This window comes from Lactiplantibacillus xiangfangensis, assembly GCF_001438845.1.
Taxonomy (GTDB): domain Bacteria; phylum Bacillota; class Bacilli; order Lactobacillales; family Lactobacillaceae; genus Lactiplantibacillus; species Lactiplantibacillus xiangfangensis.
In genome coordinates, this window is the sequence record NZ_JQCL01000057.1 from 1 (window position 1) to 57,671 (window position 57,671).

Genomic DNA, 57,671 nt, shown 5'->3' on the forward strand with positions numbered 1-57,671 from the left:
TTCATGGCCTTTTTGGTCCAATTATTTAAGTGGTGCACTTGAATTGTAAATCAGGCGATAAAAAACAATTAATTTTACTACAAAATTATCTTGATTCGACGATGTCGTTTTTAATTTCTAATAGCGATAATTATTAATGCTTGTTATTATATTTATACGGAAGTGCAAACTGAAATATGATTCAGAATATTGCACGTTCATGTGATCTTTGGTTACTGAGTGTTTAAAGTATTTCGTTGCACCCGTAATAGACAAAATAGTATTAATTAATATTTTGCTAGGATTGTTATTAATAATAATTGAATCTTTGTTGAACTGCTGTTAATGAGGAAACCAATTCATTTGTGAATTGGTTTCCTTTTTGGAATTGTGGATTCAACCCAATCTCGTGTACAAAATGGAATAGATTCTTGATGAACCTATACTTTCTTGGATTAGTGTTGGTAACGTTTGTGGTGATTGGTAAAAAGTACTTTATTTTGGAGGTGTAGCATGGAGAATTTAGTACAGCTATTAGCAAATGAGCCGGATCAGAGTGGATTTTATGCATCGTTAACGCCGAGCAATCAAGCTAGATATCAACAATGGTTTGATAGAGCGAAAAATTCTGAAGACCGACAAGTTCGTCTTCGACATATTCAACATGAGTTAATTAATGGTCATCGACGACTAACAATCGGTAGCTATATGGGGGATGTCCGGGCGCCTAATCCGAAAATGGATGATGTTACTTTGCGTGCCAAGTTAATTGAGACCAGTGAACGATTATCGCATCGTCAAATGGCAGTCTATGCCATTGCGCTGTGTCAATATGTGGCGACAAAATTGAACTTTTTGGATGATCCGCTACTTCATGAGACAATTGCAATTAATAAACGGTGGCTAGCCGGTGAAATCACCTTCAAAGAAGCACGTGCGTATGCCGGAGTCCCCATGCAGCATAGCCGTGACGCTTCGGATAAAACTCATCGATTATTCTATCGAATGTTACATCAGGCTGCAGTTACCCCACACGTGAAACGGCACGCATTAATTGCCTCGGATTTTGCTTTAGAAACATTACTGACGAAATCGTCACAGTCACAAGTAGCGACTAAAGAGCGTACTTGGCAGTGTGCACAATTATTGAAGTATCCGTTGGCTAGGTTGAAGAATAGTTAAATGCGCAATTACTTTTAAAATTACAACGACGTGTGCAAGTCGTATTAGCTTGTTATCGTGGCTCGGATTTGTCGGTTTATAAATACAACGATTTTTAAAGCAAAATTCAATTTCCAAATAGTTTCACGTGAAACATTCTTAGCGCACAGAAACCAGTTAAAAAGGCAGCCCCTAAATTCTCGATTGCGAGAATTTAGGGGCTGCCTTTGGCTGATTAGCCGTTATTTTTTATGATTTCGTTGTGGTTGGACTACTGTTAGAAAATCCTCTAACGGTTGAAGATCCGTCAATTGCCGGTTGCATTGTGCGCTATCCCGGCAAACATAATTTCCCTTTTTCGTATAAGTTCCTAGTCCGGACGATTTAGTCGTTGATAGGAATAGGGCGACGTTGCCAATGGTTTGGCAAATCGCGCACACGCCCTTGACCGTTTGTGGTGATAATTCACCTTGAATTCCAATCACGCGGCCCTCGTAAGGTGCGACTAGGTACTTCTTTTGGTTACCACCATCATTCCACCCCAGATAAGTCATCTCGTGTAACCGCATCTCTGACCAATTGGGCTGTTTCAGTTTCTTCACCTTCCGGAAAAGCTTTTCCAGCTGCTTCGGCGTTAACTGTGGAAATGGGACCACCAATGGAATCAGTGGGTCCAGTAGTTTAGCCGCTTTGGCTCGGGTCAAACGTTCCGTCTGAAGTCCCTGAAGAAAAGTTGTGACTACCGGTTCGTCGGTTGGCAATAGTGGTGTAATGCGATCGAGGATCTTAGCTAAGACCGCTGCACGAATTTGCGCGTCGTTAACGGATAGTTCCGCGCTAACGAGGTCGTCGATTTGTTGGGTAATATAACTGTATTGATAGGTGGTAATAGTCGGTTTCATAAATAAAGTTCCTTTCAGATTCAAACCAGACACTTCTCTGAAAGGTGTTCTAGAAAAGTGTCGCTAACAAGCAGCACTTTTCCGTACTAATAACGATGCCATCATCGTCGATCATCTCCTTATTTCGGCACTAGGCCGAATGGTTAGTAGTATACAAGAAATTAAATTAAATGGCAACGGACGGAAAAAAGAGTGGTAAATTTTTCATATGGGACCTGATTTTAGGCTTCTTAGTTTCGACTAAAATAACCCTATTGAGTATTTTGGAATGGCTGTCATACTTATAAGTAAAAGTAAGTTTACCAAAATAAAGCGTAATAAGTTTTTGGGGGGATTTGGGATGGCAAATAAACCAGTATTTGGACCCACGGCGTTGAGACCGGGAGAGCTGAGTGAGTTGCCTACACAAAAACAGGAATCTGATAGTTTGTCGGAAAGAAGTGGGTTACGAACACAGACCCCAGCCGATAATCTGGCACAAGTATTACCAACTCATCCAGTGTCTAAAACAGAACCTAACAAAAAGGAATCTAATGAAACTCCGTCGCCAGGTCAAACCAAGGTAGCCGCAAAGCCGAAGCGTCATTTTCTACAAAAAATTTATCAACTACAGTCACCGTGGGCGTGGGGACTGTATTACATTATTGCAATCATTGGTTTTTTTATGAGTAAAGACGCCGGAGTCGGGGTCTCAGTGATGGCATCAGTGTTATTCCCGTTTGCCATTCTAATTGTTGAAAAGTTGATGGGACGCTTCCATCACACACCGTACCAATTACTCAAATTTTTATGGCAATCTGTACGAAAGGGGCATAGGTTAATGGCCCTACTACTGCTTCCGTACGGCCTAATCATGTTATTTTATTTTATGGCGATATACACCGTCAGCTGGGGCCTGGGGATTATTGGGATAATTTATGCGATAATTCGCGGGCTTAGAAATTAGGAGGGGGAAATTTCAATGCAACCATTTATTACTGTAGGACCTGAAGCTGGAAGCTTAGAACAAGCCCTCCGTGAAAGTAAAAGCGGAACGATGTTGATTTTAAATCCGGGGAAATATCGAGTTTCAAACAGGATAATCAGCAAGCAGTTACTATTACGTGGGACTGGCCAAAATGCAACGGACGTCGTCATTGAAGGAACCTTTCAAGCTAAAGGAAAGCTACAACTTGAAAATTTAATGATTCAGCAGATAACTACGCATAACAACTTAGTGAGTCTTTCAGAGGGGGCTAAGTTAACAGCCAAAGGTGTCGTCTTTCATAATTTGGGTGGCCCCGCAGCTAGTATTTATTTAAATCACGCCTCCCTGACACTAATTGCTTGTACGGTACGACAAACGGATGGTGAGCGGCGTGGAATTGTTGCCGATAAACATAGTGAAATTTTGCTAGATCGTAGCGAAGTTCAATTTGTTCAGGTATCTGAAACAACAATTACGGCGAAATCTTCCTTATTGCGACTGGCGTTACTTATCCGTGATAACAGTGTGCTTAATGCCGATACGCTGTACTTAGCCGACTATAATTCGAAGTACTATGCGATGAACGGAGAAAACCATGCTGAAATAAAAATCGCTGATTTAGAGCTACCTGCTGGAGAAACTCGAACTGTTTTTGGTGAGAGTACGGTCCAGATTGATAAAACTAATATTGATCCGACCCATCGTTTAATCGCTCATACGGATGAGGGTGCCACGGTAGGCATTCCGGGTGCGCAAATCAGACCAATTAACGGCTCGGTGAATGAAACGCCAACTACTAAACCAGCAACTGTTGTTAGTGCGACGGTAAACGTAGAACCACAACGTAAGTCGGCGGAGTTGCAAGCTGATGCGCCCAAACGAGCTATTGATCAACTAAATGAAATGATTGGCTTAGCTAGCGTTAAGCAACAGGTTAACCAGTTTATTGAATTGGCTAAGTTCAATAAACGTCGAGAAGCGCTAGGAATCAGTCAAGTTTCACAATCATTGCATGCGACTTTTTGTGGTAACCCTGGGACTGGGAAAACTACGGTGGCGCGATTAGTTGCGAAAGCGATGTATGAAGAGGGCGTCATGCCCAACGATACTTATGTCGAGGTCACCCGCCAAGATTTAGTTTCCCAGTATGTCGGTGGTACGGCAGTGAAGACGCAGAAGGTTTTGGAAAAGGCCTTGGGTGGCGTCTTATTCGTGGATGAAGCCTACTCGCTATACCAGGCCGACGGTTCCTCCAACTGGGGCCAAGAAGCCGTCGATACGATTCTGAAGTTTATGGAAGACCACCGTAATGATTTGATGATTATTTTTGCGGGCTACCCTAAAGAAATGGCAGACTTTATTAGTATGAACCCGGGTTTAGAATCTCGGATTGCGAATCACTTTGAGTTTGCAGACTATACACCGGAAGAGGTTGCGGAAATTGGGGTACGGGCATTAACCCAGCAAGAATTTAAATTTGATGAAGCGAATTACCGGCAAGCCGTAATTAAAGCTTATCAAGCCGATATTTCACATAGTAATGGACGATGGATACGCAACTTTAATGACAAATTGATCAGAATTATGGCTGAACATGCAATGAATACAAGTAATCGGGATACTGTGACAATTTTAAATAGTGATATTGCAGAATTAGTCGATGGTGGTCAAACAGACAAAGCGCAAGCCGTTAAAATGTTACTGGCACAGCTTGATGACATGGTGGGATTGGAGTCAGTCAAAAAGTTTGTTCATGACTTAGTCAGTCAAGTTGTTGTTAGCCAGCGGTTTGGGGACCAACTTGGTGAGGTTGAGCCGACTTATCACATGACGTTTACGGGTGATCCTGGGACTGGTAAGACGACGGTGGCGCGACTCATTGCACAATTGTTTTTTAATTTAGATATTCTTCCCAAGAATACGGTCAGTGAGGTTTCACGAATGGATCTCGTCGGCGCTTACGTGGGGCAAACTGAAGAAAAGACAAGTAAGGTGATTCGAAACGCACTCGGTGGCGTCTTATTTATCGATGAAGCCTATCAGCTGACGAGTGGTCAGGAGAGCAATGACTTTGGTCAACAGGCCGTTGAAACGATGATTACCGCGTTAGAAAATCAGCGGAATGAATTTGTGGCGATTTTTGCGGGTTATACCAAGGAAATGCAGCAATTTTTAAGCGCAAATCCAGGATTGCGGTCACGGATACCACTGAATATTGAGTTTGAGCCTTATTCAGCGACAGAAGTCGGCCAAATTGTTGATCAGATTGTTAGTAAAAACTTTCAAGTTAACCACGATTTATTGATACAAGTTGTGACACAACATTATCAATCCTTACCGAGTGATGAACGTTCAAATGGTCGGTGGGCCCGTAATTTTGCTGATCAACTCATCGCGCATCACAAGTTGTGGTTGAGTGACCGGTTGGATCAGGTGAAAAATGTTAAGCAAATTGATGACGATGTTGTGAGTGCTAGTCTCGATTGGAAAATTTAAATTAAAACGTACCGTCTGCATACGCGTGATATTGTATGCAGACGGTACGTTTTTATAATTATTGTAGGTTTAGTAGTAGGGATTGCTTAATGGGTGTAGGTTAGTTTTGACGGTGTTTTTGTGATTTAAAGGCGCCGAACGTGAATGTTCCTAGCAGTAAGCTCAAGAGGGCGATACCCCAGGCTGAGACTGCACTGGTCTGACGTTCACCAGTTTGTGGAAGTGAGTGCCCGTGTGCAAGTGATTCATGTTTGATGAGGCTAGGTGCTTGTGTATGATGGCTAGTAGCTGGTAGGGCGACTGCAGTATTACCAGTGGTCCGTGAAGAATTGAATGGCACGTAGGAAGCTTCGGTTAGTCCTGGAACGTAAAACCCGTTGCTTTCAGGATTGTACATTGGCGAAGAAGTTTCGGTTGTCCCGGGGGTTACTTTTGGAGCCACCAAGTCGTATTCTTTTTGTGCTTGGTCTAGGTCTTGTTGGTCGGCATTTACGGATGCTCTTAGATTGCCTAAAGTTGTGTCGGAAACGTGGATACTAGAATATTCGGACTGAGCGGTATCAAGTTCGGCAGTGCGTTGCTTGTAAATTTGATCAGCCGCGTTGAATGCGACTGTAGCCACAGTGAGTTTTTGTTTTGCATCGGCTAAGGCTGCTTTAGCAGTTTCTAACGTTTTATTGGCTTGATTCAACGCAGTCCCGGTAGCTGCTGACTGATCTTTAGCCGCATTGAGTTCTTTTAGTGCTTGTCCTACAACGTCGTCAGTTGACGGAGTACTTAATTGAGTGGTCGTTTCGGTTACGGCTTTAGTTGATTTTTTAACCGTATCTTTAATCACTTGGGTGTTAGTTTGAGTTTCATTTTTAACTGGTGCTGCTGGTTGAGCTTGGGTAGCAGCCGTTAGTTGATTATAATGATCTGTCTTAGCTTTAACATTTGCTTTGGCGGTAGCATCGTTAGCCTGTGCAGTTTTTACCGCTGCTTGAGCGTGATCAGTTTTGAGTTGTTGGGTCTTAACGGCATCAGCTGCGTTGTCAACGGCCTTCTTAGCTGCGGTTCTATCATCGGCAGCCTTAACATAGTTTTGGTTAGCGGTGTCAAGCTTAGCTTTAGCTTTCTGGAGTTGTTCAGGCGTTGTCTTGTCCTTAATCGCTTGTGCCTTGTTAAGGTGGGCTAGAGAATTAGCATATGCCTTTTTAGCATCTGCTAATTTTTGGGTAGCAGCTGCCACGTCTGGTTTTGCCGTTGGCGTGGTTGTTTGGACGCGTGCGCTTTCTGCCTGTGGCTGAGTAACAGCCGCGGCATCAGCGTTGGTGTTGGTACTTACTACGGCACCTAAAGTTGCAAGGCTAACTAGGGTCGCTGCGGTTAATGATTGGGACTTGTTCATAATTGAAGGACTCCTTTAAAGGTATTTTTAAAGCCGATTTGAGCCACAAACCTGGCTTAGAACGGAAAGTTTGTTCAGTGAAGTATCATGGCTCTGTATATAGTTTACGGCAACAAGGATTTAAATCGGTGAAAAACCGCCTGCTATTTTTCATGAAAACAGGTGAATCCTTTAAAAGAAAATTCGATTATAAGGTGGATTAATTGCTGTTAATAAGGACATTGATTTGAAAGTAAAAATTGAAAATCCAATTAGGACAATGGAAAAATAGTGCTCAAGATGGAAGGGTAGAGGATTAATTTTAGATTTGTGATTCTGAGCGGATACAAAAATGATTATGATGATTTTTTCTAATCAAATTACCATATTTGTGGTAAAAAGTAACACTGGGGAGAAGTTGGTAAATTTAGGATCACAAAAAAATGATCCGCCATAGGATGACGAATCATTTTTATCTAGATAAATATAGTTATCGTGGAACGTATTTAGTCCAACTAGCACCAGGGTAGTTACCCTTATATTTAATGATTTTGTGACCTTTGATTTTCTTAAAACTAATGGTCGTCTTGGCGTGTAAATACGTGTATTCATAGCCGCGTACTTTATATGAATGAGCGCCCGTTTTTTTGTATTTAATATTTTTTAGATGGAACGGTCCGGATGAATATAGGTAAACTCGTTTCTTAGTAACCTTTAAACGGTCAACCCGAGTGGAGACGTGTTTAATACGCCACTTTCCCCGCAGAACTTTCGGTGTTCCCTTATGCCAAGTTGCCGCTTGAGCAGTAGTACTATTCAGACTGCTAACGGTCACAAAACTTATCATGGCAATAATAACTATTAGTGCTGTTTTAAACTTTTTCATCAACAATATCCCCTTTTATAATACTTAGTATATTCAAATGGAAGGGGATACACAAGCCTGTCGAAAGAACCAGTAGAAATCGATTGGCACAAATTTTATAGTTTAATCTATCAATAAATAAAATTATTATTTAGATAGAATTTACGTTGAGCTCATGGTGAAATATTTATTTTAAAAAATCCTATTTATGCAGAAAATTTTCCAATCACCGTCTAACTAGTGTAAGCTTTACGAAGATAGCTACTACGGATAATAATCGGAACAGATGAGAGGCGTTTAAGCAATGCAGAAAATTTACTTTATTTGTACGGGAAACTCGTGTCGGAGCCAAATGGCGGAGGGCTTTGCGAAGCAACTTTTCGGTCCTGATTGGGAAGTCGCCAGTGCGGGCATCGAAACCCATGGGGTCAATCCCTTAGCCGTTAAGGTCATGCAGGAAGTCGATGTAGATATTTCCCGTCAGACTTCTAAACTGATTGACCGGGACTATTTAAACGCTTGTGCCTTGGTGGTTACTCTCTGTGGCGATGCGCGTGACCGTTGCCCGATGACCCCGCCAAGTGTGCAAAAGATGCATTGGCCACTACCTGATCCTGCCCAAGCGACGGGGACTGAAGCGGAACGGCTCGTCGTTTTTCGGCAAGTGCGTGACCAGATTCAAAAAAACGTTGCCAAATTAGCGCGGACCCTGAACGCAGCTAATCAGTAAAGAAAGACGTGAGCACCATGACCATTGAAGAAATTACGCAAGCAATTAAGGATGACCCTGAAAATACGGCCTATACGGCACAAGGGTGGGAGCCGCTCTTTCACGTGCCGGCGACGGCGACTATTCTGATTATTAGCCAGGCTCCAGGGCGGATTGCGCAGAACACGAAGACCTATTTTAATGACGCGAGCGGGGACCGGCTGCGTGACTAGATGGGCGTTACCCGTGAAACATTTTATGGGAGTGATAAGATTGCGGTGATGCCCCTTGATTTCTATTATCCTGGTAAAGGGAAGAGTGGGGATCTACCACCCCGAAAAGATTTTGCGGGTAAATGGCACCCGACACTACTTAAAATGATGCCGAATATCCAATTGACGTTGTTAGTGGGGCAATACGCCATGCGGGTCTACCTGGGTAAACAGCGGCAAAAGAACTTAACCATGACAGTCCAAAATTACGCCGATTACTTACCGACCTATTTCCCATTAGTGCACCCGTCACCCCTGAACTACGGCTGGCAAAATCGTAACCCGTGGTTTCAAACACAGGTGGTTCCGGAGTTACAAAAACGGGTTGCCCAAGCTTTGAAATAGAACCCGCATCAGCGCCACAAAAAGTAATGTTTCACGTGGAACATTGTAAGCTACAAAATCAAAAGTGCCTCTCAAAGTCTTTTTGAGAGACACTTTTGATTTTATTTAGTGAGCATTTCTTTTGCGAACTGCTTAACTAGTTCAATTTGTTCTGGCTTTAGCTTACCGCCATGACTGCCTAAGAGTTTCATCCCTTTGCCACCCATGACTTGGTGGAAATGACCGACGATTTCGATGCCTTTTTGATTCGCAATCTTCGTCAAAGCCTTATCGGAAACCATTTCAGGTCCACCAGACGTGGTGAAGAGGGCAATCTTCTTAACCTTGCTTGCGTCAAGTCCTTTCATGAAAGCCGATGCTGATGAATCCGGCTTCATGAAGTAAGTCCCACCGCCAAAGAAAAGCAGGTCAGTCTCGGTGACGGGTGTCTCAACGCTTTCAGCCGGAACGCCAGCTACCGTCGAGATTTGTTCAGCAAAAGCCTTAGTATTTCCATTACGAGTTTGATAACGAATAGCCACTGTCATAATAAATTCCTCCATTTTGAATCAATGGCCGGTGTAAGAACACGCCGGTGTCGATATTATCTATTAGAACTATTAGTTTAAGTATAGAACAGTTTGAAACCGATTACAAAAATGACCCTTTAACGTCGTGAACTGATTTTTAGCGTTCAGTCGAATAGTTGAAATTTAACCAAAACAACGCCCGCCATTTTACTAGCGGACGTTGTTTTTATTTGATTATCGTGTTAATTAGTTGCTGGTTGTTTAGCTTGCTTCAGGGCGTCATTAACAGCTTCTTTAATGGCCCGACTGGAAGCGGAAGCACCCGAAATCGCGTCAACTTCAGTTGAGTTAGCGGCCACAATTTCTTCTGGAATCTTGGAAACGGCGACTAAACCAACGTCTTCACTTTCATGGTGTTGGACGACTTCAACGTTTTGGATGGCTTGGTCTTTGTAGGTGACCCGAACAACCACTTTGCCACCTAAGCCACTGTTTGAACTCCCAAGGTATTGGTTAGGTGCGAGTGGCACGTTTGCGGCACTTTCACCGTCCGCAAGATCGTTGATCCCGTTGGCCTTGGTTGCGTTGACTAGTTCGTCATCGGCTGTTGTTGTTGCGGCGCTTTCGCCGGCTAACTTCCCAAAGATCAAACATTCAGCTAAGTTACCGCCACCTTGGTAGCAGTTGGCGATAATGCCGCCGAGTTCACCAGCGCCGAATAAGTGTGGAATTGGTTGGTCATTGGTGTTCAAAATTTGCGCGTTTTCGTTCCGCTGTGGCCCACCCTGCGTGTTCAAAACATCGTTCGTTGCGGCGATGGCGTAGTAAGGCCCGTCGTCAATCGCACGCATGGTCTTGGGGTCGCGTCCAAAAGCGTAATCCCGACCGGCTTCAGTGTAGTGGTTAAAGTCAGCGACGGTTTGTTGTAAATGATCAGCTGGCACGCCAATCTTATCCGCCAAGTCGGCAATCGTTTCAGCGTGAACGAGTTTGTCTAAGAATTGAGGATATGGTAAGCGACCGCGGTCCGCCAACTGTTGCTTAAAGTCAGCGTATTGGTGCTGATCAAACACGATGTATGGATGCTGGTTCATCATTGGAATCAGCCATGAGCCGTGTGTTTGGATGTGACCGTGACGGTGCTTAGCGTCTTCTGGGAAGTAACGGGTCCCGTCATCAGCTACGACGAAGATACTGCCGTGCCGTAGTAATGGCCACTGTTCAATTTGGCGACCACGTTCGTTAGGGCCTTCTTTAAAGGTAATCCCAGGTAAGATGCCGTGTGATTCGTAGTTTGTCATGTGCCACATTTTAGCACCGACTTCTTGAGCCATCCGAATCCCGTCACCGCGGTTATACAGGGTGCCTAATGGGGTTAAATGATGACTGTGTAAGTAAGTCTCAGTTAAAGCGGAATTGTTTTCAAAACCACCCATCGCCATGACCACACCGTGGGTTGCGTGAATGTTCAACACTTGATGGTTGCGTTCAATCTGAACACCACGGATGACCTTTGAAACGGGATCTTGAATAAGGTGTTGTGCCCGGGAATCGAGCCAAACATCAATGTTATCGGTCCGCTTGAGAACTTCCTGCCGTAATACTTTCCATAAGCCGGCGTCCTTGTCCCGTTTGTGAACGAGGGCGAAGTCGACTGTGTCGCTACCAGGAAGTTCAGGGTATTCTGCCATGGTCTTCTTAACGGCAACCGCATCGCCTGGTTTGATATCGTGTTTCCAGCTAACGGCTTTGATGCCTAAGTACTTCTGGAAGTATTCAGGGATACGGCTCATCCCAGTTAAGTAGGCGTTTAACGTCTTTTCAGGTGTATTGAACGGTGCGCTTAAAGCCCGGTAGTAAGCGGTCAGCTTTTCTAAGCTCTCGCCAGTGACGACGTGTTGTGCTGAGTAGCGGGTATTCCCACCTTCATGACCGAATGGCGCGGTATCCACGAGTAAGACTTTAGAGCCGTGATCAGCGGCGAATCGAGCAGCGGTTGCCCCAGCGCCCCCAAAGCCTAACACGATCACGTCGTAGTTGCCTTGCCATTTAACGGTGCTGGCAGGGGTGCCTTGTAACATTTTTACGAACTGAACAAAGTTTTTGAAGCAGCTTTCCAAAAACTTAACGGAACCATCCTGAGTCAGGGTGCCCGTTTGGTCAAAGGCTTTTTGCGCGTAACTTAGCATGTACTCGTTACCTGGGAGTACGATCCCGTCAACGCCGGGCGCGTTCAAAATACTGCGGAGTTCTTCTTGTGCCCGACAAGTGCCTTGAACGCCAAGTGACGTTCCGACTAACATGATGGGTTTATGGGCAAAGGGGTGTAACTGGTAAGATAACCATTCGATCACATTTTTAAGTGCGGCTGGAACGGCGTGGTCGTATTCAGGAACGCCAATGATAATACCATCCGCGTGGCTGATTTTATCATTAAGGGTCTGGACGGCAGCGGGCAGATCGTCCGTAGCCGGTTCATTAAATAGTGGAATCTCTGTAATTTCGTTTACGTCAATGTCTGCTTGGGCGCTAAAATGCTTTTGCATATAGGTTAGAAGATCACGATTATACGATTTAGCGGCGGTCGTCCCGACAAGTGCGATTAATTTCATAAGTAACAGTCCTTTATTTAAGAATATTGGCTTCTTCAAAACGTTAATAATTGTTTACGCTTTCAATATAGAAATACCGCGATTAATTGCAAGCGTTGTTTTTAATTATTGGGAGGAATTGCCGGCGTGACGGGCGAAAAAAAGCAAAATTTAGCGCATGAAAAATCGAAATTAGTGAAACTTAGCGTAAGTGGCAAAAATTATTTTTAGTTTTTTATCAATATTATTTATAAGAAAGTCCTATTACTAAAACTGAGTGCCCAGATTTATGGAAATGATTTAACTTATTAGATTAGCGGTAAATAAAGCGGTTACAGTAGTCTGAGATTTTATCCCTTAGCTGCTTACTAAAATTAAATTGACAGACTAATAAATTAAGTTATGTTAAAAGTGAAAAAACAAGTGAGCACCCAAGGCGAGACGGTCACTATATGTGAATAATTGAGCAGCGAGCTTGAATCTGGTTTAGTGAGGGGAAAATACGATGAGTAATAACGTAAAGTGGAAAGGTTTCATATTACCATTAATTTTTGGGATTGGAATTTGGTTGCTGACACCGTTAAAGCCAGTTGCCATTACCGTTGTCGCGTGGCACCTATTTGCCATTTTTGTTGCGACGATTATTGCCTGCATTACTAAGCCGCTGCCAATGATGGCCACGACGTTGATTGGCGTGATCGTGGCAACGGTAGCCGGTATTTTTAAGATGGACGAAGTTGCGGCTGGCTTTGGTAACTCGACGGCTTGGATGGTTGCCATGTGTATGTTTATGGCGGCTGGCTTTATTAAATCTGGGCTTGGCAAACGCATTGCCTACCTGTTTGTTAAGTTGTTCGGTAAGAAGACGTTGAGCCTCGCGTATGCATTGTCCGTTGTTGACGGGGTCCTCGCCATCGGGATTCCTAGTAACAACGCCCGGGTCAACGGGATTATGTATCCCATCATTGATAACCTTTCCCGTGAAATGGGGTCCGATCCTGATAAGGGGACACAACGTAAAATTGGTTCCTTCCTGGTTTTTAATGAATATGAAGTTAACAACATTACTTCGGGTCTGTTTTTAACCGGCTTGGCCGGTAACATGATTGCCATCGGATTGGCGAAGATTCAAGGAATCACGATTAGTTGGATGCAATGGTTTGCGGCTGCTAGCGTTCCCGGAATTTTAGCGCTGATCGTCGTTCCCTTTATTTTATACAAAGTTTATCCACCCGAAATTAAAGAAACTCCTAATGCCCATGCGTGGGCAGACAAGAAACTCCAGGCACTCGGTAAGATGGGGCGTAGCGAAAAGATTATGGCGGGCACGTTCATTTTAGCAATTATTTTATGGCTCGTCGGCGCTAAGATTGGGATCGATGCTACGGAAGTTAGTTTTATCGCGGTTGTCATTTTACTATTGACCGGGGTACTAACGACCAAGGATATGTTAAATGAACACTTTGCTTGGAACATCTTAGTTTGGTTATCGATCATCATGTTAATGTCACAAAAATTGATGAAGTTAGGGTTCTTCCCATGGTTCTCAAAGACGTTGGGCCTGTTACTTCACGGGATGAATCCAATCATCGTATTGGTCATCTTGTTCCTCTCTTACTTCTACCTACACTACATGTTTCCTAGTGTTGCGACGCAGATCTCTGCACTATACGCGGGCTTCTTATCCGTTGCGGTCGGTGCCGGTGCGCCACCCGTATTGTCAGCGTTAATGCTAGCCTTTTGCGGGTCGATTTACTTATCAACGACGCCGTATTCAGCCGGGCCAGCAGCCTTACTTTCCAGTACCGGCTACGTTTCTAACGCGGACTGGTGGAAACTAAGTGCCCTGATTGGGGTCGTATTAAACGTCATTTGGCTTGGCGGCGGGTTGCTTTGGACAAAAGTAATCGGGCTTTGGTAAAAAAGAGTGGGCCAGAAGGCGGGTAGTTTGCGAGCATTAACGTGGCATCAGCGATTATTCCTGGGTTTGGAATAGTCGCTGATGCCGGGTTAAGCGGAACAAATTGCCTTTTGGTGCACGTTTCAACCATGCTAATAGGAAAATTGCGGTTCAGGAATAGCTAATATTTCTGAACCGTTTTTTGATTTTGGCCCACGCTTTTCAGTCAAAATACCTTGGCGTTACCCACCTAAACAGCTTATGATGGTAAGAAAGAACCCGTTGACTGGGAAAGAAGTGATTGTGTGAATGAACGAGATCTAAGATATTTTTGTTATTTAGTTGAAACGGGCAATTATACCGAAACTGCCGAACAGTTTCACGTCACTCAGCCTGCAATTTCAGCAGCTTTAAAGCGGTTAGAAACGGAATACGGCACCACCTTACTGACGCAACGAAATCACCGGGCCAAGTTGGAAACCACTCCCGCGGGACGCGTCCTATACGTGAAGGCCACCCGACTGATCAAGGAATTAGCCCAAGTCGCGGTGGAAGTAAAGCACGCCAACGACGCCCAGGTCCGGCTAGGATTCTCCACGGTAGCTGGTGGAATCTGGTTACCACGGGTCGTTAAACGTTATTTAAAAATGCAATTATTAGATCAAGTGACTACCACGGTGGCTGATTCCGAGCAATTACTAGCTGAGCTGCGGGAAGGCAAGCTTGATGCGGCGGTTTTTTCAACGCTAGTCCCTGAGCACTCTAGTGACTTGCGGGTAACGACCTTAGAAGAACACCAACTGTGTCTACTGGTCAATCGGCACAACCCCCTGAGTCAGTTAGAGACGGTGCATGCCACCGATTTGAAGGACGTGCCCGTGATTGCCCGACCGAAGCATGCTTTACCGCGGACGGCGCTAGAACAGTGGTGTCGCCGGGGACGGGTACGCCCTGACATCGTTTATGAAGCTGAAACAAATGCACTGGTTGAGGGTTTAGTTGCCCAAGACGTCGGGGTGGGGCTGGTGATTGATCGTTCAGTTGTCCTGAGTGAGTCCGTTGTTAGCATCCCGTTAGCGCCAAAGGAACGGGTGAACTGTTTCATGCAGCTGGCAGTGCGGCGGTCATTTTTGCCAAATGCCAAACAGCAACAGTGTATTAACGTGTTGAAAGACGTCAAAGAGGATTAATTTCGGGTTAAGCGGAGCAAACTACCTTTTGGTGCACGTTTCGGCCATAACAATAGAGAAAGCCAACCAGAAATTTTCTGATTGGCTTTTTTTTAGATTGCAAAGTGTGGTAATGAGCAGATTTGTCCGCATTTTGAAGGCTTGTGACGGCTTGAAATAAGGGTTAGGCTGAGGCTAAAAGATCGATTTTGAGGTGAATAATGAATGATTCGTTTGTTTGAACAACACTATGTCCGGCGGGTTCATGAATTAGCGGGAACGTGGCAATTTCAGCGTGAAAATGATGAGCGCGTCTACCACTTAGCCGTGCCCGGTTGTTGGGAACAGCATCCTGACTTAGCCGCCTATCGCGGTCGCGGTGAGTATCAGCGCACCCTGCAGGTGGCCCAGAACCATACGAACTTGCGCTTAGAATTTCAGGGTGTGAGTCATACGGCCGATGTGTTCTTAGATGGCCAGCAGGTGGCGCACCACTATAATGCCTATACGCCGTTTGCGGCGTTGATTAGGGATGTGGCGGCGGGAGACCATCGTTTAACGGTCGCGGTCGATAACCGGTTTGGTCCCGCGTCGGCGCTGCATAAACCTAATGATTACTATACGTACGGTGGCATCATTCGCGGGGTGACCGCGGAAGTTGTGCCGGACGTGTTCATTCAACAAAGTCATTTTACGAGTACGATGACGGCGACTGGTTGGCAGGGTCGTTTACAAGTCACGGTCACAAACACTGCGGCAACGGCACAAGTGGTCAGCGTGAAAGCTCGCTTAGCTGGTCAGAAGGTTCAACTTGAACCGCAAACCATTGCGGGCCAGACGACCGCGGTGTTTGAGTGGCAAACGGATTTTGACCAAGTAACCGCGTGGACGCCTGCGCAACCGCAACTGTATTTGGCCACGGCGGAACTGATTCAGGATGGTCAGGTGATTGATGACTTAGTCGAGCGGGTTGGGTTTCGGCAGGTCAAAGTAGTTGGCAATCGCATCCAGTTAAACGGTCAGTCCGTCTTTTTACAGGGCTTTAACCGCCATGAAGACAGCGTTGCGTATGGCTGTGCGTTACCGTTTCAGCAAATTGTCCAAGACCTCGATTTAATGGTCGACATGGGGGCGAATGCTGTCCGGACTTCACACTATCCCAATGATCAGCGGTTCTTAGACCTGTGTGACGAGCGCGGGTTACTCGTTTGGGAAGAGGCGCACGCCCGGGGGCTGACCTTAGCACAAATGCAAAATCCAAACTTTGACCAGCAGTGCGCCGACTGTAACCAAGAAATGGTGGACGCCCACTTTAACCACCCTAGTATCGTGATTTGGGGCCTGCTCAATGAGTGCGCTAGCGACACGTCAGCTGGACGAAAAAAGTATCAAATGCAGTATCAGCAGATTCGTCAGTTGGATGTCACCCGTCCCGTGACGTCCGCAACGTGCCAACACTTCAAGGATCAGTGTCTCGATTTGCCGGACGTGGTCTCGTATAACCTTTATACGGGTTGGTATGAAGATGGTTCCGTTGAAAAGGGCAATGATCGTGAAATCGAATGGATCAACCAGACGCCGGGTGCGGGTAAACCGATGATCGTCAGTGAGTTTGGGGCGGGGGCCATTTATGGCTATCGCAACCGGACGAGGTGCAAGTGGAGCGAGGAACGGCAAGCGGATATTTTAGGTGAGTGTTTAGACACGTATCTCAACGATCCCCGGCTGTCCGGCGCCTTTATCTGGCAGTTTTGTGACTGTAGGGTAACTGAGGAAGAATGGTTTGCGGTCCGGCCGCGTTCTTACAATAACAAGGGGATTTTAGACGAATATCGGCGGCCTAAACTAGCTTACGACGTCGTTAAGGCTAAGTTTCAGGCACATTTAAAGCAATTAAATCAATAAAAAAACGTCGCGGAATCTAAAATTCTGCGGCGTTTTTGCAATCGTGACGGTCGAATTTAATGGCAAGGCACTATTTTAATTCTGACGTCTCTTCCGTATTTAAAATGTGGACGTGGGCCTGGTGGTTGAGTGGGTATTCAACCGGGTGCATCACGTTGTTGAGCATGTCATCCGTCAAGGCGACTTGTTGTAAGTCGCCGGGATTTTCGTATAATTCCATGCTGTAAGTTAACCCGTCAAGGTCCATGTAACTCCGATATTCCGTATAGTCACTTTCGCCGTCGGACACTTTTTTAACGCCTTTAGGAATCGTGACCGAGTTTAAGATGTATTGTAATAAGTTTAACGTGTCCGGAGTATCAGCCGGCACCTCAATGTAATGCTTCAAGTAGTTGGTCCGAACGAAGCGCGAAATTGAGGTGTAGTCGCCGGGGAGGCCAATGGCGCCAGTCCCGGGGCCTTGGGTCATAGGATGGTAGTCGCCATATTGTTGGAGCGGCTGTTCCGTGTTAGTTAGCATCCCGTAAGTGCTGATGTTTTGCAGGTGCCAGTCTAAATCGGGTGAGTTGGTCATGACCCCGACCGGATCGTTGATCAATTTGAGTTCTGGGCCGGTGGGTTCTAGGACGACCGTTTCACCAGTCGGGTCACTAATAATGAAGTGCAGCGGTGGGACCATCGCAACCACTTCCGCGGGATGACTGATCAGTTGGACGTGCTTGATGTGTTCCCGTAAATCATCGATGCTCTTCGCGTTGCCGAGTGCCCACGCCACAAAGTCTTGGGGTGCCAGAGCGAGTTTGCCGGCATCCGCCTTTTCCTGATAGACGGCGTGGTCGGGGAAGTACAGAGTCGCGACCCCGACGCCGTATTCATTAACGCCATCGGTAAATAACTCGTGTTTTAACTGCCGACCGGCGCCGATGAAGCCGTACTTGGTCAAAAACTCACCCGCATCGCCCTTAACGGCGCGGTGACGGGGCATGAACATGATGCGGGCACCAAAGTCGATACTATAGTCCATTGTTCGGGCTAAAAAGTGACCGCCATTTTGGTTCGTATACGTTAAACTTGTGCACATAAAAATCCCTCCTGGCTGTTGTGACGCCAATTTAGCACATTATTGATAGCATGACGATTAATCGCGCTAGTAAGGCCAACTATGAAAGTAACGGGGAAAATGAAAATGAGCCCGTCGTGACAGTCGTTTTCAGGCTATAATTGAGCTAGTTAAGTTTAAAAGAATGAAAACAGTATGCTGTTCAGTTTTATGAACAATTATTCAGATTGGTTAATATAAGTAACTCATGATTGGGGAGGGATTGGATGCCTAATAAAAAGCAACCGGAATTGTCACAACGCCACCATATGACGATTCCTTGGAAGGATTTCATTCGTAACGAAGATGTGCCGGCTAAGAATGCGAGTTTGCAGGAACGGACCTCGATCGTTGGCCGCATTGGCATCTCGCTACTATCTTGCGGGACCGGGGCTTGGCGTGTTCGGGATGCGATGAATAAAGTCGCACGGAGCCTTAATTTGACCTGTTCCGCGGACATCGGTTTGATTGCGCTGCACTACACTTGTTTTAATCACAATCGAAGTTATACGCAGGTGCTCGCACTGCCGAATACGGGTGTTAATACGGATAAACTGAATATTTTGGAAAAGTTCGTGAGCGAATTTGACGACCGCTACGCTAATTTGACGATTCGGGAACTACACACGGCCATCGATAACGTCCAAAAGCGCCCTAAGCAATACACACCAGTGATGCTAGGATTAGCGGCCGCGTTAGCTTGCAGCGGATTTATTTTTTTGCTAGGCGGTGGCTTGCCAGAAATGCTGTGTTCCTTTTTAGGTGCCGGCTGTGGGAACTATGTACGGGCGAAAATGGGGAAGCGTTCCATGACAACCATTGCGGGTATTGCGGTAAGCGTCGCCGTTGCCTGTCTCGTGTACATGGCCAGTTTCAGGTTACTCGAGCTAGGATTTCACGTTTTATCTGAGCACGAAGTTGGTTACATCGGGGCGATGCTGTTCGTCATTCCCGGGTTCCCATTCATTACGAGTATGCTAGATATTTCTAAATTGGACATGCGTTCAGGACTGGAGCGTTTGGCTTATGCCATTATGGTGACGTTAATTGCGACGTTGGTCGGGTGGTTAGTGGCGACGCTATTCCACTTCAAACCGGGGAACTTTTTACCCCTCGGATTGTCACCTATGTTACTGATGCTATTACGGTTACCGGCCAGTTTTTGCGGGGTCTACGGTTTCTCGATTATGTTTAACAGTTCGCAAAAAATGGCGATTATGGCGGGATTTATGGGGGCAATTGCCAATACGCTCCGACTAGAACTCGTTGATTTAACCACGATGCCACCGGCTGCCGCCGCGTTTTGCGGGGCGTTGGTCGCTGGACTGCTGGCTTCCGTGATCAACCGGTATAATGGTTATCCGCGAATTTCATTAACGGTGCCATCAATCGTAATCATGGTTCCGGGACTTTATATTTATCGGGCCATTTACAATATGGGCAGTAATCAGATCGGCGTGGGTGCGCTGTGGCTCACTAAAGCGATGTTGATTATTATGTTCTTGCCACTGGGACTGTTCGTTGCCCGGGCGTTGATGGATCGTGATTGGCGCCATTTTGATTAAGGAAAATAGAGTGGGATAAAAGGTGGTTAGTTTGTGAGCATTAACGTGAAATTAGTGATTATTCCTGGGTTTGGAATAGTCACTAATTTTGGGTTAAGCGGAGCAAACTGCCTTTTATCCCACGTTTCGACCATAGTAATAGGAAAAGCTGCTCAATTTTTGAACGGCTTTTTTTAGACGATTCTTTTAAAATGGCTAGCGTTAATCAAAAAAATAAAACTTTTTATGCTAAAAGCTTGTCTTAGAGTCAACTCTAAGTTTTATACTGATGATAATCAGTAACAATGAAGGGAAGATTAAATGATGAAATACCGTCAATTTGGAAACACCGGTTATGAGATTAGTGAAGTTTCACTTGGTACGTGGCAACTAGGAGGCAAGTGGGGCTTACCGTTTAGCGAAAAAGATGCAATGGACACCTTAGCGGAGGCCTATGACCAGGGTGTTAACTTTTTTGATACTGCGGACGGCTACCAGGGTGGCGCAAGTGAACGCGCCGTTGGCCAATTTTTGAAGACCCACCCCGACGTTCACTACACGACTAAGATCGGTCGGAAGGAAGAACCACTGACGGTCGACCACTTCAGTCCTAAAAGTATTGACCGTTACGTGGACGAATCATTGGCTAACTTGGGCGTCGATGCGTTAGACACCGTCTTATTACACTGCCCACCAACGCAAATTATGTATCAACCGGAGACGTTCTTTGAGTTAGACCGGTTAAAAAAGGCGGGTAAAATTCGCCACTACGGTGTGAGCGTTGAAAAGGTTGAGGAAGCCATCAAAGCCATGGATTACGACATTTCGGCGATTGAAATTATTTTCAATATGTTCCGGTTACGTCCCGCCAACCTCTTTTTTGATTTAGCGAAGCAAAATAACATTGGTATTTTAGCCCGGGTGCCGTTAGCAAGTGGGCTATTGAGTGGCAAGTATACCGCCGATACGACCTTTGCCCCGGCGGATCACCGGACGAACAATCGCCATGGTCAACATTTTGATCAGGGCGAAACGTTTTCTGGCGTCGACTTCTTAACGGGGGTCAAAGCGGCGGATGAATTGAAGGAACGGCTCAAAACGGATAACTTGGCGGCCTTAGCCTTACGTTATATCTTAATGTACGACGCCGTTTCCGCCGTTATTCCGGGCGCTAGCAACCCGACCCAAATTGAACGGAATACGGTCGCAGCTGACTTAGCCCCATTGACGGATCAACAGATGACCATCGTGCGCGATGTTTATGATCAATACATCAAGAACCCGGTGGAATATCGCTGGTAGATATTGGCTCATAGTGTCATTATTGCTATTAAAACGCAAACAACCATTCAGAAACGACTCACATTTCTGAATGGTTGTTTTGCTATATTGTGGTCGAAATGTGCATCAAAAGGCAGTTTGTTCCACGTTAATGCTCACAAACAGCCGCCTTTTGATACACGCTTACCGTTTGAGCAGTTTATCCAGCATGGCGTTACCGGCACTTAAATCTTCATCGTGATAGTGCATGGAGCGGATCCGCATCGGGTCGCCACCGTGGTAATATTCGTACATCAGTTGCCGTTGACCGAAACCAGCCGTGGTTAAGTCAAAGACTAAGTTGAGTAATTTAGAACGGTCTTTGGCTTCTGCCAAGTCAGTGGTTAGCGCCTGTTCTAAAATGGGGCCATTTTCACCGTCAAATTCAGCAAAACCAGGAACGCCAACCATGGAGCCCGCCGCAAAGTGTTGGGCGGCCTTTAAAGCGGCTTCGAAATATTCTGGTAACGTCGACCGTACGGCTAATAGGGCTTGTTGACTCGGCGTGTAGATGCCGAATTCATCCAAATGACCTTCTTCTTCCGAACGGGTAATGGTGCCCTTGATGAGTTCTAAGTTAGCCGTTAAGCGACCGAGCTTTTCTTGAACGCCTAAGAAGCCGTCTAAGCCTAAAACGTGGGCGGTGCGAATAGCCAAACTAGTGGCAAATTCCAACTTGGTGATTCCGCGAACTTCGTCTTGGTGGGAAGTATGGATAAACATACCAGATTCAATGAAGAACCGGTTACTCATTTCAACGTCATTTTCCACGAAAACTTTGTTCCACGGAATAAACGCGTGGTCAAAGACAATGTAGGCGTCGATTTCATCCAAGGCGTTACTGAGTGGATAATCGTCTTCTGTATAGCCCGGGTGATCGAGTAACTTTCGGCAGATTACCTTAACGCCAGGGGTGTTTAATGGCGTGGCAAAGGCGACCGCGTAACTAGTGTCGCCCTTTTCAAGGAGTAGTTCCGGTGGATTGAAAACTAGGAGATCGTCTGCAATCGGCGCCATCGTGTTAACCATTTTAGCGCCAGAAACAACAATTCCTTTGTCGGTTCGTTCGAGCACGTGGACACCGGCGTAACCAGATGGAATGCCGTTGATGGCTTTTTGGCGGTCTAACTGTGGATTTTGAAGCGCGTGACTGATAAAAAGATCATTTTCTTTGATCCATTCGGCGTAGTGCTTGGCATTTTCACCGAAGTCGGTGTATTCGTTGTGCCCTAAAAAGGCGCTCCGTTCAGCTAAAATTGCCATTCCCGTATCTAAAAAGTCGGGTGTGCGGCCCAGCATACCGTTGTTACTTTGAGCAATTTCTTGATAGGCTTGATGCTTTTGCCGCAGGTCTTCAATGGTTCGCGGCACCTTAAAGGCGATATCGTAAGTCCGGCTATTCTCTTGGTAGGTGTGAACTTCGGGATGCGTCTTTTGTAGGTCGTAATACTGGTTGTTTAACGCCAGTGTTTTTCTGAAAATTGGAATCTCTGAAACTTTGACGCGTTGGCCGTTCAAATAAACGGCGCGGCCGTCGTCAAGTTGTTCGATCGTGTGCATGGCTCATTCCTCCTTTGGTATCCCTTTCACTATAGCACTGTGTAAGCGGTGGCAATAGGGACAGTTGTGGGTGCATGTCGCACATGAGAAAGGGCTAGTAATGCTTTGAAAAAATGTTTCACGTGAAACATTTTAAAAGCTGAACCTATTTGTGAAACATTACGGTGATATCGATACGTTTCTAGCTGGGTTTCTGAGCCATGTTATAATGGGGTTACTTTGGGGACTTGCAGGCAATCCCCCATACCAAACATTGCCGTTGAGGAAAGGATTAATATGCGAATTAACGTTTTGCAACATACGCCTAACGAGGGCCCCGGCATGATTCAGGACTGGGCCAACGCGCATGGGCATACGATGTTTGTTTATCACCCGTATCAGTTCGGTCATTTGCCAACGGCGGACGAAACGGATTTGTTAGTGATTTTGGGTGGGCCGATGAGTCCCAACGATGACTTGCCGTGGATCAAACAGGAACGGGTCTTGATTCAAACGTTGCTGGACCGGGACGTTCCTATGTTTGGGGCCTGTTACGGTGCCCAACAGATTAGTAAGACCCTCGGTTACCCAGTGACCAAGGCTCCGGCTAAGGAAGTGGGCTGGGCGCCTGTTTATCGGCAAAGTACAATTATTCCTAAGTTGCCGGCAAAGTTAACGGTCTTACACTGGCATGAAGAAATGTTTGCCATTCCCGATGAGGCCGAGTGGTTATTTTCTAGTGATCGGGTCGCCAACCAGGGATTCGTCTTAAACCACCGCGTCGTCGGGTTACAGTTTCATTTTGAACCAGCGGCGGATAACGTGCGTGAAATGGTTGTGAACGACTATCCGTATATTCAAGGGTCGGTTTTAAATCAAACGGCTGATGAAATTATCAACATGCCGATCCCAGCAGAAAACCGGGTGGCATTGGAGACAATTTTAGATTATATTACGGCTGAAAAATAAAGTGTTTAGAAAACTGAACAATTATAAAAAAAGGACCAAACTATTTGCAGTTTGGTCCTTTTTTAGTTGTACATAGCCTTGATTTTATCAATAGCTGCCAAGTAACCCGTTTGCAAAGACTGAGGTTCTAAAATTTGGACATTGGTGCCGAGGGATAATAAATATTGAATCATGTAGTCGTACTCATCTTGGTTGTAACCACCATACAGGTAATCTTGTCCGTCAATACGTTTGAGTTGCATGTTTGCGTAGTGGTTACGCTGAACGATTTCACGACCGCGCGGGGTGAGTTTGCACCGATAATCAATGTTGTGGTGCTGTTGATCGTAGGTCGCCTGGCGCTGCTTAAGATCTTCGTAGTTGAGTTGGGCCGGTCGTTCAGTAGTGGTGAGGTCAGTGACCCTATCGCAGCGAATGATTTCCCAGTGTTGGGTCGTGAGGTTCACCCCGCTGACGAACCAAACGCCGTTACGGAAAAGTAAGTCGAATAACTGGAATGGTTGTGGCTTAGGGTTAGCCTTTAACTGCAGTGCCACGACAGTTTCATCCAAGATGGCGCTGAGTAGTGGCCGCAAGAGTTTGGGCCCATCAAGGTTAGGAATCGTGTAGTAGTTGACGACTTCCTGTAGCCGGGTCACTTTTTGCTGCTCAGTGAGGGGCAGGGTAGCCATGAGTTTCTGATAAATTGTCGTGTAGGATTTTTCAAACGGGGTCGCTGATAATAGGCTCAGCGCTTTGATGGCAAAAAAGAGCGCGTTGATTTCTTGAATATTTAACAACACGGGAACCCATAGTTGGCGTTTAGTAAGCTTATAACCGCCGTAACGGCCTGGTTCAACGTAAAAAGTGAGGCCCAACTGTTCTAAAGATTGGATATCACGTAGGGCGGTACGTTTAGAGATATCAAAGGCAGCTACTAAGTCGTTAACGTGGAACTCATTTTTGTAGCTCAAAAAAATTAACTCTTGGTTTAAACGTTCAGAACGCTCCATTTAAATTCCCCCACAAAAAGTTTTTAATGGTGCCGGTGATTGGCACCTTTGACGTTTAGTATAGGCCTTGTTGAAAGATAAAAGAAATGAGGACTTACTAATGATGAAAACTTTATTGATTAATGCTCACCCTGATTTTCGTAACGCCGCGCACTACTCTATTCAAATGGCACAGGATTTTTTGGCACAGTTTCGGGCCGCTTTTCCGGACGAGCAGGTTGACGTTTTGAACCTTTATGACACTGAAATTCCCCGGGCCACGACGGAAGAATTACTAGGGGTGTGGGAAAAGCAATCGGCACACGTCGGCCTAAGCGCTGAAGAACAACACGTTTACGCCGTTAATCAGCGGTTACTAGCGCAATTCAAATCCCATCACCGGATCGTTATTGCCACGCCGTTGCATAACTTTAACGTGACGTCGAAGCTAAAAGATTATATGGATAATATTTTAGTGGCGCGTGAAACGTTCCGATACACGGCAGCGGGTTCGGTCGGTTTAATGACGGACAACTACAAAGTCATGATGCTACAAGCCAGTGGGTCAATTTATACGCGCAATGACCGTTATACACCGATGGAATTTTCACGGCTGTACTTGGATAAAATGTTTACTGAAATCATGGGCTTTGACGCCTTTTACATGGTTCGGGTTCAAGGCACCCAGACGCAGGGCGTCGATGTTGCTCAGGCCGTTAAAGACGGACACGCTGAATTGACGGCGGCTTTTCCTAAATTTTATCAACAATAGTGGGTCGAATTGCCACATCACTTAAAATAGCTATTCAGAAATTATTTAAGAATTTCTGAATAGCTATTTTTCTATCCAAGAAAGTCCAGATTGGTCATCTGGACTGGATAACCGGTATACTACTTAGTAGATAGTAAAAAGAATTCGAGGCAAACGACATGAAACACATCGTAACGGGCATCGTTGCCCACGTCGATGCTGGGAAGACCACCTTATCCGAAGCGTTGCTCTACCGGGCAGGAGCGCTGCGTAAATTAGGGCGGGTCGATAACGGCGACGCATTTTTAGATACTGACGCACTAGAAAAACAGCGGGGAATCACGATCTTTTCCCACCAAGCCAATTTAGACTATCACGACGTTAGTTTAAACTTGCTCGATACACCGGGACACGTGGACTTTGCGAGCCAAACGGAACAAGTCTTGAGTGTCTTGGACTACGCCATTTTAGTCGTTTCGGCGACCGATGGCATTCAGGGCTATACCCGAACCTTATGGCGGTTATTAGAGCGCTACCACGTACCGACGTTCATCTTTGTCAATAAAATGGATGCAGTGGTTGCGGATGGCGACGCGATGCTCACACAGTTACAGGCGACCTTGTCCGCCGGGTGTATTGCGTTTAACGCCCCCGACGGTGAAAATGAAGCACCGAGTGACGCGGCCATTCCGGCGTCGTCGATTGAAGACGTTGCCATGCAAAATGACGACGTTTTGACGGCTTATTTAGAGACCGGGACCCTTTCAGACGATGCGGTTCGTCGCATGATCAGCGATCGGGAGCTATTTCCGGTCTACTTTGGCGCGGCGCTCAAGTTAACGGGCGTGGCCGCCCTCATGGCCGGCATCGAACGTTGGACGCAACCGGCGCAAGTGACGGACCAGTTTGGCGCTAAAGTCTTTAAAATCACCCATGATGATCAGGGTGAACGGCTCACTTGGCTACGGTTGACTGGTGGGGAGCTCCATCCAAAGGACAACTTGCTAGGTGAACAAAAAGTTAATCAATTGCGCTACTATAACGGGACGCGCTATACCACGACGACGGCCGTTTCAGCCGGAGAGATTTGTGTGGTTCCGGGGCTGACGGCAACTTATCCGGGACAGGGTCTCGGTCAGGCCGCGGATGGCCGGCACCCGAGTTTACAGCCGGTGTTGACGTACGCGGTCGATCCTCAGTCCGAAGATCCCCACGCTTGTTTAACGGCGTTACGGCAATTGGAAGATGAAGATCCCCAGCTGCACGTCGCGTGGTCGAGCCACCTACAAGAAATTCGGGTCCAGGTCATGGGAAAGATGCAGTTAGAAGTGTTGCAACAACTGTTAGCGGACCGGTTCCATTTAGACGTGGCGTTTGGTGCGGGAAGCATCCTGTATCAGGAAACTGTCACACAGGCGGTAGAAGGCGTGGGTCACTTTGAACCGCTACGGCACTATGCTGAAGTCCACTTGTTGATACAGCCAGCACCACGGGGAAGTGGGTTAAGCTTTGACACGAACTGTTCCTTAGAAACGCTGGGTAAAAACTGGCAACACCAAGTGATGGCTAATTTACAAGCCAAGGAACAATTAGGCGTTTTAGTCGGTGCACCGTTAACGGATGCTAAAGTAACGTTAGTTAGTGGTCGGGCTAGCATCGTCCACTCAGTCGGCGGTGACTTTCGCGAGGCCACTTGGCGGGCGTTGCGTCAGGGCCTAATGATGTTAAAAACGAAAGCGGCGTGCCAGTTGTTAGAGCCGTGGTACCGATTCCGGTTAGAGGTCGGTCAGGACCAAGTTGGACGCGCAATGACTGATATTCAGCGCATGCACGGCGAGTTTGAGCCCCCCGTTGCTGGTGGTGTCGCCACTGATGGCAATGGACTCATGCTGATTACCGGTACGGCGCCCGTGGCCACGATGCAGGATTATAGTGAAGACGTTCGGGCATATACTCACGGTCAGGGGCAGTTAGAGTGCGTGGTTGACGGGTATCGGCCGTGTCACGATTCTGAGGCTGTCATGGCCGATACGGCTTATCAACCGGTGAGTGACTTAGAAAACACGCCGGATTCCGTTTTCTGTGCGCACGGTGCGGGTTACCCAGTTGCCTGGGATCAGGTGCCAGCGATGGCCCACGTACCGTACGTTTATACGGACGCACAACTTGCCGAGTTATAAAAAGGGAAAACTAACAGGCATTCTATTTGGAATGCCTGTTAGTTTTTGTATCAGTGTTAGAATTTATTACGAGTACAGGAATTACGACGGGGAGAGTTTACGTATAGAGGAGGAGTATTTTGAAAAAGTTAGCACCAATCTTTGTGGCGCTGGGGGCCATTAGTTTTGGGGTCCCAGCCTCACTATTTAAAATTGCGCGGGCGCAAGGTGTCGTTAACGGACCGTTATTATTCTGGTCGTTTCTTAGCGCGGTTGTCATTCTAGGCCTCATTCAAGTTGTTCGGCGCCAATGGTTGCGCAATCAGCATACGAATTGGCGGCAAATCGGACTAGTGATTGCGGCGGGGACCGCGTCCGGGTTCACCAATACGTTTTACATTCAGGCGTTAAAGTTAGTTCCGGTAGCCGTCGCGGCGGTCATGTTGATGCAAGCGGTCTGGCTGTCGACACTACTCGGGGCACTGATTCATCGGCGTTGGCCGTCCCGGTTGCAAGTGCTGAGCATTATTTTAGTTTTGGCGGGGACGGTGCTCGCAGCGGGCCTATTTCCAATTACGCAGGCCTTATCACCGTTAGGGATGCTATTTAGTTTTTTAGCGGCCTGCTCATACGCGTGCACGATGCAGTTTACGGCGAGTTTGGGTAACAATTTAGATCCGCTATCCAAAACGTGGCTACTATGTCTGGGTGCCTTTTTATTGATCAGTGTTTGGTGGGCGCCGCAGATTATTGGCGCGCCAACGACGGTTGCAACCATCAAGTGGGGTGTGTTGATTGCGCTATTTTCGATGGTGTTTCCGTTGGTGGTGTACTCCATTTACATGCCGTATTTAGACTTGGGGATTGGTCCCATCTTATCGTCACTAGAATTGCCGGCTTCAATTGTTGTCGCCTTTGGGTTACTCGGTGAAACGGTGAGTTGGTTACAAATGGTCGGCGTGGGGTTGATCATTGTAGCCGTGATGTTGCCCAATGTTTTAGGTATGCGGCAACCGCGACGGCAGCCATAATTAAGCCAGTGAAGACGTCTTCGAAATGAAGGCGCTTTTTTGTTTTTCATTTAATCGGCGTCCGGTTAGCATGCATAAAATGTCTAGTGATTTGCTGGAATAGAGTGGGTAAACGTTGTTAATCAGGTTAACGTTTATGCTATGATAAGACTGTTTTACAAGGGTAATGTCATTAAGGTTGTTAAAGGGAAGAAGGAAAAGGAATGAAGAATGCAAAATTTTGTCCGCACTGTGGGGCTGAATTGGAAGCGGGGGTCAAGTTCTGCTCGAAATGCGGTTACCAATTAACCGATGCGGCGGACAAAACAACGACGCAAGCGACTGCTGAGCCAACTAAACCAGCACAGCAGGCAGCGCCAACGACGGGTCAGGCGGCTAACAAGGGCAATGGGAACTTTTCAGAACGTTTAGATGCGATGGTCAACTGGGTAGCGAATAATTGGGCAACTGCAATTATTATTGTCGCTGCACTTTTGATCTTCACGTTGGTCACACGGGCCATGTTCTATAACGTTTGGTTAGGTGTCATTGGCTTAATCGCCATTTTAGTTTGGTTATACAGTTCGGCTTGGACGAACGGAAGTGGCGCAACTCAGTTTGAACAGAAACTACGCCACACCACGCAAACGACAGCGAATACGGTCAACAAGACGGTGAACGCGCAACAGTCAAACACGACGGATGCGACTGCGCAAACGACCTCACAGGCGGCGCAACCTAAGATGCAACAGGCGACGACTAATGGTAATCAGACCAAACAAACGACGGCTAACGCTGGGACTCAAGCACAGCCCACTGGACAAACAGTTGGTGGGAACACGGTCTACATCCAACAATCCGAACAACACAGTAACGGATTAGGGACGGCCGGGTTCGTGCTTGCTTTGATTGCGCTATTTACGTCGATTATTCCATTTGTAGATTGGGTCGTTTGGTTCTTAGGCGCACTTTTTTCGTTTATCGGCCTATTCCGGCAGCCACGTGGTTTAGCCATTGCAGGATTTATCATTTCATTTATTGGAATTATTATTATTTTAACCATTGCAACGGCCATTGCGGGGATGCTCGGCATTGGAGCGATGATGTAAATTTAAACATCGAATATAAAAAAGCTGTTACCCAGATAAAATGGGAACAGCTTTTTTTGTTCAGTTAGTGATTAAATTGTGTAGCGTTGAAAGTTCGGCGGTACAAGGCCCAGCCAATTAAACAGGTCAAAACATCGGCAACGGGCTGTGCCCAAATAATACCGTTTAAGCCAAAGAGATAGCCCAAAATAACGATGGCTAATCCTAGCAAGACGGCTTGCCGGGACAGTGCCATGATGAGGGCGCTCGTTCCCGCGCCCACCGACTGAAAGACGGTGGTGAAGACGAGGATAAAGCCGACGAGTGGCGTGGTAATCAGCATGGCTTGTAACATGACGGTTCCCATTGAAATAATGGCAGTTTGCGTCATAAATAATTTGATCAATTGTGGTGCAAAGGTCATTAAGATGATGGCACAAATGAGGGCGTAACCCCCCTCAATTTTCAAATCGTAACGCAACGTCGCGCGTAACCGGTCCCAATTTTTAGCCCCGTAAGTATACCCAATCAGGGGTTGGGCACCGAATGCGAATCCGACCATCACCATCATGACGACCATGTAAATTTTTTGAACAATGCCCATCGCGGCAACCGCCTGTGCCCCGTACGCGGCCAAGTAACTATTGAGTAACATCATCCCGAAACTTTGGGTGAGGTTGGTGAGCGACGCGGGAATCCCGACGGCAATGACCGCTTTAAAGGCAGGTCGTGAAATGTGGGCCTGTTTAGGGGCTAGTGAAAGCGACTTAGCCCGCCGCATGAAGAGGACTAATAGCCCGGTGTTAACTGCGAAGCCCAGCACGTTTGCGAAGGCTACGCCGGATGCACCCCAGTGAAAGACAAAAAGAAAAAGTGGGTCGAGAATGATGGTCAAAATGGTCCCACTAATGGTGGCAATCATTGAGAACTGGGCGAGGCCTTCCGTCCGAATAATGTTGCCGGGGACGAGGGATACGATGATAAACGTCGATCCAATCACGAGGACCCGGTAAAAGTCGGCGACGTAGGGCCGAGTTGCGGCCGTAGCTCCTAGTAAATTCAGAATGGGGGCTTCGAAGATGAGTAAGAGGCCGGTTAGCACGAGGCTTAACGCAATTGCCACGTAAAAGCAAAAGCTACTGACCCTAGCACTTTGATTGTAATCATGTTTGCCGAGGGCCCGGGAAATGACGGCACTGCCGCCTAACCCGAAGATGTCCCCAACGGCTAACATAAACGTAAACAGGGGACTCCCTAGGGCAATCCCGGCAACTAAATCCGCGTTTCCCGTTTGGGCGACGAAGAAGGTGTCGGCGAGGTTGTAGATCATACTAGCCACCATTCCTAAAACCACGGGTAACGCTAGTTGCATATAGGCTTTAGGAATCGGGGCTTTTTCAAATAAATCGTTCAAAAAAATGTCACTCCTTATCTGAACGGCCAATCGTCAGATAGCGTGACTAGACGGAACAGAAATGTAATTTTATCAATCCTATCTATGATACGCTTGAAAAAATTGGACTTCAAATGAGCATAACAAAAAAGCCAGCCAAACTGGCTAGCTTTAAGGCTTAACGCGCATCAATAGGCTTCTTCATGCATGGATTGGGGCCAAAATCATATCAAAAAAACTGGATGGCAAGTCTTCGGCAATAGACCAAAAACTTGTTATCCAGTAAGCATAGACACTGTGTTCAACTTCAGAATTCACGCTAGCTTCCGATAACGGATAGCCAAGTGAACTAAAGAAAGTCGATTTGGTGGAGATTTGCGGGTATCTTACCATAATGGTGGTCTACCGTCCCCGCTTGCATTGCGCGTGCGCCGTTCACAAAGTGAGCACCTGTAGCTGCAATCAAACCCATGCCTAAAATAGTAATAATACTCAATACCATCATCATTCACCCTTTTCTGTTTACTTTACGGTTCCATTGTAGCGCTTACACTAGCGGTGTCATTTGAGAACCATTAAAGAAAGATTAGGGTTTTCTTTTTTTAGTATTTTATTTAAAAAACGTTAGATTCTTAAGTTTAAGGCGGTAATAACTAATGATTTAGTGGTTTTGGGGCTTATAATATAAAGTGTTTTTGCAAGGGTTGGCGTAGAATAAATGGGGTTAAGTTGTTCACTTTACAAAAAATAAATGCAAACAATTAAATTCTTATCAGAAGGGGTGTTTGTTCATGCAAGTTAAGGAAGGCTACGTGCCGTTTCACGGCTATCAAACCTATTATCGAATCGTTGGGACCCAGAAAGACCGGCAAATTCCGTTGTTATTACTACACGGTGGCCCAGGATCAACGCATAATTATTTTGAGGCGTTCGATGAATTGGCCCGAACAACGGGCCGGCAAATCATTATGTATGATCAGTTGGGTTGTGGGCGTTCGTCGATGCCCAGTGAGCCCCAACTTTGGCAACCAGAAACGTGGATTGCCGAATTACAGATGGTTCGGCACGCTTTAGGATTGAATAAGGTGCACTTATTAGGCCAGTCCTGGGGTGGTATGCTGGCAATTATGTATTTATGCAGTCAGCAGCCAACGGGGATTCAAAGTCTAATTTTAGCTAGTACGTTGTCATCGGCTAAGCTATGGGCGCAAGAACAGCACCGGTTAATCAAATTTATGACTGTTGCGGACCAGGAAGCCATTGCCACGGCGGAACAAACGGGTGACTACATGGTGCCGGCGTACTTAGCGGCCAACGCACGCTTTATGATTGCGCACGCTGCGGGCCCGGTGACGACAGACTCACCGGCATTTTTACGGCGACCGAAGCGTGCGGGAACTACGGCATATAACGTCGCCTGGGGACCTAACGAGTATCACCCGACCGGCACGCTAGCCGATTATGATTATACCCAACAGTTGGGCCAGATTACGACGCCGACCTTGGTGACGAGTGGGACAAATGATTTATGCACGCCGTTGGTAGCAAAAACGATGGTCGATCAGTTGCCGAATGCTGAATGGGCCTTGTTTCCCCACAGTCGGCACATGGCTTTCATTGATGAACCAGCGGCGTACTTCAAACGTTTAGGAACTTGGTTAGCGGCGCACGACTGAGTGTGACCAATATACCGCGGAAATGATCATTTTATTTCCCGGGAAATTTTTGAGGCGCGATAACGAAAAACAAGCCGCAAAAATGACGACTGACCTGCTTAGGTCGTCGTCATTTTTTAGTGGCTTTTCTGATAAATAAAGACTAAACGGGATGGGGTGGAACGCTGGGCGTCGAACTGGTAATCCGGGTGGTCAAAAGCTTTAATCCCGTCAAGGTCGTTGACTTGGTGCTCAGCTAAGAAACGTACCATGGCGCCGCGCGCCATTTTTGCTAAGGTTGCTTTTGTTTTGAGTTGACCGTCGACCCAACTGGCAAAGACAATGTCAATCATGGGCTGATTCGGTGCCAAGTAGGGCGTAATGGCCTTGGCGTACTCTAACGAGGCAAGGTTAACGATGGGTTCCGGGGTTGGGGTGAGTGCTTGGTATAAATGGTTACCCCAAAAAGCATATAGATTCGGCGTGGTCCCGATTCCTAAACGGGCCTGCATTTCTAGTCGGTAAGGCACAACACCGTCAAAGGGGCGCAGAATTCCGTAAAATCCTGACAAGATTCGTAAGTTATTGCGGACATAATCAAGGGCGGGCTGCGTGAAAATGTCCGGCGCCATGTAACGGTACTGAATGCCACTGTAACTGAGTAAGGCGGGGGTTTGGTGCCGTGTTAAGTCAAGTTCTTGTAGCCACTTGAAGTTGGCCTGGGCCAGTTTGTCGCTGCAATGCCACAAGGTCTTGGCTTCGTCATAGTTAAGCTGGCGCATTTGGTGCAGAATTTGGGCCGTTTGCGCTAAGTATTGTGGTTGGGTCTCAATAGGGAAACTATCCTGATCAACGACCATCTTTTTAGCCGGCGCAATAATGATTTTCGTGGGGCTCACTTCTTTCCATGGTGCCAATAATATTAGGTTTAAGCATACCACTTGCTAAGGGTAGTCGTGAGTTTGATTGTCAGAGCGTTTATATAAACTATGATATGATTGGCTTTAAATAAGAGAACGGTGACTTTTAAAATCGAATCCACTAGCTGGGTGTTATTTTAGTAGCTACTAGTAATGGGAGGAAATCAATATGCATGCAGTAGTTGTGACTCGGCCAGGTGGGCCAGAAGTCCTTAAGTATCAGGAAGTGCCGACGCCAGTTGTTAAACCAGGTTGGACACGAATCAAAGTAGGTGGCTTTGGGATTAATCATTCGGAAGTATTTACACGTGAAGGTAAGTCGCCAAGTGTGCAATTTCCACGGATATTAGGGATTGAAGTGGTTGGGACGATTGATGAAACGAGTGCGCCTGAACAATTTCAGGTGGGACAAACGGTTGTGTCACTGATGGGCGAAATGGGGCGTGCATTTGATGGCAGTTACGCCGAGTACGTTTTGTTGCCCAACACACAAATTTATCCGGTAACGACTGACCTGGATTGGGCGCACTTAGCGGCCGTCCCGGAAACGTTCTACACGGCGTTTGGGATTTATCAAAGTTTACAGCTTCATGATGGTGAGCGGGTCTTGATTCGTGCAGCTACTAGCGGGGTCGGTGTTGCAATTCTAAAATTGATGAAGGCTTCCGGTATGGATCTTACGGTAAGCGGCACGACCCGGTCTGATCGTAAAGACGTGGCGCTTACGGCACTTGGGATTGATCAAGTCATTCATACACCGAACGCCAATCAACTTCCACCGACCGTCGGGGAATTCGATAAGGTCGTCGACCTGATTGGCCCTTCGGCAGTCCGGGATTCGCTAGAACACACGGCTGAATTTGGTATTGTTAGTTCAACCGGTGAACTTGGCGGTGTCTGGACACTGGACGGGTTTGATCCGATTATGGATATTCCGAATAATCGTTATCTCACGGGATTCTATTCCGGGGACGTGGATGCAGCGCATGTGCAGGCGCTATTCGATTTTATTACGAGTCATGATGTTGATGTTACGCCGGAAAAGGTCTTTAAATTAGCCGAAACCCGGGCAGCGCACGAATACCTTGCAACGAGTGCTGGGTTAGGCAAAGTTGTGGTTTTGCCATAGTAGTGTGGAGTGGTTCTGATTTAAGACTTAAGCGAATCCGGCAAGTCTCAGTAAAGTAAGGGCCAATCATTATGAACGTACGTTCCTTTAGGAGTATAATTAACTTACCAATATGATTATAAAGGAGTTCATAAAATGGATATTTCACTATTGAAGCAAGTTGTCAGCACGACTAATAAGATTGCCCTCAGTACGGCAGTTAATAATGAAGCCGATGTAAAAATTGTTAACTTTGTCTGGTTTGAAGATCGTCCTAATACGTTGTACTTTTCGTCAGTTAAGACTAGTGCGGCGTTGAAGACGTATGATCAAAACCCAGACGTCGCGTTTATCACGGTGCCAAATGACGGGACCCCGGGTAATCCTTATTTACGGGCCCAACACGTGAAATTGCACCGCTCTGAAAAGACGATGGCGGATTTGTTGCCACGCTACTTAGAAACGGTTCCTAATTATCAAAAGGTTTGGGATGCGATTGGGTCATCACTAGTCGTTTTTGAACTCCAAGTAACCGACTTGTTTGTCGATGGTGGACTTGGCCAAGGCAAGGAAACGTTAAGCTTTCAATAATTTGCAGAATAATGTAAAAGTATCCCGGTAAAATTTGATTTTACTGGGATACTTTTTGTCTGGTCAAATCCAAGCGGTCAGTTGTACCGGTGTGTAATTTTTGGTGTTGACTGTTTGAATGGTTTACTTAAACAATTGTCGCAAAAAAAGTCGACTAACTTCGTCGACCTTTCCTTATTTAAGCTTTAATTTTTAAAGTGGCGAGCTGGTTGCCTTGAGAGATTAATCCAGTCTGGCTAATTTCAAAGTCGGCCGCCTGTTTGCCGATTAACCCACAAGTAACCAGTGCGGACTGGTTTGCGGCGTGAATCGCATCAATTGACACGTTGGCTAGGATGACATCAGCTGAGACCGCGTCACCCACTGCAACTTGCCAGTTAACGACTTGGTCATCCAAATTAGCGGTTAAATCACCAATCTGGACGAGGTAGTCGCAACCAAAATCCGCGGCAATCGTGACGGTTTGCGCCGTAACGGCCGTAATCTGACCAGCAATCGGGGCGTGGATTTCACCCTCCATTGGTTCGACGGCAAAACCAGCAGTAATGGCCGTTTCACTAGCTTTTCTCAGATCAACATACATCCCATTAACTGGTGCAGCTAAAGTAACCGTGCGTTTGCGTTGGAATAATTTCATCATAATATAGACCTCCATTAAGTCAGGGTTCAATCACCGGTGGCCACCAGTTTCATCAATTTATTAAGTGCTTTCTTAATTCGCCTTTACTGTAACTTATCGAACGGGTTTCAAGTCAAGCGCCATTCTCAAAAAAGTTTTAAATTGCCCTTTGGCGCACGTTGCCGACCCTAATAATAGGAAAAGCCAACCAGAAAAATTTCTGATTGGCTTTTTGAATTGGGTTACTTCAGGTACGCAGTTCGGTAGCTCGGAACGCCGCTGAAGTTATTGTAAACGACGCCTTTCAAGTTTGATTTGACGAGCATGTTGGTACTGCCTTCATAGAGGGAAACGCCGGCTTGGTCGCGGGTTGCTAGTTGGGCAGCTTGGACTAAGTCTTGGTAACGTTTCGTCGGGTTGAGGGCGTCAGCGCCGTCCGCTTTGGCCATTAGTTGGTCAAATTGATGGCTGTGATAGTGACCCATATTGGAATTACTGTTAGCCGTTAAAATCGTGAGTGCCCGTGATGGGTCCGCAAAATCCATGTTCCAGCCGGCAAGGTTTAGCTGGAACTCACCCTTGGAGACTTTTCCAAGCATGGCGTTAAATGGCATTGGTTTTACGTTGACTTTGATTCCGGGTAGGTTGCGGGTCAATTGGCCTTGAATAAATTCTGCGACTTGGTGGGTCGTATCATTGTCGCCACAAGTTAAGGTCAGGGTGATCTTTTTGGTGCCTAATTGGTGCTGGGCCTTTTTATACAGTGACCGGGCCTGGGTGACATCGGTATCGACCGTCTGTTTGACGTAGGCGTCCTGCGTAAAGTCTTTACCCGTTTTAGGATTCTTCGCCATGTTTTTAACGGCAAAAGTTTTAGCGGGACGGGCACCGTTTTGTAATACTTTATCAACTAATTGTTGCCGGTTGATAGCGAGTGAGACGGCGGTCCGTAAGTCGTGGTTCGCGGATGTTTTATCCTTTTCGTTAAATTGAATAAATTCGAGGGTTCCAGTCGGTAATGTTTTACGTTCGGAGTTGTTCTTATTCTGAACGTTTTGTTCACCGCTCAACGTGACAGTATCCAGTTTGTTGGATTGGTACAGGTTGTAGGCGGTTGTGGTTGATTTAAGCACTTGGTAGTTGATCTTCTTAAGATTAACGACCTTACGAGCGTAGTAATCGGGGTTCTTAGTTAGCGTCCAAGTATCGTTAGTTCCAGTCCAGCCGTTCAGCACGAAGGCACCGTTGTAGACGGCCTTTTTAGCGGTGGTACCGTAAGCACGGCCGTATTTTTGAACGGCGCGTTGGTTCAAAGGATAGAAGGTTATGTTAGCCAGAACCTTTTTGAAATACGAGGCCGGTTTGCTTAAGGTAATGGTGAGTTGGTGGTCCCCGCTAGCTTTAACGCCAAGTGAAGTCGGGGCTTTCTTACCGGCTGCAATCGCATCGGCATTTTTAATATTGCTAAATAAATACGTGAATTCTGACTTTGATTTGGGGTTGAGCGTTCGTTCCCATGAATAAACGAAATCGTGGGCGGTCACCGATTGGCCGTTGCTCCACTTCGCGTTGTGGCGCAAGTTGATGACGTAGGTTTTGCCATCTTTTGAAATGGTCGTCTTGGTGGCTAAGGCGTTGACGGGGTGACTTTTGGCATCCAACCGGTAAAGTCCTTCGTCAATTTGGCTCAGTTGTTCTTGAGAAACGCTATCGGTGATTTTAGCCGGATCGAGACTCATGATCGCCGTTCCTTCAGAGAGGTTGAGGGTTTGATTTGGTGCAGTCTTAGTAGGCTTGGATTGGGCGTTGACCGTAAAGGCGATCCCGCCGACGAGTGCGACCCCGGCAACTGTTAATAATGTTTTTTGTGTAGTAGACAAGCTCATGATGAATTCCTCCAAAAATAATTTGATAGTCGGCATTATGATTCATCGAGCGTTGCCATCGTTTGTTTACCATTTTGTTCACCCCGTTTTAAAGTCAAAAAAACCGTCCTTATACAGCCAATGCTGCGATAAGGACGGTTAATAAACCGCGGTGCCACCTTAATTGAGTACACTTCAATCATCATTGATCAAATATGCACTCCTTCTCTATAGGGAACCAACATTCCCCTGACAACTGACGTATGTCGCACGTCTTTTCGTACTCTTAGCAAGCTAATTTCGGAAAAGCCCTCGGTGGTCCATTTAATTACCTGCGTTCGGCCATACTCTCAGCAACGATGACTCTCTGTGCGGGCACGATAATCTTGATCTCCACCTCATTGGTTTATAAGGACGATATTTAAGTTGGACTAAGTATAAGGCTTATGAAAATGGTTTGTCAACTCAATTTTTAATTTCAGTGATAATGAATAAAAATTCAAAAAAGTTACATAACTCGAGATTGTTTCACGTGAAACAATTTGTTAAAAGGAGAAAAGGGCTAACCGTTAATATTCAGAAAATCTCCCCAAATGATTTATATCAATGGCTGTTTAATCTTTGTAATCCTTTAAATAGGAGTTATAGGGAAAGCTCAATGTAAGTCGCTGACTGATTGTAAATTAGATGATAAGTACGACTATCTCGATATTCCAGTCCGGGAGTCCAATGATTTAGCGAATGACATTGAAGCAACTGCGTGTATTTATATCCTAGTTTGGCGAATAAAAAAGTCCCGCTGAATTTCAGCGAGACTTTTTAGGTGATTAGAGACGGCTGTTATAAATCAAGAAACTGATGTAACAGGTGTCGCCATCTGGAAGATCATACCCGGTGGTTTCACGAGGGCCAGCACTTTCGTGTAAGACCGTAAATTCACCTGAACCATAATCTTGGTCATTAAGGTACTGAACGAGGCGTTCGTCACATTCAGCTAAGGTTTTACCCGTAACCACGCGGCGGTTCCAACCACGATGAATCGTACCATTGTTAGGATTAATCATATTCTCAACTCCTTATTATAATGTCATCAATTGCGCCTGACGCTCAGGTTGCCGTTGGAGGTCAGCCTGAGACATGTCGGCGTCGAGTTGGTGGAGACGGTTAAAAATAATGAAACGTTGGCCAACGGTTTGAACTTGTTGAAAATTGTGACTGGCCATGATAATGGTCTTACCAGCCGCTTGCAACCGTTGTAGGAGGGTTAACATTTGTCGTTGCGCCGCAATGGTCAAACCATTGAGCGGCTCGTCTAACAACAAAATTTCAGGATTTAAGGCCAGTACGCTGGCTAACGCGACGCGTTTCTTTTCGCCACCAGATAACTGGTAGGGAACCCGATCACGTAAGTCTTCGCAGGCGGTTAATTGTAAACAATCATTGACCCGCTGCTCGATTGCTGATGCGCTGAGGCCGAGCTGACGGGGGCCAAACGCCACCTCTTCGGCAACTGACGTGTTAAATAATTGCACGTCGGTATTTTGAAAAACCATGCCGATTTTTTGGTGGAGCTGCTGCCGCTGTTGGGCGTCGGTTAGGTACGCTGCCGTCACTGCTTGGCCGTGTAACTGGTACTCACCAGATTTAGGTGAGGCGAGCCCACTTAAAATCCGGAGCAACGTGGATTTTCCTGACCCGTTAGGACCCATCAAACAGACGAATTCGCCGGCGTCAATGGTTAAACTGAGGTGGTCCAAGCCACGCGTATTAGGATAATCATAGCAAAGATTTGCTAATTTAATCAACACCACGTTAATTCCCCCAAAAAATAAATAATATCAAGACCAAAATATCAGGACTGAGTGACAGGTAATCACGCCACCGATTATGTGGTGTGGTGGTACGAACGTAGTGACCGTTAAACCCACGGGCTTCCATGGCTGCGTAGAGTTCTAGCGCGTAGGAATAACTCTTGAGGTAAAGGTTACCGAACATCGCACCAATCAAGCGATACGGATGTTTAGCCGGTGCGACCGTTCGTAATTCTAAGGCTTCCATGGTCAGCAATAGGTGTTGGCCGAGCATTCGCAAGTAGGTGATGGCAATCGCACAAGTCATAATCAACACGTCGGGACAGTGCAGTGCTTTAAGCCCGCTTAATAAGTCCTGAAATGGCGTTGTTAGGCGGTAGTACTGGGCGTTAGCCAGCATTAAACTCGTTTTTAAACCAAAGAATAATAGCGTGCTTGGGCCAGTTAACCAGTAACTTGGAAGGACGAAGATGAGGGCCACGAGTGAGCTGACGAACCAGCTTTTAACGAAGCGGCGCAACTGGCTGGGTGACAGCAAAAGAAGCTGAAAACCTAGCAATATGGCAAGACACCATAACAACGTCACGTTGTTAATTAGGGCAATCAAAAAGACTAGTAGTAATAAGCGAATTAAATTAATTTGCGGGGCAAGGTGCCACCGCCGTTTAGCTATCACTGGCGCGGGCTGTGCTAACCGGGTCAGCAAGGCGCGCAAGTGGCGTTGGTTGCGTTGCAGAAAACTTGTTCTGGCCGCTTGGCGCTTGGTTGAAGTGGATTTCTCAATAAGCCAAGCAGGTAACTCAGTCCGTGGTTTCGGATCCATGTTGAAGGCCTCGAATCAAAAGTAAGAAAATTAAAATGGCAGACAATGCGGATAAAATATAGCCCACGCTAACCGGTAAGCCGGCAATCGCGTAGTCACTAAAGAGTGCTTGAAAGTGGAAACCGTGAACCATCCCTTGTGGTGCTTGGGAACTGAGATGCTGCTGTGCAAGCAACTGTTTAAGTTCGGTTGGATCCCATTCACCCCAGGCCGTGTTACTAGCGAGTAAGCCGAGTGGCGATAGTGCGGCTAAGCCAATGAGCAAGGCAATCCAGGGACGCTGGTTGGTACGGGTTGGCGTCTGATATAAGTTAGTTGGTGCGACTTTTTTAACGAATTGGAAGACGAGGAGGGTGAAGACTAATTCGACCCAACCGGCAACTAATAAGTGGGCGGTCAACATTGCGGGAACGGCGATGTTTAAGCCGTACGGACAATACAACGGCGCGCCGCTAGCCGTATGGGCAATCAAGGGTTGTAACCCCAGCTCAATACCGGCAACGAGGGCGGCAACGTTAATCCCGAGATAAGCCCCTATAGCTAGGCCCAACTTTTCATGGTGTAACTTTTGGCCGAGTCGATAGCAGGCATAGCCGACAAATGGCATGATAAAAGCCATGTTGAAGGCGTTGGCGCCAAAGGCAAGGATACCGCCGTCACCGAATAGTAGCGCCTGCAGGGCTAATGTGACCGTTAACGCTAGCGAAGCCGCCCAGGGCCCAATTAGCACCGCTAACAAGGTCCCTCCGACTGCGTGTGCAGTTGTTCCACCGGGAATTGGTAAATTGAACATCATGATTAAAAAAGCCAATGAGGCGGCAATGCCTAGCATTGGTAAAGTTTCGTGGTGCTCTTTGACTTGGGCTTTAACTTTAATGACGGCCACGGTCCAAACAGGTGCCATGGCAGCGACTAACGTCCCACACGTGGCGGGACTTAAATAATTATCCGGAATATGCACGGATGAGCACCTCACTAGTTTGCAATTTGATCCAAGAGGTAGCTGATATCTTGAATGATAAATTTGTGGTTCTTAACTGTAATAACCCCATCTGCCCGCAATTCCTTCAGCATTCGGTTAACGCTACTACGAGAACTAATTCCGCAAAAACCGGCGATATCATCGTTAGTGACGGTAAAATCAATTAAAATTCCCTCATTGATTTTGCGGCCAAATAAGTCGACCAGGCTGTAGAGAAAGGAGCAGATCGCGCCCTTCTTCCCGTTCATCACCATGCGTTGTAATCGGAGGATGTTTTCGGATAATTTCTTCCGGTAATAGTTTTTAACGTAATTTTGTAATTCGGGGGTACTGTTGACATACTTCCAGAAGGCCACGCGGTTAACTTGATAAAACGTGGCGTATTCGGATTCGATCCGCACGTTAAATGGTTGGTCAGTTGAACGGGAAACTTCATCCCGCAATAATGAAATCACATCGGGCTTTGCAATGTAAGACAGGTTAAATTCCCGGCCATCTTGCAAAATAATGCTGTTTTTAATGATCCCGTCTTTTAAGACGTAAGTGTAATGTTCAGCTAAACCGTGATAAGTCAGGTAGGTATGCCGCTTTTTCTTAATCGTTGGTACGTGGTGGGCTTCCAGGTAACTTAATAAATATTCAATATCAGTTAATACCATCTTAGTATCAGTTCTTTCGTGAAAGATTTTGAGGTCAAAAGTGAATGTATTAATGACTTTCAGCTTCAATCACGATAACTACTCTGCCTAGCATAGCGGTTTTCGTGATTGTGACAATCGCATTTAAAGTATACATTTGTTAACTATTTTTGAAAACTTAAAATGTAACGGACAGTTTTACAGACTTCTAGTATAACAAAACATGCACGTTAAAATTCATTTTACGAGAAAGAGGATGGCCAAAAGTCATGGTTGCGATTGATTTACCATACGACAAGAAGACGATTACCGCTGAAATTCCTGATGAAAATTTCGCTGGTAAGCTCGTCTCACAAGCTGCAACATATCATAACAAATTATCCGAAAGCGAAACGGTTGAAAAATCGTTGGATAACCCAATTGGGTCCGCAAAATTAGAAGAACTTGCTAAAGGCAAAAAGAACATTGTTATCATTAGTTCAGACCATACCCGGCCAGTACCATCACATATTATTACCCCAATTCTTTTACGGCGTTTGCGTTCCGTTGCACCAGATGCACGGATCCGGATTTTAGTAGCCACCGGTTTCCACCGGCCTTCAACCCACGAAGAATTAGTTAATAAATATGGCGAAGACATCGTGAACAATGAAGAAATCGTGATGCACGTTTCGACCGACGACAGCTCAATGGTCAAAATCGGTCAATTACCTTCAGGTGGGGACTGCATTATTAACAAAGTCGCTGCGGAAGCCGACTTACTCATTTCTGAAGGCTTTATTGAATCCCACTTCTTCGCCGGTTTCTCCGGTGGTCGGAAGTCCGTTTTGCCAGGGGTCGCTTCTTATAAGACGATCATGGCCAACCATTCTGGTGAATTCATCAACTCACCAAAGGCGCGGACTGGGAACTTAATGCATAACCCAATTCATAAAGATATGGTTTACGCTGCGCGTACGGCTAAATTAGCTTTCATTGTCAACGTTGTTTTAGATGAAGATAAGAAGATTATTGGGTCGTTCGCCGGTGATATGGAAGCCGCACATAAAGTTGGTTGTGACTTTGTTAAGGACCTTTCCAGTGTGCCTGGAATCGACTGTGACATTGCCATCTCAACCAATGGTGGTTACCCACTTGATCAAAATATCTATCAAGCCGTTAAAGGGATGACCGCTGCCGAAGCAACGAACAAAGAAGGCGGCACGATCGTCATGGTTGCTGGTGCGCGTGATGGTCATGGTGGCGAAGGGTTCTTCCATAACTTGGCCGACGTTGACGATCCTAAAGAATTCTTGGATCAAGCCATCAATACACCACGCTTAAAGACGATTCCTGACCAATGGACCGCACAAATTTTTGCCCGGATCCTGGTTCACCATCACGTCATCTTCGTCTCAGATTTAGTTGATCCAGAACTAATTACGGGGATGCACATGGAATTAGCTAAGAGTTTGGATGAAGCCATGGAAATGGCCTACGCCCGTGAAGGCAAAGCTGCCAAAGTAACGGTCGTTCCAGACGGTCTTGGCGTTATCGTGAAATAGATGGCAACGTTGACAACCGCTGAAATTTTACAACGGGTCGCGGCGGGAACGCTGTCGCCTGAAGATGCGACGAGCCAGTTAGAAGCCGCTCAGACCGCTGACTTAGGTTTTGCCAGTGTTGATCTGAGTCGTCAAAAACGGAATGGGTTTCCAGAAGTCGTTTACGGCGCGGGCAAGACCGCACCGCAAATTGCGGGAATCGTGAAGGCGATGACCAATCAAACCCTGCCAATTTTAACGACCCGGTTATCACCGGAAAAGTTTGCGGCGCTCCAACCAGCACTGCCGACTGCGGTTTATCACGAAAAGGCCCAGTGTATGACGGTCGGTAAAATGCCTACGCCGAAAAGTGATGACTACATTGCAGTCGTCACGGCCGGGACTTCTGACCAACCAGTTGCTGAAGAAGCGGCGGTGACGGCGGAAGCCTTTGGTAACCACGTTGAACGGGTCTACGACGTTGGCGTGGCCGGTATTCACCGGTTATTCGCCCGGTTAGACGTTATTCGGGGTGCCAAAGTGGTGATCGTCATTGCTGGGATGGAAGGCGCTTTAGCCAGTGTCGTTGGTGGGTTGATCGACAAGCCGTTGATCGCCGTTCCGACGAGTATCGGCTACGGGACGAATTTCCAAGGAATGACCGCGCTTTTGACCATGCTGAATAGCTGTGCGTCCGGTATCACCGTTGTCAATATTGATAACGGATTTGGTGCGGCGTACTCAGCTAGCATGATTAATCAATTGTAAAATTCAGATAACGAAACCAAGAGAGGAATTCAAGATGCGAACACTTTATTTAGATGCGTTTTCCGGTATTAGTGGGGATATGTTTTTAGGTGCCATGCTGGATCTCGGCTTGGACTTTGACCAATTAAAAACGGAATTAGCCAAGTTACACGTTCATGGGTACGAGTTGACCCGCGAACGGTTAGCAAAAAGCAGTATTTACGGGACCAGTTTTGACGTTCAAGTTGCTGGCGGTAAGGACCATGGGTTTGTTGAACATACCCATGAACACCATCACCACGCAGATGAAGACGAAGTCCACCAACACACGCACGACGAGCATGGGCATGATCACCACGACCACGCTGGTCATCACCATCATCATGGTGAAGCCCGGCATTTAACGGATATTTTGCAGTTGATCGATGCTAGTGATCTATCGGATCACGTTAAGGCTCATGCCACCGCCATTTTTACCGAAATTGCGAAGGCGGAAGCCACCGTGCACCATATGCCATTGGCCGACGTTCACTTTCATGAAGTGGGTGCGCTTGATTCCATCGTGGATATCGTTGGTTGTTGTGTCGCTTTGGAACTAATGGACATCGACGAAGTCTTATCATCACCATTGACGGACGGTAGCGGCTTTATCAACGTGGCTCACGGCCAGATGCCGGTTCCCGTTCCTGCTGTGATGCAAATGCGGGTCGGCAGTCGTATTCCGATTCAACAACGGTTAGATATTCATACCGAGTTGATTACGCCAACTGGGATGGGCATCGTCAAGACCTTAGTTCAAGATTTTGGCCCGTTACCCGAAGATGCCACACCGTTAAAAATCGGTTATGGTTTCGGGAAACGGGAAACGGGCGGTTTTAACGCTTTACGTGCCGTTTTATTCGAAAAAAAAAACTAAGTCATCAGGTCGTTAACCGAACCAAGGATGACGTTTTGATGATTGAAGCCAACTTAGATGATCAAACTGGTGAAGGATTAGGTTACGTCATGGACCAACTGTTAACGGCGGGGGCCTACGACGTGTTCTTCACCCCGATTCAAATGAAAAAGAATCGGCCGGCGACGAAACTGACCGTTTTGGGAAACGTTCAGGCAAAAGCCGCCCTCACTAAATTGATCTTGAGTGAGACCAGTACGATTGGTGTCCGTTATCAGACGTGGCATCGCACGATCATGAAGCGCCATTTTATGACGGTTGAAACCCCGTATGGTCCGGTGCAATTGAAAATTGCGACTTATGACAACATTACGAAAAAAACACCGGAATACGCGGACTGCGCTAAGTTAGCACAGCAGTTCCATATTCCGCTGCGAACAGTTTATCAGGCGGCAATCGTTGCTGCTGCGCAGTTGGACGAGGAGGACTAGATTTTTGGTACATCAATTATTTGCTGAATTCATGGGAACGGCTTTGATGATTATTTTTGGGGTCGGTGTTCATTGTAGTTCAGTCCTGAAGGGAACTAAGTACCGGGGTTCCGGTCATATTTTTGCCATCACAACTTGGGGTTTTGGGATTAGTATTGCACTTTTTATTTTTGGAAATGTTTGTATCAACCCCGCGATGGTATTAGCACAATGCTTACTTGGTAACTTGCCGTGGAGTAGCTTTATTCCTTACTCCGTTGCTGAAGTGCTAGGTGGGGTGGTTGGTTCCGTGATCGTTTGGATCATGTATGCTGACCATTTCAAAGCATCGACGGGTGAAATTTCACCCATTACGATTCGGAACTTATTCTGTACGGCACCAGCTGTACGGAACTTACCACGGAACTTCTTCGTTGAATTTTTCGATACCTTTATTTTCATCTCAGGTATTTTAGCGATTTCAACGATCAAGACACCGGGAATCGTGCCAATTGGTGTTGGACTGCTTGTCTGGGCCATTGGGATGGGACTAGGTGGTCCGACTGGGTTCGCCATGAACCTTGCACGGGACATGGGGCCCCGGATCGCGCATGCCATCTTACCGATTGCTAATAAAGCAGATAGCGATTGGCAATACGGAATCATTGTTCCCGGAATCGCACCATTTGTCGGCGCTGCGGCAGCCGCTTGGTTTATGCATGGATTTTTTGGAATTTAACTAGTTAATTAAAATAAAAAAAGAAGGCTATTAATATGTCAACATTAGCAGAAAAGAAAGCAACGTTAACGAGTTTATTAAAAGGTTTAAAAAAGGTCACAGTGGCCTTTTCTGGCGGGATTGACAGTACGTTAGTATTAAAGATGGCATTAAACGTTTTAGGTAAAGAAAACGTTGTTGCCGTTGTTGCTAACTCTGAATTATTCACCGATGAAGAATTCGACAAAGCTGTTAGCTTAGCAGAAGAATTAGGTGCCAACGTTCAAACAACGACGTTAGACTACTTAAGCGACGAACACATCAAGCAAAACACCCCTGATAGCTGGTACTTTGCTAAAAAGATGTTCTACGATCGTTTGAACGACTTAGCTACTGCTAATGGTAGCAACGCCGTTTTAGACGGGATGATCAAGAACGATGAAAATGACTACCGTCCTGGTTTGAAGGCCCGCACCGAAGCTGGCGCACGGAGCTTATTACAAGAAGCCGACTTCTTCAAAGTTGATGTTCGTGCTTTAGCACAAGAATTAGGGTTAACTAACTGGAACAAGGTTGCTTCTTGCTCCGTATCTTCACGTTTCCCATACAACACGACTTTAACGCATGAAAACATCGCGCAAGTTATGGCTGCTGAAAAATATTTACGTAGCTTAGGCTTCCCAACGGTTCGTGTTCGTTTCCACGAAGACATTGCTCGGATTGAATTACCAGAAGCCCGGATCGGTGACTTCTTGGTCTTCAACGACCGTGTTAACCGTCAATTACAATCATTAGGTTTCCGTTACGTTACCTTAGACTTAGGCGGTTTCCGTAGTGGTCGGATGAACGATACCCTGACGAAACAACAAGTTGAAGCTTTCGCTTAATTTATCTAAAAAAATGGTGCCTCAGAAATATTTCTGGGACACCATTTTTATTACAGTCATTTTCCGTCTCCAGGGCTGAGAATGTCCACTCGCTATGCGGCCCGGTCCGAGCCTGAAAAGCGGTCTCGGCCCTCGGTTTGGAGCCTTGTAAAGTGCAACAAGGCTCCAAACACGTCCGGTGGTGTAGGCCTAAAGCGCCAACACCACTCTCACGGCGAGTGAACGTTTTCAGCCCTTGCGACTAGTTTGCTTCTTACTAGTTAGAATGAGTGATGACAAAATGAGTTGTCGTACACTTGAAATTTAAGTGTGTGGCAACTCATTTTTTGTTTTTAAATAAAGGTTACTGCTTAATTAGTCAAAATTAACGACTAATTTACCCGTCACCTGATGTGCTTGAATCTGTGCGAGGCCGGTAGCGAGTTGCTCGCGGGTCAAGACCTGACTGATCAACGGATTGACTTGATCCTTGGCAATTTTTGCCAGTAACTCAAAGGCCATCTGACCTAAATCGGCGATTTGAGTCGGATTACCACTTCGGTGCGCACCGCCTAAATCTAAGTTACTGATCGTAATTGCCTGTTTGGCTGGAAATGCAGGGGGATTTAAGACGCAGACCAGCTGGCCGTTATAGGCGAGGCGGGGAAAGTCCGCTTCAGCGTTGCCCACTGTGTTGATGATGAGATCAACCCCTTGTCCGGCCGTTAATGCCTGAATTTTAGCGGTCACGTTTTCGGCGTGGTAATCGATTTGGGCGTCCGGTTTTAATTTGGCAACGAAGGCTTGCTTGCCCTTGGAAACCGTGGTGTAAACGGTTTTTCCGGCCTGCTTCGCTAACTGAATCGCCATACTGCCGACTCCGCCAGCACCGGCGTGAATCAGGACCGTCTGGACGTTGTTCAGATTAGCCTTGCGATAAAGGGCTTGGTAGGCCGTTAACCCGGCACACAGGCTTCCCGCCGCAGTCTCAAAGTTGACGGTGGTTGGGATATCTGCGAGGGCGTCCGCTGGAAAACTAACGTATTCGGCAAAACAACCGTCTTCGCTGAGATTGCCGTGGCCGCACACTCGCTGACCGGGCCGGAAATTATGGACGTCGGCACCGACCGCTTCAATGATGCCCGCCACGTCTAAGCCTAAAGTGTGGGGATAAGTCCAATCGGGATGGGGTCCGGTAAACACCTTATAATCGACCGGATTTAAGCCAACTGACTGGGTCTTAATTAAAACTTCGTTAGGCTCGATGGTTGGCATTGGGCGTTCCTGCCATTCCAAGTCGGTTAAACGATGGGCGCTTGCGGTAGGCACAACTAAAGCTTGCATGAATTGTCACTCTTTTCTTCGTATTTTGGGGATTGCCTCCATTATAACTGCTTTAGTTAGGATATTTGAACGAAAAGCTGGTTGTTAGACAGTTACGTAAAAAGTGTAAAATGTTGTTTTAAAACAAAGATTGACGATAGCGGTTACAATCATTAAACTAAAGTTAATCAAACTAAATAACAATTAACACTAGGGGTGTCCAAAAATGGGCTGAGATGGTGCTGTGAGCACCGATCCCTTTGAACCTGTAAGTTCAGACTTGCGTAGGGAAAGTGTCACAGCTGATAGTTAGCGACCACTCGATCAATGCATGTTGATCAGTGGTCGTTTTTTGGTTGGGCATGCCAATTAAAGGAGCGATCGATGATGAAATTAGCATTATTAAACGAATTACGTGATCAAAACCCAGTTGTTTTTAACATTGCCAACTTTGTGACGGTTCAAGACGTTGCTAACGGCCTGAACGCCCTCGGTGCGTCGCCCATCATGTCAGCAGAAGTTCAAGAAGCTGAGACGATGGTTCAAATTGCGGGCGCGGTTTGCATCAATTTAGGGACCCTCACGGAACAGCAAATTCACCAGATGCACGTGGTGGGGCAATTTGCTAATCAGTATCATAAGCCCGTTGTTTTAGACCCCGTCGCTGTCGGGGCGGTTCCGTACCGAAAGGCCGTTGCGGCTGCTTTGTTGGAAGCCATTGACGTTGCGATCATTCGTGGAAACGCCGGTGAAATTGCAGCGTTGGCCGACATTGATTGGCAAGCTAAGGGGATTGACGCTGGGAAGGGTCAGGGTGATTTGGTTGAAATCGCTAAAGCCTGTGCGCAAAAGTACCACTGTTGCGTAATTTTGTCCGGGCCAACCGATGTGATTACGGATGGCACGCGCGTTGCACAAGTTCATAATGGCACGCCGCTATTTCAACTACACGTTGGTTCGGGTGACCTGCTTTCAAGCATTGTGGCGGCGTTTACCGCTGTCAACGATGATTACTTTGAGGCGGCCCAGACGGCGTGCCTAGTTTTGGCAGCGACTGGCGAACTCGTGGCTAGTCAGTTAACGGCGGACCGGCCAGCCACGTTTGCCGTTGATTTGATCGATAAACTCAGTTTGGTAAAAGTATCAGAAATTACCGATATTACAGTAATAAATTAGAAATCAAGGGGGCTAGGATATGAATGAATTTCCACAAGTGCTAACGATCGCGGGGACTGATAGTGGTGGCGGTGCTGGGGTGATGGCTGATTTGAAAACCATGCAGGCCCGGCACGTTTTCGGTACGGCGGTCGTCGTCGCGGTGACCGCCCAAAATACGTTGGGTGTTCAAGACTTTATGGCGATGCCGACGAAATTAATCGATGAACAGTGTGCATCGCTAGCTGATGACTTTAACATTTTAGCGTGCAAAACGGGGATGTTAGCCGATGCCGAGCGCGTACACGCGGTCGTTGAAAATTTGCGCCGCTACGATTTTGGCCCACTGACGGTTGATCCCGTCATGATTGCCAAGGGTGGCGCACCGTTGTTAGCTGAGGATGCGATTCAAACGGTGCGTGACGAATTACTCCCACTGGCAACGGTCGTGACGCCCAATTTGCCCGAAGCCGAGAAGCTGACGGGTATGACGATTGCGGATAATGCGGCCATGGTGCAAGCCGGGCACGCATTACAAAAGTTAGGTGCTAAAAACGTGATTATTAAAGGTGGTCACGAAGCGGATCCCAAAATGGCTAATGACTTCGTTTTACTGGCTGACGGCTCGGCCTTCTGGTTAACCGCACCCCGGATTGCAACGGTCCGGACTCACGGCACGGGTGACACGTTGTCAGCATGCCTTACCGCAGAATTGGCGAAGGGCCAGTCGATGGCGCAAGCGATTCAAACGGCTAAAGCCTACGTTGCGGGCACGATTCAGGATACGATTCAAGTTGGCCATGGACACGGGCCGTTAAATCACTGGGCAACCCCGAGCGACGAGGTGACCATTCATGACGCTTAAGTTTAATCGGAACCAGTTACGGGCTTACTTCGTTTGTGGGACGCAGGATGTGCCGGGAGCCAACCTTGAAACAGTGGTGCAATCAGCGTTAGACGCTGGCATTACCGCTTATCAATACCGAGATAAAGGGACTAGTCAGTTAACGCCGAATGAGCGCCTGGCATTGGGGCGACAGTTGCATCAACGCTGTGCCGCTGCGAACGTGCCGTTTATTGTAGATGATGACGTTGAGCTGGCGCTTGCATTGAACGCGGACGGCATTCACGTTGGTCAAAAGGATGATCGCGTCACGACGGTGTTGCAACGGGTCGCGGGGCAAATGTTTGTGGGCTTGTCGTGTTCAACCTTAGCAGAGGTGGCCATTGCAAACCAAATTAGGGGGATCGCCTACATTGGAAGTGGGCCCATTTTCCCAACGACTTCAAAGGCGGATGCAGATCCAGTTGTCGGCTTGGCCGGTTTGAAACAGCTGGTGGCTCGTTCTCAGCGGCCAATCGTGGCCATTGGGGGAATTACCGAATCTCAGTTAAGACCGGTTGCGGCGACTGGGGTAGCGGGCTCAGCGGTGATTTCCATGATTGCGCGCAGTACGGATATGCCGAGAACCGTGGGTGCCATGTTAACCGCCACGGCGTTTCAGTCATGACGGAACGGGATGTCTTATAGTTAGGGACGGCAGTCTATTTGACTGGATGGTGGTAAAGCCAGTGCCGCTAAAACGGTCGTTAGTGAGTTGAACAATTATTAAATTGAATCCTAGGTTTCCAGTTTGGAACCTAGTTTTTTTGAACACGGAAAAAATTCAAACCGCAAAGGACGTGATGAATTGCCCGCAGTTGCCACGGCGGGTACAATGGCTTTAAGTAGTATTGAAACCTAAGCAGTTAAATTGTTCGACCGCGTCAAGCACGAAACGTGCAACGATTGAAGACTTAACCGCGTTGTTTACGATGAGAGAAGGATGAAGTATGACCAAACCAATGATTGGAATTGCGCCAGGAACGGTGGTCGTTGACAGCCAGATGTTTCCGGGACGGAAGCGGGATTATGTTAACCGGGAGTTTTTACAGTCGATTACCGATAACGGTGGAATCCCGTTAGTGTTGCCAGTGACGCTGGATGAAGCAGCCATTGCGCGTTATGTGCAACTGATTGATGGCCTACTGTTGTGTGGTGGCCATGACGTTGCGCCGTTCACTTACGGTGAAGAGGCACAGCCAAAGTTAGGTGGGATTGATCCTGAGCGCGATGCGTACGAAATTGCCCTGATTAAAGCGACGCACGCGGCCCATAAGCCGGTGTTAGGTATTTGCCGGGGCGTTCAGATTTTAAACGCTTGTTACGGTGGGACAATTTATCAAGACGTCAGCTATATGCCGGCTGGTCAAGGAACGCTGAAACATATGCAGGGACAATTGGCCGCGTACGGGATGCACAACGTGACGGTAACGCCAGGGTCGACCTTAGCGGGTTATCTTGGCCAAACGCACTTGGCAGTCAATTCATTTCATCATCAGACGTTACACAAAATTGCACCGGGATTTAAACCAGTTGCAATGGCCTCTGATCAAGTGATTGAAGCCATTGAGTCGACCACGGATGGCTTACAACTAGGTGTGCAGTGGCATCCAGAAATGATGCAGCAGAGTGATTCAGTCGAAGCACAGTTATTTGGTGGATTCGTTGCAGCGTGTGCGCACTAAGCAGTAATTGAAACTGACATACGGTAGAATAAACTTAGCAATGTTTCACGTGAAACATTGTGCTACATATTTGAATAACGAGGGGATTGAGCGCATGGCAGCGAAGTTTCAATTTGAGTCAACCGTGATAACAACGTTAGCGTCACAGTATGATGTCATTATTATCGGATCCGGGAGCTCCGGCTTAGTTAGTACTGTTCAAGCACACGAGTCGGGTATGGACGCAGCTGAAACCCTTGTACAACTGCAATACCACGTCGTAGATAGGTTTGACGATTTCTACCGTGAAACTTTAGCGGGTGGCTTGCATGGTAATAACCGAATTGACGGTAATTCAATCGCTGAGGCGGTTGTTTTCGGGCGTCAAGCCGGGCAACAAGTTTATCGGGATAGTATGACTAGTTAATAAGTGTTAGAAACGTTAATTTCTTAATATAAGGGATTAACGTTTTTATTCTCCGTGAGAAGGCTTTCATCACTGGCAGTGTTTTCGTATAATAAGAGTAACTAAAAACAACAGGGGGTGGGGTTATGAAATCGCTAGAAGTTGGCATGCAAGTCACAACTGAAAATCAACAGACGTATCGAATTTTATCGGTGATTAATCAGGGCCAGCAGTTCTTGGTCCAAGCAGAATCCGGACACGGGGGCGTGCAAATTGTCGGGTTAAACGAGATTGTTCAGATAACTGAATTACACGATGAAACCCCCGATGTTGAATTAGACCGTGTGACCGTCGTTGGGGAACATTACGTCGATGATATTGAAAAGACGCTTTTGGCACTACACGTCGGAATGTTCGTGCTGTTACAGCGCGAACCCGATAATGAGCACGATGCGGATGCCATCTCCGTGTGGACGGAACGGCATGACCGAATCGGGTACGTGGCCCGTTATCAAAATCAGGCGTATGCCGAACTCATGGATCAAGGCCGGTTACTGTACGGCATTGTGAGTGAATTATCACGGGAGCAACAACGCGTAGAACTTGTCTTATGGCGGGTGGCCGATGAGCCTAGCCCAGTCGATGCCATGCGGACGCGCCAGCAAGTTGAGGTACATCAGCCAGCGTTAGCAGCCATGCCGTCGGATCTTGTCCGCTCACCCTTGGGCGATGTCGTGATTACTTGTGATGGCCGGCCATTGCACTATCAAACGGTCCCGCTAACACCTTGGCTGACGCCTGGAGATGAATTAACCGTGACGCGGCGTTACTTACTCACACCAGATTGGGCGCGGGTGGGCGATCAAAGCATTGTGGCGTGTCAGACAACTAGCGGCGGGCAAGTCGTTCAACGTTGGCAGTCTAGCCGGGAGAACGGGATCGTGTTAACCAATGCGGATAGCTTTTACGTCGTTGGGATGAGTGCGGCGGTCATGACCGGTCAAAATGATAATTTGGCGGATGATGCGAGCACCACGACCGCTTTTTACCGAGTTAGTGACGTGTCGGCGCACGCTCGGTTAGGCTTTGTGGTCAGTTGGACAGCGTTTGGTGATCCCCGGGCACAACCAGCTTTGCAAGCCGCGTTAACTTTTCCAGAACAGCCGGTTGTTCCGTATTTACCAGTGACGGCGAGTCAGAGTCACGCGACGTTTAATCAGCAAGAATTAGCGGCTTTGCTAATTTCGGGGCTACCTAATCAACAAGGCGGTCAGCTGTTAGAGCCGAGCGTTTCTGATCTGACCGTGGAAAAAATTCGGGTAACGGTCGGTGATCAAGCCTATCACGCGCTGTCCGGCTATCAACGACGGGTCCAACTATTACCGGGAAGCTTGGAAGCTGTGAATACGACGTTAGTCCAGGCGTTAATTCACGCGGTCATTTACCACGAGATTGCGACGATGCACTATTTTGAGCCGACGGTCGGGATGGTGACCCAGCCCATCTATCCAGTGCAGCTCTTTACAACCACGGCTAAGGATGACGAGCAGACAATCATTGGCTGTCTGGCTTTTTATAATTACGATACGTTTGAAATGCAGCAAGTCCCACTGTCGGCGATTGCAAATTTAGCCGTTATTGCGAACCCCGAGCATCCACAAACGTCAATCGTTCCTCAAAATCCTGACTGGCGCCAGATCTTTTTGCATAGCTGGAACGACCAAGATATAGACTAATTGGTCAAAATGATTAATTATAGAAAAAGGACTGCGAAAGAATCGCAGTCCTTTTTGATTGGACTTTTCTAGCTTATTTTTCGAGGTAGTCGTGCGCGGCGGCTAACATGTCGGCCGTTTGCTGGTTAAGCAGCGGTGGTAGCTTGTCAAAGTCAAAGTAATCTAATTTAAGGGTTTCGTTGGTTGAATGTTCTAAGGCTTCGCCACCGACGGGTTCAACGAGGTATAAGGCACTGATTGTTTGGGCCACATCGCCGTTAGGGTAAACGGCTTCCCCGCGATCGAAAATCCCAATCTGGTCGATGATGCGAACTTGAAAGCCACTGTCTTCTTGGTATTCACGAACGCAGGCTTCCGCGTAGGTTTCGCCGTACTCCAGATAGCCCCCGGGTAAACTCCAGTTGTGGGTGTCGGTTCGCAAGTTTAAGAGGACTTGTTGTTGGTCGTTGACTAAAATCCCCGCGGCGGTGTTTAAAATAATTGGTTTATGACCAACGAGTGCGCGGATTTCCTGAATATAATTTGCCATAAGAAACACTCCCTTTGTGGTTGATAACTTAATTATACGCAAAACAGGTTAGTTTTCCGTTTGAGTCGATGAAATTCTACTAATAGCGCTTAATTTAGCGTGGCTATTAGTACAGACCTCGCTTGCTAGTTGTAATCTAATTTGCGTCGTCGTTATTTTTTAGCTAAGATAAAAGCTATATACTATCAAAAATCGATAGGTCGTTCTTTGATTAATGAAAAGAGAGTAATGTATGCAAAGAAAATTAAGTACGGGCCAGATGCAAATGATTGCATTAGGTGGCACGATCGGGGTCGGTCTCTTCATGGGATCGGGCTCGACCATCAAGTGGACCGGACCGTCAGTTTTGATTGCCTACGTCGTTTCAGGGGCCTTTTTATACCTGATTATGCGGGCGTTAGGCGAGATGCTGTACGTGGATCCTAATACGGGTTCGTTCGCTAAGTTTGCTTCCGAATACATTCACCCAGTATTTGGCTTCCTCACGGCTTGGAGCAACGTATTCCAATTCGTCGTCGTTGGGATGAGTGAAATGATTGCGTTGGGCGGCTACTGTCGTTATTGGTGGCCGAACTTACCGGACTGGGTGCCAGGACTCATCGCAATTGTCTTCCTATGTGTGGCGAACCTCATCTCGGTAAAAATGTTTGGGACGCTTGAAACCTGGTTTTCACTGATTAAGGTGGTCACGATTATTTTGATGATCATCGCCGGTTTAGGGTTAATCCTGTTTGGATTCGGCAACAATGGTCATCCAATTGGGATCAGTAACTTATGGTCGCACGGTGGGTTCTTCACCGGCGGGGTCAAAGGTTTTGTATTTGCCCTGTCGATCGTGTTGGCATCCTATCAAGGGATTGAGCTGATTGGGGTGACGGCGGGTGAAGCCGAAAATCCACAGAGTACCTTGGTTAAAGCGATTCGTTCGACGGTTGCCCGCATTTTGATCTTTTATGTTGGGGCCATCTTCGTCATCGTCAGCATCTATCCATGGGATCAGTTGAATCAAATCGGGTCACCATTTGTTCAGACGTTTGCCAAAATTGGGATTACCGCGGCCGCTTCAATTATTAACTTCGTGGTGATCACCGCGTCACTTTCGGGTACGAACTCCGGTATTTACAGTGCGAGTCGGATGACGTATACGTTGGCGGAAAACCACCAATTGCCACGAAAAATGACGTTGTTGAATCGTCACGGGGTACCATTTTACGCGGTCATTGCAATTTCTGCGGGAATTCTGATTGGAATCGTGTTGAACGTGATCTTACCGCTATTCTTTAAGGATGCGAGTGAGATCTTCGTGATGGTTTACAGTTCCAGTGTGTTACCAGGGATGGTGCCGTGGTTCGTGATTTTAGTCAGTCAGATCGAGTTCCGCAAGCAAAACGCGGATAAGATGGCGGGACATCCGTTTAAGATGCCACTGTCACCCTATTCAAACTACTTAACGCTGGCATTCTTGGCGTTAACGTTGATCTTCATGTTCATCAATCCGGAAACGCGTTATTCAATTTTGGTAGGGGTCGTCTTCCTGGCCATCATGACGTTGATTTATTTCCGTAAGTATCACGGTAAAACTGAAGAAGAACTTTAGAGAAGGACTTGCCAGCGATGGTGAGTTCTTTTTGTTTTGGCCAGGTTTTGCGGTAAAATTAGTAAACTAAGCAAGAAGGCGGTGGCATGAGATGGTCAAACAAGGACATTATGCAAAAGTCAGTCGGCAAAAGAAGCAACGGCAACTTAAACAGCGACACCAAGTCCATGAGCAACGGGCGTTGACGCCGGATGCAGTGGTGGAATTTTTGCAGGTCCGCTATCACCTAACCCGGGCCAAACGGCAGCGACCAGTTGTGCGTAAAACGATGCAACGCTTCGTTGCCTTGTGGTTAACGGTAGCGCAGAAGACTAGTCCTAATTGGTCCGTCATGACGGTCACTAAGCAGACATTGCAGCAGTTTAACCGGCAACTACCCTGGCAGGGCTATGCTATTATTAGCCAGGCAGTGATGGATTTTCAGGCGTTTTTAGTTAAAGAAGTCCCAGCGGTGCCACTTGAACGGCGGTTAACGTTAGGCGATACAATGACAGAAGCAGACTGGAAAAAGCTTGTGACCACGCAACTAGCCGTTAATGCGTTACTAGGGTTGGTCAATGATTTGTCACAGATTACTAACGCCCAGATTGCGCAACTGCAAGCAGGATTAATGCATGACGATGAGACGGTTGACTGGTCACGGGCAGCTAATTTAGTTGCGCCGGTAACGGTGATGGCACCGGATACGGATGCAGCGACTAAAACTTGGTATGAACAGTTAGAAAAGTTAAGCCTTGAATATTTTGACTAATTAGTCAAGAACGGAGTGATGCTGGATGCAATTTTTGACGTCGGACCACGTTAGTTTGGATTATACGGATGAAGGGACTGGTCAGGCCGTTGTTATTTTAACGGGCTTTGGTGGTTCTAAGGATATTTGGTTAGCTCAAATTCCAGTCTTATTGCAGGCAGGCTACCGGGTCATTAATTTGGATGGCCGGTGCCAAGGCTTGTCGGAACATACGGCTAAGGGACTACGCATCAGCCGCCGCGCCGTTGATGCGCACGAGTTAATCACGCATCTCGAGTTGGACCATCCGATTTTACTAGGCAATTCAATGGGGGCGTCCACGTGGTTTGCCTACTTGTCACTATATGGTGATAACAATATCCGGGCCGTGATCGATGTTGACCAAACACCTAAGATGATTAATACAGTGAGCTG

Annotated in this window: 51 protein-coding genes, 1 pseudogene and 1 riboswitch (1 of these 53 running past the window's edge); of the genes and pseudogenes, 33 read left to right on the plus strand and 19 right to left on the minus strand. The window is 46.9% G+C overall.

The annotated features are described in order from the left end of the window. Positions 1–492: 492 nt before the first annotated feature. On the plus strand, positions 493–1,161 hold the full coding sequence (locus tag IV64_RS05600; protein ID WP_057706154.1) for a putative immunity protein: 669 nt from the start codon (positions 493–495) through the stop codon (positions 1,159–1,161). A gap of 221 nt (positions 1,162–1,382) precedes the next feature. Here the strand turns inward: IV64_RS05600 and IV64_RS05605 are convergent, their stop codons facing one another. Continuing rightward, the gene (locus tag IV64_RS05605) at positions 1,383–2,042 is read right to left on the minus strand and encodes a FusB/FusC family EF-G-binding protein (protein ID WP_057706155.1); all 660 of its coding nucleotides are present in this window, start codon (positions 2,040–2,042) and stop codon (positions 1,383–1,385) included. Between the two features lie 340 nt (positions 2,043–2,382). On the opposite strand from IV64_RS05605, the gene IV64_RS05610 reads away from it, so the two are divergent. Then, entirely contained in the window at positions 2,383–2,988 is a 606-nt protein-coding gene (locus IV64_RS05610) for a hypothetical protein (protein WP_157061065.1), read from the plus strand. Between the two features lie 15 nt (positions 2,989–3,003). After that, on the plus strand, positions 3,004–5,505 hold the full coding sequence (locus IV64_RS05615; protein WP_057706157.1) for an AAA family ATPase: 2,502 nt from the start codon (positions 3,004–3,006) through the stop codon (positions 5,503–5,505). A gap of 100 nt (positions 5,506–5,605) precedes the next feature. Here IV64_RS05615 and IV64_RS05620 read toward each other — a convergent pair whose 3' ends face one another. After that, positions 5,606–6,895, minus strand: coding sequence for an LPXTG cell wall anchor domain-containing protein (locus tag IV64_RS05620; protein ID WP_057706158.1), 1,290 nt, complete (start codon positions 6,893–6,895; stop codon positions 5,606–5,608). Positions 6,896–7,364: 469 nt separating this feature from the next. Next, on the minus strand, positions 7,365–7,760 hold the full coding sequence (locus IV64_RS05625; RefSeq protein ID WP_057706159.1) for a hypothetical protein: 396 nt from the start codon (positions 7,758–7,760) through the stop codon (positions 7,365–7,367). Between the two features lie 283 nt (positions 7,761–8,043). On the opposite strand from IV64_RS05625, the gene arsC reads away from it, so the two are divergent. Both arsC and IV64_RS05635 read left to right on the plus strand, forming a co-directional pair. After that, positions 8,044–8,469: an arsenate reductase (thioredoxin) gene (arsC, locus tag IV64_RS05630; protein WP_057706160.1), complete on the plus strand. Its 426-nt coding sequence runs from the start codon at positions 8,044–8,046 to the stop codon at positions 8,467–8,469. A 17-nt stretch (positions 8,470–8,486) separates the two neighbouring features. After that, positions 8,487–9,065: pseudogene (locus tag IV64_RS05635) on the plus strand (uracil-DNA glycosylase family protein). A 101-nt stretch (positions 9,066–9,166) separates the two neighbouring features. Here the strand turns inward: IV64_RS05635 and IV64_RS05640 are convergent. Beyond that, a complete protein-coding gene (locus IV64_RS05640) occupies positions 9,167–9,592 on the minus strand; it encodes a flavodoxin family protein (RefSeq protein WP_057706161.1) in 426 nt (141 codons plus the stop codon). A 224-nt stretch (positions 9,593–9,816) separates the two neighbouring features. After that, positions 9,817–12,186, minus strand: a complete 2,370-nt coding sequence (locus IV64_RS05645) for an FAD-binding protein (protein WP_057706162.1) — start codon at positions 12,184–12,186, stop codon at positions 9,817–9,819. A gap of 484 nt (positions 12,187–12,670) precedes the next feature. Here IV64_RS05645 and IV64_RS05650 point away from each other — a divergent pair, with 484 nt between their 5' ends. The 3 genes from IV64_RS05650 (at position 12,671) to IV64_RS05660 (ending at position 17,139) form a co-directional block, all read left to right on the plus strand. Further along, complete coding sequence (locus IV64_RS05650) at positions 12,671–14,086, plus strand: DASS family sodium-coupled anion symporter (RefSeq protein WP_057706163.1); 1,416 nt, start codon at positions 12,671–12,673, stop codon at positions 14,084–14,086. 284 nt (positions 14,087–14,370) lie between these two features. Further along, a complete protein-coding gene (locus IV64_RS05655) occupies positions 14,371–15,255 on the plus strand; it encodes a LysR family transcriptional regulator (protein ID WP_057706164.1) in 885 nt (294 codons plus the stop codon). A gap of 204 nt (positions 15,256–15,459) precedes the next feature. Next, entirely contained in the window at positions 15,460–17,139 is a 1,680-nt protein-coding gene (locus IV64_RS05660) for a glycoside hydrolase family 2 protein (RefSeq protein ID WP_057706165.1), read from the plus strand. 70 nt (positions 17,140–17,209) lie between these two features. Here the strand turns inward: IV64_RS05660 and IV64_RS05665 are convergent, their stop codons facing one another. After that, positions 17,210–18,220: a choloylglycine hydrolase family protein gene (locus IV64_RS05665; protein ID WP_057706166.1), complete on the minus strand. Its 1,011-nt coding sequence runs from the start codon at positions 18,218–18,220 to the stop codon at positions 17,210–17,212. A gap of 245 nt (positions 18,221–18,465) precedes the next feature. On the opposite strand from IV64_RS05665, the gene IV64_RS05670 reads away from it, so the two are divergent. Continuing rightward, positions 18,466–19,803 carry a threonine/serine exporter family protein gene (locus IV64_RS05670; RefSeq protein ID WP_057706167.1) on the plus strand — a complete coding sequence of 446 codons (1,338 nt, stop codon included), beginning with the start codon at positions 18,466–18,468 and terminating at the stop codon, positions 19,801–19,803. A 303-nt stretch (positions 19,804–20,106) separates the two neighbouring features. Beyond that, entirely contained in the window at positions 20,107–21,084 is a 978-nt protein-coding gene (locus IV64_RS05675; protein WP_191982889.1) for an aldo/keto reductase, read from the plus strand. 162 nt (positions 21,085–21,246) lie between these two features. Here the strand turns inward: IV64_RS05675 and IV64_RS05680 are convergent, their stop codons facing one another. Further along, the gene (locus IV64_RS05680) at positions 21,247–22,662 is read right to left on the minus strand and encodes a 4-hydroxyphenylacetate 3-hydroxylase N-terminal domain-containing protein (RefSeq protein ID WP_057706169.1); all 1,416 of its coding nucleotides are present in this window, start codon (positions 22,660–22,662) and stop codon (positions 21,247–21,249) included. Between the two features lie 276 nt (positions 22,663–22,938). Here IV64_RS05680 and IV64_RS05685 point away from each other — a divergent pair, with 276 nt between their 5' ends. Then, positions 22,939–23,610, plus strand: coding sequence for a type 1 glutamine amidotransferase (locus IV64_RS05685; RefSeq protein WP_057706170.1), 672 nt, complete (start codon positions 22,939–22,941; stop codon positions 23,608–23,610). A gap of 62 nt (positions 23,611–23,672) precedes the next feature. On the opposite strand, the gene IV64_RS05690 is transcribed toward IV64_RS05685, so the two are convergent. Then, the gene (locus IV64_RS05690; RefSeq protein ID WP_057706171.1) at positions 23,673–24,602 is read right to left on the minus strand and encodes a helix-turn-helix transcriptional regulator; all 930 of its coding nucleotides are present in this window, start codon (positions 24,600–24,602) and stop codon (positions 23,673–23,675) included. Between the two features lie 100 nt (positions 24,603–24,702). Between IV64_RS05690 and IV64_RS05695 the strand changes: the two genes are divergently transcribed. The 4 genes from IV64_RS05695 to IV64_RS14120 all read left to right on the plus strand — a co-directional run bounded on the left by IV64_RS05695 (position 24,703) and on the right by IV64_RS14120 (position 29,610). Then, positions 24,703–25,353 carry an FMN-dependent NADH-azoreductase gene (locus IV64_RS05695; protein ID WP_083491586.1) on the plus strand — a complete coding sequence of 217 codons (651 nt, stop codon included), beginning with the start codon at positions 24,703–24,705 and terminating at the stop codon, positions 25,351–25,353. 158 nt (positions 25,354–25,511) lie between these two features. Beyond that, positions 25,512–27,512, plus strand: a complete 2,001-nt coding sequence (locus tag IV64_RS05700; protein ID WP_057706172.1) for an elongation factor G — start codon at positions 25,512–25,514, stop codon at positions 27,510–27,512. 119 nt (positions 27,513–27,631) lie between these two features. After that, positions 27,632–28,522, plus strand: coding sequence for an EamA family transporter (locus tag IV64_RS05705; RefSeq protein WP_057706173.1), 891 nt, complete (start codon positions 27,632–27,634; stop codon positions 28,520–28,522). Positions 28,523–28,725: 203 nt separating this feature from the next. Next, positions 28,726–29,610 carry a zinc ribbon domain-containing protein gene (locus tag IV64_RS14120; RefSeq protein WP_083491587.1) on the plus strand — a complete coding sequence of 295 codons (885 nt, stop codon included), beginning with the start codon at positions 28,726–28,728 and terminating at the stop codon, positions 29,608–29,610. 64 nt (positions 29,611–29,674) lie between these two features. Here IV64_RS14120 and IV64_RS05715 read toward each other — a convergent pair whose 3' ends face one another. Continuing rightward, positions 29,675–31,003, minus strand: a complete 1,329-nt coding sequence (locus IV64_RS05715; RefSeq protein WP_057706174.1) for an MATE family efflux transporter — start codon at positions 31,001–31,003, stop codon at positions 29,675–29,677. Positions 31,004–31,773: 770 nt separating this feature from the next. Between IV64_RS05715 and pepI the strand changes: the two genes are divergently transcribed. Next, a complete protein-coding gene (gene pepI, locus IV64_RS05720; RefSeq protein ID WP_057706175.1) occupies positions 31,774–32,658 on the plus strand; it encodes a proline iminopeptidase in 885 nt (294 codons plus the stop codon). A gap of 116 nt (positions 32,659–32,774) precedes the next feature. Here pepI and yaaA read toward each other — a convergent pair whose 3' ends face one another. Beyond that, positions 32,775–33,536 (minus strand): peroxide stress protein YaaA, encoded by a 762-nt coding sequence (gene yaaA / locus IV64_RS05725; protein WP_272946838.1) that lies wholly within the window; start codon positions 33,534–33,536, stop codon positions 32,775–32,777. Between the two features lie 190 nt (positions 33,537–33,726). On the opposite strand from yaaA, the gene IV64_RS05730 reads away from it, so the two are divergent. Both IV64_RS05730 and IV64_RS05735 read left to right on the plus strand, forming a co-directional pair. Beyond that, a complete protein-coding gene (locus tag IV64_RS05730) occupies positions 33,727–34,686 on the plus strand; it encodes an alcohol dehydrogenase catalytic domain-containing protein (protein WP_057706176.1) in 960 nt (319 codons plus the stop codon). A 135-nt stretch (positions 34,687–34,821) separates the two neighbouring features. Further along, positions 34,822–35,256, plus strand: coding sequence for a hypothetical protein (locus IV64_RS05735; protein WP_057706177.1), 435 nt, complete (start codon positions 34,822–34,824; stop codon positions 35,254–35,256). 178 nt (positions 35,257–35,434) lie between these two features. Here the strand turns inward: IV64_RS05735 and IV64_RS05740 are convergent, their stop codons facing one another. The 7 genes from IV64_RS05740 to IV64_RS05770 all read right to left on the minus strand — a co-directional run bounded on the left by IV64_RS05740 (position 35,435) and on the right by IV64_RS05770 (position 42,015). Further along, a complete protein-coding gene (locus tag IV64_RS05740; protein ID WP_057706178.1) occupies positions 35,435–35,896 on the minus strand; it encodes a PTS glucose transporter subunit IIA in 462 nt (153 codons plus the stop codon). A gap of 221 nt (positions 35,897–36,117) precedes the next feature. Beyond that, a complete protein-coding gene (locus IV64_RS05745; RefSeq protein ID WP_057706179.1) occupies positions 36,118–37,761 on the minus strand; it encodes a peptide ABC transporter substrate-binding protein in 1,644 nt (547 codons plus the stop codon). A gap of 806 nt (positions 37,762–38,567) precedes the next feature. Continuing rightward, the gene (locus tag IV64_RS05750) at positions 38,568–38,804 is read right to left on the minus strand and encodes a hypothetical protein (protein WP_057706180.1); all 237 of its coding nucleotides are present in this window, start codon (positions 38,802–38,804) and stop codon (positions 38,568–38,570) included. 15 nt (positions 38,805–38,819) lie between these two features. Beyond that, the gene (locus IV64_RS05755) at positions 38,820–39,551 is read right to left on the minus strand and encodes an energy-coupling factor ABC transporter ATP-binding protein (protein WP_083491589.1); all 732 of its coding nucleotides are present in this window, start codon (positions 39,549–39,551) and stop codon (positions 38,820–38,822) included. 1 nt (position 39,552) lies between these two features. Further along, positions 39,553–40,374 carry an energy-coupling factor transporter transmembrane component T gene (locus tag IV64_RS05760; protein WP_057706181.1) on the minus strand — a complete coding sequence of 274 codons (822 nt, stop codon included), beginning with the start codon at positions 40,372–40,374 and terminating at the stop codon, positions 39,553–39,555. Beyond that, positions 40,352–41,335, minus strand: coding sequence for a cobalt transporter CbiM (gene cbiM, locus IV64_RS05765; RefSeq protein ID WP_057706182.1), 984 nt, complete (start codon positions 41,333–41,335; stop codon positions 40,352–40,354). Before cbiM ends, IV64_RS05760 begins: the two co-directional genes overlap by 23 nt. Before the next feature lie 14 nt (positions 41,336–41,349). Further along, positions 41,350–42,015, minus strand: a complete 666-nt coding sequence (locus tag IV64_RS05770) for a Crp/Fnr family transcriptional regulator (RefSeq protein ID WP_057706592.1) — start codon at positions 42,013–42,015, stop codon at positions 41,350–41,352. A gap of 248 nt (positions 42,016–42,263) precedes the next feature. Here IV64_RS05770 and larA point away from each other — a divergent pair, with 248 nt between their 5' ends. The 6 genes from larA to larE are packed head-to-tail and all read left to right on the plus strand — an operon-like array spanning position 42,264 to position 47,234. Continuing rightward, on the plus strand, positions 42,264–43,538 hold the full coding sequence (larA, locus tag IV64_RS05775) for a nickel-dependent lactate racemase (RefSeq protein ID WP_057706183.1): 1,275 nt from the start codon (positions 42,264–42,266) through the stop codon (positions 43,536–43,538). After that, entirely contained in the window at positions 43,539–44,285 is a 747-nt protein-coding gene (larB, locus tag IV64_RS05780; RefSeq protein ID WP_057706184.1) for a nickel pincer cofactor biosynthesis protein LarB, read from the plus strand. A gap of 34 nt (positions 44,286–44,319) precedes the next feature. Further along, on the plus strand, positions 44,320–45,180 hold the full coding sequence (larC, locus tag IV64_RS14745) for a nickel pincer cofactor biosynthesis protein LarC (protein ID WP_057706185.1): 861 nt from the start codon (positions 44,320–44,322) through the stop codon (positions 45,178–45,180). 38 nt (positions 45,181–45,218) lie between these two features. Continuing rightward, positions 45,219–45,650 (plus strand): nickel pincer cofactor biosynthesis protein LarC2, encoded by a 432-nt coding sequence (gene larC2 / locus IV64_RS14750; protein ID WP_057706186.1) that lies wholly within the window; start codon positions 45,219–45,221, stop codon positions 45,648–45,650. A gap of 4 nt (positions 45,651–45,654) precedes the next feature. After that, complete coding sequence (gene larD, locus IV64_RS05795) at positions 45,655–46,368, plus strand: D/L-lactic acid transporter LarD (protein WP_057706187.1); 714 nt, start codon at positions 45,655–45,657, stop codon at positions 46,366–46,368. Positions 46,369–46,403: 35 nt separating this feature from the next. Further along, entirely contained in the window at positions 46,404–47,234 is an 831-nt protein-coding gene (gene larE / locus IV64_RS05800) for an ATP-dependent sacrificial sulfur transferase LarE (protein ID WP_057706188.1), read from the plus strand. Between the two features lie 354 nt (positions 47,235–47,588). Here the strand turns inward: larE and IV64_RS05805 are convergent, their stop codons facing one another. Then, positions 47,589–48,557, minus strand: a complete 969-nt coding sequence (locus IV64_RS05805; RefSeq protein ID WP_057706189.1) for a zinc-binding dehydrogenase — start codon at positions 48,555–48,557, stop codon at positions 47,589–47,591. A 181-nt stretch (positions 48,558–48,738) separates the two neighbouring features. Then, a riboswitch (TPP riboswitch) is annotated at positions 48,739–48,845 on the plus strand. A gap of 78 nt (positions 48,846–48,923) precedes the next feature. Between IV64_RS05805 and thiM the strand changes: the two genes are divergently transcribed. The 6 genes from thiM to IV64_RS05835 all read left to right on the plus strand — a co-directional run bounded on the left by thiM (position 48,924) and on the right by IV64_RS05835 (position 54,380). Further along, positions 48,924–49,712, plus strand: a complete 789-nt coding sequence (gene thiM / locus IV64_RS05810) for a hydroxyethylthiazole kinase (RefSeq protein WP_057706190.1) — start codon at positions 48,924–48,926, stop codon at positions 49,710–49,712. 19 nt (positions 49,713–49,731) lie between these two features. Then, positions 49,732–50,556, plus strand: a complete 825-nt coding sequence (thiD, locus tag IV64_RS05815; RefSeq protein WP_057706191.1) for a bifunctional hydroxymethylpyrimidine kinase/phosphomethylpyrimidine kinase — start codon at positions 49,732–49,734, stop codon at positions 50,554–50,556. Next, the gene (thiE, locus tag IV64_RS05820; RefSeq protein WP_057706192.1) at positions 50,546–51,202 is read left to right on the plus strand and encodes a thiamine phosphate synthase; all 657 of its coding nucleotides are present in this window, start codon (positions 50,546–50,548) and stop codon (positions 51,200–51,202) included. The genes thiD and thiE overlap by 11 nt, the downstream gene beginning before the upstream one ends. Positions 51,203–51,524: 322 nt before the next feature. Beyond that, complete coding sequence (locus IV64_RS05825) at positions 51,525–52,259, plus strand: gamma-glutamyl-gamma-aminobutyrate hydrolase family protein (RefSeq protein WP_057706193.1); 735 nt, start codon at positions 51,525–51,527, stop codon at positions 52,257–52,259. Positions 52,260–52,353: 94 nt separating this feature from the next. Next, positions 52,354–52,665, plus strand: coding sequence for a hypothetical protein (locus IV64_RS05830; RefSeq protein WP_057706194.1), 312 nt, complete (start codon positions 52,354–52,356; stop codon positions 52,663–52,665). Between the two features lie 125 nt (positions 52,666–52,790). After that, entirely contained in the window at positions 52,791–54,380 is a 1,590-nt protein-coding gene (locus IV64_RS05835; RefSeq protein ID WP_057706195.1) for an HIRAN domain-containing protein, read from the plus strand. A 73-nt stretch (positions 54,381–54,453) separates the two neighbouring features. Here the strand turns inward: IV64_RS05835 and IV64_RS05840 are convergent, their stop codons facing one another. Next, positions 54,454–54,909: an NUDIX hydrolase gene (locus IV64_RS05840; RefSeq protein ID WP_057706196.1), complete on the minus strand. Its 456-nt coding sequence runs from the start codon at positions 54,907–54,909 to the stop codon at positions 54,454–54,456. A 232-nt stretch (positions 54,910–55,141) separates the two neighbouring features. On the opposite strand from IV64_RS05840, the gene IV64_RS05845 reads away from it, so the two are divergent. The 3 genes from IV64_RS05845 to IV64_RS05855 all read left to right on the plus strand — a co-directional run. Beyond that, positions 55,142–56,506 carry an amino acid permease gene (locus IV64_RS05845; protein WP_057706197.1) on the plus strand — a complete coding sequence of 455 codons (1,365 nt, stop codon included), beginning with the start codon at positions 55,142–55,144 and terminating at the stop codon, positions 56,504–56,506. 91 nt (positions 56,507–56,597) lie between these two features. Beyond that, a complete protein-coding gene (locus IV64_RS05850) occupies positions 56,598–57,257 on the plus strand; it encodes a hypothetical protein (RefSeq protein ID WP_057706198.1) in 660 nt (219 codons plus the stop codon). Positions 57,258–57,282: 25 nt separating this feature from the next. Beyond that, on the plus strand, positions 57,283–57,671 hold the 5' end (the start) of the coding sequence (locus tag IV64_RS05855) for an alpha/beta fold hydrolase (protein WP_057706199.1). 394 nt of this gene lie beyond the right edge of the window; 389 of the gene's 783 nt are visible here — the first part of the coding sequence; the start codon lies at positions 57,283–57,285; its stop codon lies off the right edge, out of view.

Coding starts and splice junctions, on each gene's coding strand:
- IV64_RS05600 (WP_057706154.1), top strand. CDS start 493: ATGGAGAATTTAGTACAGCTATTAGCAAATGAGCCGGATCAGAGTGGA.
- IV64_RS05605 (WP_057706155.1), bottom strand. CDS start 2,042: ATGAAACCGACTATTACCACCTATCAATACAGTTATATTACCCAACAA.
- IV64_RS05610 (WP_157061065.1), top strand. CDS start 2,383: ATGGCAAATAAACCAGTATTTGGACCCACGGCGTTGAGACCGGGAGAG.
- IV64_RS05615 (WP_057706157.1), top strand. CDS start 3,004: ATGCAACCATTTATTACTGTAGGACCTGAAGCTGGAAGCTTAGAACAA.
- IV64_RS05620 (WP_057706158.1), bottom strand. CDS start 6,895: ATGAACAAGTCCCAATCATTAACCGCAGCGACCCTAGTTAGCCTTGCA.
- IV64_RS05625 (WP_057706159.1), bottom strand. CDS start 7,760: ATGAAAAAGTTTAAAACAGCACTAATAGTTATTATTGCCATGATAAGT.
- arsC (WP_057706160.1), top strand. CDS start 8,044: ATGCAGAAAATTTACTTTATTTGTACGGGAAACTCGTGTCGGAGCCAA.
- IV64_RS05640 (WP_057706161.1), bottom strand. CDS start 9,592: ATGACAGTGGCTATTCGTTATCAAACTCGTAATGGAAATACTAAGGCT.
- IV64_RS05645 (WP_057706162.1), bottom strand. CDS start 12,186: ATGAAATTAATCGCACTTGTCGGGACGACCGCCGCTAAATCGTATAAT.
- IV64_RS05650 (WP_057706163.1), top strand. CDS start 12,671: ATGAGTAATAACGTAAAGTGGAAAGGTTTCATATTACCATTAATTTTT.
- IV64_RS05660 (WP_057706165.1), top strand. CDS start 15,460: ATGATTCGTTTGTTTGAACAACACTATGTCCGGCGGGTTCATGAATTA.
- IV64_RS05665 (WP_057706166.1), bottom strand. CDS start 18,220: ATGTGCACAAGTTTAACGTATACGAACCAAAATGGCGGTCACTTTTTA.
- IV64_RS05670 (WP_057706167.1), top strand. CDS start 18,466: ATGCCTAATAAAAAGCAACCGGAATTGTCACAACGCCACCATATGACG.
- IV64_RS05675 (WP_191982889.1), top strand. CDS start 20,107: ATGAAATACCGTCAATTTGGAAACACCGGTTATGAGATTAGTGAAGTT.
- IV64_RS05680 (WP_057706169.1), bottom strand. CDS start 22,662: ATGCACACGATCGAACAACTTGACGACGGCCGCGCCGTTTATTTGAAC.
- IV64_RS05685 (WP_057706170.1), top strand. CDS start 22,939: ATGCGAATTAACGTTTTGCAACATACGCCTAACGAGGGCCCCGGCATG.
- IV64_RS05690 (WP_057706171.1), bottom strand. CDS start 24,602: ATGGAGCGTTCTGAACGTTTAAACCAAGAGTTAATTTTTTTGAGCTAC.
- IV64_RS05695 (WP_083491586.1), top strand. CDS start 24,703: ATGATGAAAACTTTATTGATTAATGCTCACCCTGATTTTCGTAACGCC.
- IV64_RS05700 (WP_057706172.1), top strand. CDS start 25,512: ATGAAACACATCGTAACGGGCATCGTTGCCCACGTCGATGCTGGGAAG.
- IV64_RS14120 (WP_083491587.1), top strand. CDS start 28,726: ATGAAGAATGCAAAATTTTGTCCGCACTGTGGGGCTGAATTGGAAGCG.
- pepI (WP_057706175.1), top strand. CDS start 31,774: ATGCAAGTTAAGGAAGGCTACGTGCCGTTTCACGGCTATCAAACCTAT.
- IV64_RS05730 (WP_057706176.1), top strand. CDS start 33,727: ATGCATGCAGTAGTTGTGACTCGGCCAGGTGGGCCAGAAGTCCTTAAG.
- IV64_RS05735 (WP_057706177.1), top strand. CDS start 34,822: ATGGATATTTCACTATTGAAGCAAGTTGTCAGCACGACTAATAAGATT.
- IV64_RS05740 (WP_057706178.1), bottom strand. CDS start 35,896: ATGATGAAATTATTCCAACGCAAACGCACGGTTACTTTAGCTGCACCA.
- IV64_RS05745 (WP_057706179.1), bottom strand. CDS start 37,761: ATGAGCTTGTCTACTACACAAAAAACATTATTAACAGTTGCCGGGGTC.
- IV64_RS05750 (WP_057706180.1), bottom strand. CDS start 38,804: ATGATTAATCCTAACAATGGTACGATTCATCGTGGTTGGAACCGCCGC.
- IV64_RS05760 (WP_057706181.1), bottom strand. CDS start 40,374: ATGGATCCGAAACCACGGACTGAGTTACCTGCTTGGCTTATTGAGAAA.
- IV64_RS05770 (WP_057706592.1), bottom strand. CDS start 42,015: ATGGTATTAACTGATATTGAATATTTATTAAGTTACCTGGAAGCCCAC.
- larA (WP_057706183.1), top strand. CDS start 42,264: ATGGTTGCGATTGATTTACCATACGACAAGAAGACGATTACCGCTGAA.
- larB (WP_057706184.1), top strand. CDS start 43,539: ATGGCAACGTTGACAACCGCTGAAATTTTACAACGGGTCGCGGCGGGA.
- larC (WP_057706185.1), top strand. CDS start 44,320: ATGCGAACACTTTATTTAGATGCGTTTTCCGGTATTAGTGGGGATATG.
- larC2 (WP_057706186.1), top strand. CDS start 45,219: ATGATTGAAGCCAACTTAGATGATCAAACTGGTGAAGGATTAGGTTAC.
- larE (WP_057706188.1), top strand. CDS start 46,404: ATGTCAACATTAGCAGAAAAGAAAGCAACGTTAACGAGTTTATTAAAA.
- IV64_RS05805 (WP_057706189.1), bottom strand. CDS start 48,557: ATGCAAGCTTTAGTTGTGCCTACCGCAAGCGCCCATCGTTTAACCGAC.
- thiM (WP_057706190.1), top strand. CDS start 48,924: ATGAAATTAGCATTATTAAACGAATTACGTGATCAAAACCCAGTTGTT.
- thiD (WP_057706191.1), top strand. CDS start 49,732: ATGAATGAATTTCCACAAGTGCTAACGATCGCGGGGACTGATAGTGGT.
- thiE (WP_057706192.1), top strand. CDS start 50,546: ATGACGCTTAAGTTTAATCGGAACCAGTTACGGGCTTACTTCGTTTGT.
- IV64_RS05825 (WP_057706193.1), top strand. CDS start 51,525: ATGACCAAACCAATGATTGGAATTGCGCCAGGAACGGTGGTCGTTGAC.
- IV64_RS05830 (WP_057706194.1), top strand. CDS start 52,354: ATGGCAGCGAAGTTTCAATTTGAGTCAACCGTGATAACAACGTTAGCG.
- IV64_RS05835 (WP_057706195.1), top strand. CDS start 52,791: ATGAAATCGCTAGAAGTTGGCATGCAAGTCACAACTGAAAATCAACAG.
- IV64_RS05840 (WP_057706196.1), bottom strand. CDS start 54,909: ATGGCAAATTATATTCAGGAAATCCGCGCACTCGTTGGTCATAAACCA.
- IV64_RS05845 (WP_057706197.1), top strand. CDS start 55,142: ATGCAAAGAAAATTAAGTACGGGCCAGATGCAAATGATTGCATTAGGT.
- IV64_RS05850 (WP_057706198.1), top strand. CDS start 56,598: ATGGTCAAACAAGGACATTATGCAAAAGTCAGTCGGCAAAAGAAGCAA.